46 protein-coding genes, 2 tRNA genes, 1 other RNA gene and 1 other annotated feature are annotated in these 57,671 nt (G+C 32.2%); of the genes, 28 read left to right on the top strand and 21 right to left on the bottom strand.

Features of this window, described 5'->3' with window-relative positions:
* Positions 1–431: 431 nt before the first annotated feature.
* The 4 genes from J3U56_RS06240 (at position 432) to J3U56_RS06225 (ending at position 7,324) form a co-directional block, all read left to right on the top strand.
* Positions 432–1,505: an HlyD family secretion protein gene (locus J3U56_RS06240; protein ID WP_267344098.1), complete on the top strand. Its 1,074-nt coding sequence runs from the start codon at positions 432–434 to the stop codon at positions 1,503–1,505.
* A gap of 13 nt (positions 1,506–1,518) precedes the next feature.
* A complete protein-coding gene (gene rbbA / locus J3U56_RS06235; RefSeq protein WP_267367082.1) occupies positions 1,519–4,317 on the top strand; it encodes a ribosome-associated ATPase/putative transporter RbbA in 2,799 nt (932 codons plus the stop codon).
* 5 nt (positions 4,318–4,322) lie between these two features.
* Positions 4,323–5,453: an ABC transporter permease gene (locus J3U56_RS06230; RefSeq protein ID WP_267367080.1), complete on the top strand. Its 1,131-nt coding sequence runs from the start codon at positions 4,323–4,325 to the stop codon at positions 5,451–5,453.
* 281 nt (positions 5,454–5,734) lie between these two features.
* Positions 5,735–7,324 carry a hypothetical protein gene (locus tag J3U56_RS06225; RefSeq protein ID WP_267367079.1) on the top strand — a complete coding sequence of 530 codons (1,590 nt, stop codon included), beginning with the start codon at positions 5,735–5,737 and terminating at the stop codon, positions 7,322–7,324.
* 548 nt (positions 7,325–7,872) lie between these two features.
* Here J3U56_RS06225 and J3U56_RS06220 read toward each other — a convergent pair.
* On the bottom strand, positions 7,873–9,138 hold the full coding sequence (locus J3U56_RS06220; protein ID WP_267367078.1) for a Y-family DNA polymerase: 1,266 nt from the start codon (positions 9,136–9,138) through the stop codon (positions 7,873–7,875).
* Positions 9,135–9,584 carry a LexA family protein gene (locus tag J3U56_RS06215; RefSeq protein WP_267344102.1) on the bottom strand — a complete coding sequence of 150 codons (450 nt, stop codon included), beginning with the start codon at positions 9,582–9,584 and terminating at the stop codon, positions 9,135–9,137. The genes J3U56_RS06220 and J3U56_RS06215 overlap by 4 nt, the downstream gene beginning before the upstream one ends.
* Before the next feature lie 899 nt (positions 9,585–10,483).
* Between J3U56_RS06215 and J3U56_RS06210 the strand changes: the two genes are divergently transcribed.
* Complete coding sequence (locus tag J3U56_RS06210; RefSeq protein ID WP_267332859.1) at positions 10,484–11,467, top strand: AEC family transporter; 984 nt, start codon at positions 10,484–10,486, stop codon at positions 11,465–11,467.
* Positions 11,468–11,841: 374 nt separating this feature from the next.
* Here J3U56_RS06210 and J3U56_RS06205 read toward each other — a convergent pair whose 3' ends face one another.
* Complete coding sequence (locus J3U56_RS06205) at positions 11,842–12,117, bottom strand: MFS transporter (protein ID WP_267332858.1); 276 nt, start codon at positions 12,115–12,117, stop codon at positions 11,842–11,844.
* A gap of 141 nt (positions 12,118–12,258) precedes the next feature.
* Here J3U56_RS06205 and J3U56_RS06200 point away from each other — a divergent pair, with 141 nt between their 5' ends.
* The 3 genes from J3U56_RS06200 to J3U56_RS06190 all read left to right on the top strand — a co-directional run bounded on the left by J3U56_RS06200 (position 12,259) and on the right by J3U56_RS06190 (position 16,007).
* A complete protein-coding gene (locus J3U56_RS06200; protein WP_267332857.1) occupies positions 12,259–13,191 on the top strand; it encodes a DMT family transporter in 933 nt (310 codons plus the stop codon).
* Positions 13,192–13,688: 497 nt separating this feature from the next.
* Positions 13,689–14,612 (top strand): LysR family transcriptional regulator, encoded by a 924-nt coding sequence (locus J3U56_RS06195; protein ID WP_267367076.1) that lies wholly within the window; start codon positions 13,689–13,691, stop codon positions 14,610–14,612.
* Positions 14,613–15,152: 540 nt separating this feature from the next.
* Entirely contained in the window at positions 15,153–16,007 is an 855-nt protein-coding gene (locus J3U56_RS06190; RefSeq protein ID WP_267344105.1) for an aldo/keto reductase, read from the top strand.
* 17 nt (positions 16,008–16,024) lie between these two features.
* Here J3U56_RS06190 and J3U56_RS06185 read toward each other — a convergent pair whose 3' ends face one another.
* Positions 16,025–16,984, bottom strand: coding sequence for a helix-turn-helix transcriptional regulator (locus tag J3U56_RS06185; RefSeq protein ID WP_267367075.1), 960 nt, complete (start codon positions 16,982–16,984; stop codon positions 16,025–16,027).
* A 126-nt stretch (positions 16,985–17,110) separates the two neighbouring features.
* Here J3U56_RS06185 and J3U56_RS06180 point away from each other — a divergent pair, with 126 nt between their 5' ends.
* Entirely contained in the window at positions 17,111–17,491 is a 381-nt protein-coding gene (locus J3U56_RS06180) for a VOC family protein (protein ID WP_267332852.1), read from the top strand.
* 291 nt (positions 17,492–17,782) lie between these two features.
* On the opposite strand, the gene J3U56_RS06175 is transcribed toward J3U56_RS06180, so the two are convergent.
* From J3U56_RS06175 to J3U56_RS06105, 15 genes are all read right to left on the bottom strand, one after another.
* Positions 17,783–17,858: transfer RNA gene (locus tag J3U56_RS06175), tRNA-Gly, on the bottom strand.
* Positions 17,859–17,875: 17 nt separating this feature from the next.
* Positions 17,876–17,963: transfer RNA gene (locus J3U56_RS06170), tRNA-Leu, on the bottom strand.
* 224 nt (positions 17,964–18,187) lie between these two features.
* On the bottom strand, positions 18,188–18,742 hold the full coding sequence (gene pgsA, locus J3U56_RS06165; protein ID WP_267332851.1) for a CDP-diacylglycerol--glycerol-3-phosphate 3-phosphatidyltransferase: 555 nt from the start codon (positions 18,740–18,742) through the stop codon (positions 18,188–18,190).
* Positions 18,743–18,850: 108 nt separating this feature from the next.
* Positions 18,851–20,686: an excinuclease ABC subunit UvrC gene (gene uvrC / locus J3U56_RS06160; protein ID WP_267347712.1), complete on the bottom strand. Its 1,836-nt coding sequence runs from the start codon at positions 20,684–20,686 to the stop codon at positions 18,851–18,853.
* Between the two features lie 5 nt (positions 20,687–20,691).
* Positions 20,692–21,369 carry an arginine ABC transporter permease ArtM gene (artM, locus tag J3U56_RS06155; RefSeq protein ID WP_267332849.1) on the bottom strand — a complete coding sequence of 226 codons (678 nt, stop codon included), beginning with the start codon at positions 21,367–21,369 and terminating at the stop codon, positions 20,692–20,694.
* A 9-nt stretch (positions 21,370–21,378) separates the two neighbouring features.
* The gene (gene artQ, locus J3U56_RS06150; RefSeq protein WP_267344109.1) at positions 21,379–22,155 is read right to left on the bottom strand and encodes an arginine ABC transporter permease ArtQ; all 777 of its coding nucleotides are present in this window, start codon (positions 22,153–22,155) and stop codon (positions 21,379–21,381) included.
* Positions 22,156–22,241: 86 nt separating this feature from the next.
* Entirely contained in the window at positions 22,242–22,976 is a 735-nt protein-coding gene (locus J3U56_RS06145; RefSeq protein WP_267332847.1) for a transporter substrate-binding domain-containing protein, read from the bottom strand.
* A gap of 23 nt (positions 22,977–22,999) precedes the next feature.
* Complete coding sequence (gene artP / locus J3U56_RS06140) at positions 23,000–23,728, bottom strand: arginine ABC transporter ATP-binding protein ArtP (protein WP_065633617.1); 729 nt, start codon at positions 23,726–23,728, stop codon at positions 23,000–23,002.
* A gap of 136 nt (positions 23,729–23,864) precedes the next feature.
* A complete protein-coding gene (locus tag J3U56_RS06135) occupies positions 23,865–24,512 on the bottom strand; it encodes an ElyC/SanA/YdcF family protein (protein ID WP_267344110.1) in 648 nt (215 codons plus the stop codon).
* 1 nt (position 24,513) lies between these two features.
* Positions 24,514–25,203, bottom strand: a complete 690-nt coding sequence (locus J3U56_RS06130) for a CidB/LrgB family autolysis modulator (RefSeq protein WP_267332845.1) — start codon at positions 25,201–25,203, stop codon at positions 24,514–24,516.
* On the bottom strand, positions 25,200–25,661 hold the full coding sequence (locus J3U56_RS06125; protein WP_267332844.1) for a CidA/LrgA family protein: 462 nt from the start codon (positions 25,659–25,661) through the stop codon (positions 25,200–25,202). Before J3U56_RS06125 ends, J3U56_RS06130 begins: the two co-directional genes overlap by 4 nt.
* Before the next feature lie 99 nt (positions 25,662–25,760).
* On the bottom strand, positions 25,761–27,194 hold the full coding sequence (sbcB, locus tag J3U56_RS06120; RefSeq protein WP_267367073.1) for an exodeoxyribonuclease I: 1,434 nt from the start codon (positions 27,192–27,194) through the stop codon (positions 25,761–25,763).
* Between the two features lie 283 nt (positions 27,195–27,477).
* Positions 27,478–28,536, bottom strand: a complete 1,059-nt coding sequence (locus J3U56_RS06115) for an alpha/beta fold hydrolase (RefSeq protein ID WP_267332842.1) — start codon at positions 28,534–28,536, stop codon at positions 27,478–27,480.
* A 355-nt stretch (positions 28,537–28,891) separates the two neighbouring features.
* Positions 28,892–29,395: a ubiquinone anaerobic biosynthesis accessory factor UbiT gene (ubiT, locus tag J3U56_RS06110; protein WP_267332841.1), complete on the bottom strand. Its 504-nt coding sequence runs from the start codon at positions 29,393–29,395 to the stop codon at positions 28,892–28,894.
* On the bottom strand, positions 29,396–31,024 hold the full coding sequence (locus J3U56_RS06105; protein ID WP_267332840.1) for a Na+/H+ antiporter: 1,629 nt from the start codon (positions 31,022–31,024) through the stop codon (positions 29,396–29,398).
* Positions 31,025–31,182: 158 nt separating this feature from the next.
* Between J3U56_RS06105 and recO the strand changes: the two genes are divergently transcribed.
* Positions 31,183–31,875, top strand: coding sequence for a DNA repair protein RecO (gene recO / locus J3U56_RS06100; protein ID WP_267332839.1), 693 nt, complete (start codon positions 31,183–31,185; stop codon positions 31,873–31,875).
* Between the two features lie 68 nt (positions 31,876–31,943).
* Here the strand turns inward: recO and J3U56_RS06095 are convergent, their stop codons facing one another.
* The gene (locus J3U56_RS06095) at positions 31,944–32,393 is read right to left on the bottom strand and encodes a YaiI/YqxD family protein (RefSeq protein ID WP_267367072.1); all 450 of its coding nucleotides are present in this window, start codon (positions 32,391–32,393) and stop codon (positions 31,944–31,946) included.
* Between the two features lie 263 nt (positions 32,394–32,656).
* Between J3U56_RS06095 and thrS the strand changes: the two genes are divergently transcribed.
* The 16 genes from thrS (at position 32,657) to J3U56_RS06015 (ending at position 52,820) form a co-directional block, all read left to right on the top strand.
* Positions 32,657–34,582 (top strand): threonine--tRNA ligase, encoded by a 1,926-nt coding sequence (gene thrS, locus J3U56_RS06090; RefSeq protein WP_267332837.1) that lies wholly within the window; start codon positions 32,657–32,659, stop codon positions 34,580–34,582.
* A gap of 27 nt (positions 34,583–34,609) precedes the next feature.
* Positions 34,610–35,149 (top strand): translation initiation factor IF-3, encoded by a 540-nt coding sequence (infC, locus tag J3U56_RS06085; RefSeq protein WP_065633609.1) that lies wholly within the window; start codon positions 34,610–34,612, stop codon positions 35,147–35,149.
* An 84-nt stretch (positions 35,150–35,233) separates the two neighbouring features.
* Complete coding sequence (gene rpmI / locus J3U56_RS06080; RefSeq protein ID WP_065557738.1) at positions 35,234–35,431, top strand: 50S ribosomal protein L35; 198 nt, start codon at positions 35,234–35,236, stop codon at positions 35,429–35,431.
* Positions 35,432–35,461: 30 nt separating this feature from the next.
* Entirely contained in the window at positions 35,462–35,815 is a 354-nt protein-coding gene (gene rplT / locus J3U56_RS06075) for a 50S ribosomal protein L20 (protein ID WP_024496189.1), read from the top strand.
* Positions 35,816–35,889: 74 nt separating this feature from the next.
* Positions 35,890–36,003 (top strand) — a sequence feature (Phe leader region).
* A gap of 27 nt (positions 36,004–36,030) precedes the next feature.
* Entirely contained in the window at positions 36,031–37,014 is a 984-nt protein-coding gene (pheS, locus tag J3U56_RS06070) for a phenylalanine--tRNA ligase subunit alpha (protein WP_065633608.1), read from the top strand.
* A 16-nt stretch (positions 37,015–37,030) separates the two neighbouring features.
* On the top strand, positions 37,031–39,418 hold the full coding sequence (gene pheT, locus J3U56_RS06065) for a phenylalanine--tRNA ligase subunit beta (protein WP_267367070.1): 2,388 nt from the start codon (positions 37,031–37,033) through the stop codon (positions 39,416–39,418).
* Between the two features lie 5 nt (positions 39,419–39,423).
* Complete coding sequence (locus J3U56_RS06060; RefSeq protein WP_267332835.1) at positions 39,424–39,723, top strand: integration host factor subunit alpha; 300 nt, start codon at positions 39,424–39,426, stop codon at positions 39,721–39,723.
* A 132-nt stretch (positions 39,724–39,855) separates the two neighbouring features.
* Positions 39,856–39,951, top strand: an RNA gene (gene ffs, locus J3U56_RS06055) — signal recognition particle sRNA small type.
* 105 nt (positions 39,952–40,056) lie between these two features.
* Entirely contained in the window at positions 40,057–41,193 is a 1,137-nt protein-coding gene (locus J3U56_RS06050; RefSeq protein WP_267367068.1) for a polysaccharide biosynthesis/export family protein, read from the top strand.
* Between the two features lie 26 nt (positions 41,194–41,219).
* A complete protein-coding gene (locus J3U56_RS06045; RefSeq protein WP_267344115.1) occupies positions 41,220–42,122 on the top strand; it encodes a hypothetical protein in 903 nt (300 codons plus the stop codon).
* Positions 42,123–42,124: 2 nt separating this feature from the next.
* Entirely contained in the window at positions 42,125–42,928 is an 804-nt protein-coding gene (locus J3U56_RS06040; RefSeq protein WP_416380303.1) for an ABC transporter permease, read from the top strand.
* Positions 42,925–43,584 carry an ABC transporter ATP-binding protein gene (locus tag J3U56_RS06035; RefSeq protein WP_267367066.1) on the top strand — a complete coding sequence of 220 codons (660 nt, stop codon included), beginning with the start codon at positions 42,925–42,927 and terminating at the stop codon, positions 43,582–43,584. Before J3U56_RS06040 ends, J3U56_RS06035 begins: the two co-directional genes overlap by 4 nt.
* A gap of 19 nt (positions 43,585–43,603) precedes the next feature.
* On the top strand, positions 43,604–45,685 hold the full coding sequence (locus J3U56_RS06030) for a capsular polysaccharide biosynthesis protein (RefSeq protein WP_267367065.1): 2,082 nt from the start codon (positions 43,604–43,606) through the stop codon (positions 45,683–45,685).
* Positions 45,686–46,270: 585 nt separating this feature from the next.
* Positions 46,271–47,452: a capsule biosynthesis protein gene (locus J3U56_RS06025; RefSeq protein WP_218056884.1), complete on the top strand. Its 1,182-nt coding sequence runs from the start codon at positions 46,271–46,273 to the stop codon at positions 47,450–47,452.
* 107 nt (positions 47,453–47,559) lie between these two features.
* Entirely contained in the window at positions 47,560–48,639 is a 1,080-nt protein-coding gene (locus tag J3U56_RS06020; protein WP_267367064.1) for a stealth family protein, read from the top strand.
* A 50-nt stretch (positions 48,640–48,689) separates the two neighbouring features.
* A complete protein-coding gene (locus J3U56_RS06015; protein ID WP_267367062.1) occupies positions 48,690–52,820 on the top strand; it encodes a CDP-glycerol glycerophosphotransferase family protein in 4,131 nt (1,376 codons plus the stop codon).
* Between the two features lie 70 nt (positions 52,821–52,890).
* On the opposite strand, the gene J3U56_RS06010 is transcribed toward J3U56_RS06015, so the two are convergent.
* Positions 52,891–53,877, bottom strand: coding sequence for a glycosyltransferase (locus J3U56_RS06010; protein ID WP_267367060.1), 987 nt, complete (start codon positions 53,875–53,877; stop codon positions 52,891–52,893).
* A gap of 769 nt (positions 53,878–54,646) precedes the next feature.
* Here J3U56_RS06010 and J3U56_RS06005 point away from each other — a divergent pair.
* The gene (locus J3U56_RS06005) at positions 54,647–55,120 is read left to right on the top strand and encodes a M48 family metalloprotease (RefSeq protein ID WP_267367058.1); all 474 of its coding nucleotides are present in this window, start codon (positions 54,647–54,649) and stop codon (positions 55,118–55,120) included.
* Between the two features lie 107 nt (positions 55,121–55,227).
* The gene (locus tag J3U56_RS06000) at positions 55,228–57,171 is read left to right on the top strand and encodes a peptidase U32 family protein (protein ID WP_267367056.1); all 1,944 of its coding nucleotides are present in this window, start codon (positions 55,228–55,230) and stop codon (positions 57,169–57,171) included.
* The last annotated feature ends 500 nt before the right edge of the window (positions 57,172–57,671 follow it).

The raw sequence follows: 57,671 nt of genomic DNA, 5'->3' as shown, positions 1-57,671 counted from the left end.
TATAAGATGAATTTCAATTTTATAAAGTTTTAGTCAGATAATATTAAACGTTATAGTCGATAACGTGCTTTGATACAAAAATAGTTAATTTGTAGATAGCGGATTAATACATTATTTGAAATAAATTAGATAAATCCATGGTGTAGATAATAAATACGTATTTATCAAAGAGGGTTAATTTACCAATAATTGATTAATAAGCTTTCTGAATTGAAGTACACTTTTCTTTATGATTACTCATGTTTTTTAAACATCTTTGATGTTTTAAATTAAATTTTTTAGCTTTTACTGCCTTTGTTTTTATAGTTGATTTTATTTATAAAAAACATCTGATATTATTTAACTCATGTCGATGCATTATGCATATAAAACACACATTAACGTTATGAAATTTATAATATAAATAATCAGTTTAAAATGGGATGTAGGTCATGAAACAAATAAGTAAGAAATGGGGTCTTATTGTTGTTGTCGTTGTTATTGGTGGTGGTATCTTGTGGCAACAATTAAAAACTGATGGATTTGGCCCAGATTTTGTAAGTGGCAATGGTCGTATAGAGGCGACAGAAATTAATATTTCAACAAAGCTTGCTGGCAGAATCGAGAAAATTAGTGTTAATGAAGGTGATTTTGTTAAAGCAGGCCAACCATTAGTTATTATGCAAACCAATACCTTGCAAGCTCAATTGAACGAAGCACAAGCTCAATATCGACAGGCCATAAGTAATGAAGCAAGTTCCAAAGCCCAAGTCTCACTAAAAATGAGTGATAAAGTCGCTGCTCAAGCTGATGTGAATCAACGGGAAAGTGATCTCGATATTGCTCAAAAGCATTTACAACGAACAACAACTCTTTACCAAAAAGGGGCATTATCTATCCAACAATTTGATGACGATACCGCAAAAGTGAATAGTGCAAAAGCGGCGTTAGATTCTGCAAAATCCCAAGTGACAGCCGCTGATGCTGCTATTGAGGTTGCTCAAGCAGGTGTGGATAGTTCTCATTCAGCGATTAATGTTGCTAGTGCTAATATTACAAAAATTCAAGCAGATATAGATGATAGTACATTAACCGCCCCTGTTGATGGGAGAATTCAATATCGTATAGCACAAGTTAGTGAAGTATTGCCTGCTGGTGGAAAGGTTTTGAATCTGGTTAATTTATCCGATGTTTACTTAACTTTCTTTTTACCCGAAACCATAGCTGGAAAAGTAGCGATTGGTGATGAAGTTAGATTAGTCTTAGATGCGCTTCCAGATGTTGCGATTTCGGCTAAAGTTTCATTTGTCTCTAGTGTGGCACAATTTACCCCTAAAACTGTTGAAACCAAAGATGAGCGTCAAAAATTAATGTTCAGGGTTAAAGCTCAACTAAGCCCAGAATTATTACAATGTTATCTTACTCAAGTTAAAACTGGTGTGCCTGGCGTTGCTTGGGTACGGATCGATCCTAAAACTCCGTGGCCAGCTAAGTTATCTGATGTTGCTAAATGTCCAACTAAATAATTGGAGATAGCTTATGTCAGAATCAGACAATAAAGATTTATCTATCGCTCATAATGTTAAATCGATAGATGACGCAGTGGTAACCGTTTCAAATGTGACGTTGCATTATAAAAAAACCTGTGCGTTGAATAATGTGAGTTTACAAATTCCACCAAAGTGCATGGTAGGATTGATTGGACCTGATGGGGTAGGTAAATCAAGTTTATTGTCACTCATTGCTGGTGCACATGTTATTCAAGAAGGGTTGGTGTATGTTTTAGATGGTGATATGCACGATAAATCACATCGCAATAAAGTTTGTACCCGTATTGCTTACATGCCTCAAGGCTTAGGTAAAAATTTATATCCAACATTATCCGTTGAAGAAAATTTACAATTTTTTGCTCGGCTTTTTGGTAATGATGCGGCCGAACGGCGACGTCGCATTGATGAATTAACGCATAGCACAGGACTTTATCCATTTTTATCCAGACCTGCCGGTCGTTTATCTGGTGGGATGAAACAAAAAGTTAGTTTATGTTCTGCTTTAATTCATGATCCTGATTTATTAATTCTTGATGAGCCTACAACAGGGGTCGATCCGCTTTCACGTGCTCAATTTTGGCAACTGATTAACAAAATTCGTTCGCAAAGGCCACAAATGAGCGTGATTGTAGCTACTGCTTACATGGATGAAGCGCAAAATTTTGATTGGTTAGTTGCTATGTATGGCGGAAAAATCCTTGAAACTGGAACGCCTCAATCGCTATTAAACCAAACTGGAAAAGATAATTTAGATGATGCTTTCATCCAATTAATGCCAGAAGATGCAAAACAAGGTTATCAACCCGTCGAAATTCCACCCTTAGATCTTTCAAAAGATTTACAAGTAGCCATCGAAGCAAAAGATTTAACTAAACAATTCGGTGATTTTATCGCTGTTGATCATGTTAATTTTTCAATTAAACAAGGGGAAATTTTTGGCTTTTTAGGATCTAATGGTTGTGGCAAATCAACAACCATGAAAATGCTTACTGGTTTATTACCGATTTCGTCAGGGCAAGCATGGTTATTTGGTAAGCCAGTTGATGCCAGTGATATTAATGTCAGGCGACACTTAGGTTATATGTCACAAGCTTTTTCATTGTATAGTGAATTGACGGTTGAACAGAATCTTGTGTTGCACGCTCGCCTATTTGGTATCACAGAAAGCAAAATACCAGAACGCGTTGAACAATTAGTTAAACGTTTTGGACTCGAACAACATAGGCAAAGTTTACCTGATAGTTTACCTTTGGGCGTTAAACAGCGGTTATCACTCTCTGTTGCTGTTGTGCATAATCCTGAAATTCTTATTCTCGATGAACCCACTTCAGGTGTCGATCCTATAGCCCGTGATGACTTTTGGCGTTTAATTATTGAATTATCAAGACAAGATAAAGTTACTGTCTTTATTACTACCCATTTTATGAACGAAGCAGCAAGGTGCGATAGAATATCGTTAATGCATGCTGGTAAAGTATTAGCAAGTGATACCCCAGATAATATTATTGCGTCAAAAAAAGCTAAAACACTAGAAGAAGCTTTTATTGATTATTTAGTTGAAGCAGGTGCGGATGATAGTCATGCCGATGAAAATTCAGCAACGAATGCTAAAACGGTTACTAATGATCAAGATCATACTCAAGAGCAGCATCACCTTCGAGGCTTCAGCTTTACTCGCATGATTGGTTGCTTATGGCGTGAAACTTTAGAATTATCACGTGATCCACTTCGCGCATTATTAGCCTTGTTAGGATCAGCGATCTTAATGCTCGTGATGGGATATGGAATAACGATGGATGTTGAGGATTTACGCTTTGCAGTATTAGATCGTGATCAGAGTGAGCTTAGTCAAAATTACACGCTTAATTTGTCAGGATCTAAACGCTATTTTATAGAACAGCCTCCTTTAACTGACTATAATGATATGGATGCAAGATTACGCAGCAATGAGATAGCGCTAGCTATTGAAATTCCACCAAATTTTGGTCGAGATGTGCAACGTGGTGATCCGGTTGATATTGCTATATGGATTGATGGTGCTATGCCAATGCGAGCTGATACCATTAAAGGCTATGTTCAAGGTATGCACCTTGCTTGGTTAAGTGAAAAAAACAAAGAAAGCTCCAGTTCACAATCATCCAGCTTAGCTAATATTGAAACTCGATATCGCTATAATCCCGATATTAAAAGCTTACCATCGATGGTACCAGCCGTTATTCCAATTTTATTGCTAATGATTCCTTCTATGTTGGCGGCATTATCTGTCGTTCGTGAAAAAGAGATGGGCTCAATCATTAATTTATATGTCACGCCGGTAACACGGGCTGAGTTCTTATTAGGTAAACAAGTTCCTTATATTATTATTTCTATGTTTAGCTTTCTATTGCTATTGATTATGGCAATTACAATATTTGGGGTGCCAATTAAAGGTAGTTTGTTTACTCTATGTTTAGCTGCTTTTGCTTATTGTATTATTTCTACAGGATTTGGATTGTTAGCATCAACCATAACACGCAGTCAAATTGCCGTTATCTTCTTGACTTGTGTTGGAACCATGCTACCTGCTATACAGTTTTCTGGATTGTTAAATCCCGTCGCCTCGTTAGAAGGGAGTGGTCTATATATTGGTGAAGTTTACCCTACAACCCATATGCTAATTATTGCGCGTGGGATATTCAATAAAGCATTAAATTTTGTTGATTTGCATAACTCTATTTTGGCTTTATTAATTACCATACCAATAGTGCTTGGTGCTAGTATTTTTCTGCTTAAAAAGCAGGAGGGGTAGATCTTATGCAAACGTTAATCAACATTTATCGTCTAGGTATAAAAGAGCTATGGGGATTATTACGCGATCCTATTATGCTCTTATTAATAGCCTACTGTTTTACCTTTGATATTTATATTGCTGCAACTGCGACTTCAGATTCCTTACATCATGCGTCAATTGCGATTGTTGACGAAGATGACTCGCCCTTGTCCAGGCAAATTACTGCGGCGTTTTATCCACCTATGTTTAATAATCCTGTTAAATTATATTCAATGAAGGATGTGGATCGGGGTATGGATACGGATAATTATACCTTTGCATTAAATATTCCGCCTAATTTTCAACGAGATGTACTTAATAACCAAAATCCAGAAATACAACTTAATATTGATTCAACGCGAATGGGACAAGCTTTTGTTGGTAATGGTTATATAACACAAATTATTACAGGTGAAATTACTGAATATGTGAATCGTTATAGCAAAGCGACAAATCTACCCGTTAACATTCAAGTGCATACCGCTTTTAACCCAAACTTAACCCGATCATGGTTTGGTTCTGTTATGGAAATCATTAATATAGTCACTACGTTATCGATTATTTTAACGGGGGCAGCTTTAATGCGAGAAAGGGAACATGGCACCATTGATCATCTTCTTTCTATGCCTGTCACACCATTTGAAATTATGCTTTCTAAAATTTGGTCAATGGGATTAGTTGTGCTGGTTTCAACTTGGGTCGCTTTATTATTGGTTGTACATAGTTGGTTAAGTGTACCTATAGCAGGTTCAATCAGCTTGTTTCTTATTGGTGCTGCTTTACATTTATTTGTGACAACGTCACTTGGTATCTTCATGGCAACAGTAGCAAAATCAACAGCTCAATTTGCGATGTTGCTTATCTTAATTTTGTTACCATTACAAATGTTATCAGGCGGAAGCACTCCTCGAGAAAGCATGCCAGAGATTGTTCAAAATATTATGATGATTGCGCCAACTACTCATTTTGTTGAGTTAGGACAAGCTATATTATATCGTGGGGCTGGTCTAAGTGTGGTGTGGACTTCTTTCGCGTGGTTATTAGCTATTGGTAGTGTGTTTTTTATCATCTCCCTCAAGCGTTTTCGAAAATCAATTGTCAATATGGGATCGTAATTACATATTTTATACCCCAGTTTCTGGGGTTAATAACATAAACCCATTGATTACCTTAACATTTCACATTGTGATTATTCAAAAAATTACTATTATTGAAATATATAAATGCAATTAAACTTTCTTTACCAAATTGTGTTTCATCTTTTTATTACTGTTATGCTATTTTAAAAAAATAGCTAGTCCAGCTCGTATTTATTAATACATTAATTTCTTCAAATAAATTAATGTATTATCTATGGATTTAACTTGTGTAAGGGTGTTTTTTATGGTATTATATAGTGGTAAAGCAGGCAGCAGGCATACATTTGTTGTATAACAAACAGTCTGTAATTGAAAAAGGCTATTGTTGTAAATTATTTTATTCTTTTCTTAAAAATCTTGATCAAAAATTAATACGCTTACTTTATCGTCTTATTGTCCATCTCTTTTGTCACAAAATTAAATTTTGTTTTAAGGTATTTTTACTGTTAGTCATGACATTAATGTTTAGTCAGTTAAGTTATGCGCTAACTTCAAAAACGGTACAAATAATTCAAGGTAATAAACCCTATCTAGATTTAGATGATTTGTTTAGTTTCAAAGCACCGATAACTAAACAAGGCGTTATTAATATCACGCCTTCAAAATCAAACGAAATACTTTGGGTATCGGCCAATACTAAATTTAATCAGGTCGAAACGAAAGTCATTGCTGACGGGGTGGCAAAAAATATTTCTACCATAGAAGGATTACATTATGGTGATATCGATGGTGATGAATTTACATCAATAAAAGATGTTAATGAAAAACCACCCGTCTTGGGAAAGCTGACAGCTATTTGGAGTTATAAAGATTATGATGGTACGACTAAAACAGTGACCGCAGATCAATTAAATAGCATTATGGATTCATGTCTAAGCCCTTATACTTTAACCATTAGTTCTAATAATATTAGCGTTCAAACAAAATATGGCATTCCCTATATTAATGACTATGGCAGTTTCAGCAAAATCTATACAATAAAAGTTGATGAACAACAAATCTGCCATATTAAACCAGGTAGTTTGAGATTTTTTGACTCTTCACGACGAGATCAATATAACACATGTAATTCAACCAATTGTAAATTTGCCAATGGTTATAATCCAGCGGTTTTTCAACCTTATCGCGGTTACTCTCCTACAGCATCAAAAAAATTTCCAACAACAGGATTCAACTACGCAAATTTCACACTCAAAATGAGTAATGCACAGACTGATTATAGTTTTTCTTCAAGTAATCCATCTTTAGCGCCAATTACGAGTGAGGGGGTTGTTACACTTAGATCTGACAATCGTCCTACTATTCCATTTACCATAACATTAACCGCTAGAACAAAAGTTGGTGCACCGCTCGAACAAAGAACATTTAGCTATACGTTTACAGTGAATAAATGGGCTCGCCCACTTCCGAGTACACAGTATAAAATGTCAGATACCATGAGCTCGGGCGATAATATATTTCCTGCTGCCAATGCTTGTTCAGGAAAACCAAATGGATTAGGTGTTATTAGTGCCTCTGTTGCAGCGAGTTATTTCTATCCAGTTACAGATTTAACCAATGTACCTAGTGCTAAATACGCTGTCACAGGACATGGAACAGGTTCCTTACCTGCATGGATTAAAAATAACGAAGAACGTTTATCAAGAGATATTGATGGTACGTTTGCTGGAGAGTGGGGCGAGTTATATAAAGCTTATCCTAATAGTAACTTTGATACCTCAACAGGTTGTACTTGGACTAATCAAGTATACATGGACAAAATGATGTTTAGTACTGATATTGAAACAGGAGCCATAGGTTATAACTTATTACAGTTAGCACAGGGATGTACACCGATTTGTCGATAAAAATATTGTGAAACTATATACTTAGTTCCTATTTTATAGGAGCTAAGTTGTAATGGTTAGTTAGGTGTATTTTTAGATGCCTCATTAGTTGCAAGTTAGCTACTATATAGGTTTAAAGCAAGAGACTTACACCTATATAGTCTCTTTATTGGAACGACTATTTTGTGTACAAACTTAAACATCGCTACATAGCTGTATGAATTAGTAATATTAGATGCGATTTTAATTAGATCTGAAATATTGACTTTCAAAACATGAATAACACAATTGAATGATTGTTCTATTAACACCATCTGCATCTTAATATTTACAATCAAATAAATTTACTATTAAATCATGGTGATAGTTTGCAATGATTTGATTCTTCGACACTAAAGCTTTTAAAAAGGTCGATTCTGACTGATTAAGCAATTCACTATCTAGTCTGTGTTTTATATCTATTAGCAACAAAATTTAAGCAAACGTAAACCGTTTATTTATTATTTTATTTAGGATATTAAGTTGATATTAATCAATATCATAAATTGATTATGATGTAAACTTTATGTTTATTTAACTAGCGGTAATTCATCCCAGCGCGTAGTGTAACGTTTACTGAGCAGTTCTCTTTTAATTTGCCAAGGTGCCGTTTTTCTATTACCCCCTAATTGAATGGTATTTTTGCCCATTTTTTGATTAATGTTATCGATTGTTTTCATTAATTGATCACTTTTTTGTTGCGAGTTAGGCGCAAGCTCAGAACTAAATAAGTCAGTTTGACAGAAGTTATCTTTTACCTTTAAATCAAGTAACATTACACCAGCTTTCATAAACAAAAAACCTTTTCTATAAATAGCCTGTAACCCTTTTTGTGCAGCGTGAATAATGAGTCTTGTATCATCAGTTGGTGTTAATAAAGGGACTACAATTGAAGGATTATATTGCATTAAATCTTGACGAAAGCGGTTGGTTTTCAAAAAGACTAGCACCGCATTAGCAATAGCGTTTTGCTGTCTTAGTTTTTCAGCTCCCCGACTGGCATGAATGCGAATGGCTTCCTGTATATCAAATAGTTCCCCAGTTAGTTGTCCAAAACTTCGCGATGTCATGATGTTTTGTTTAGGTGTGTTGAGATCATCTAATTCAATGCAGTTAACACCTTGTAGCTCGAGTACTGTACGTTCAAGCACGACTGAAAATTGTTGCCTAATCTGTTTTAAATTTGCTTGACGTAGATCCCATGCGCTATGAATATTTAACGTTTGTAATTTTTGGGCAATACGTCTACCCACACCCCAAATCTCTTCTACTGGAAATGTTTTTAAAATTTTATCCAATAAAACAGGCTTGTTAGGAAGGTGGTAGACCCCTTGATATTTAGCTTGTTTTTTCGCTATATGATTTGCTAATTTTGCTAAAGTGTGGGTTGTTGCAATACCAATGCTGACAGGAATACCTGTATCTCGTTTTACAATTGTTCTTAAATTTTGGCAATGTGCTATCACATCGTTAAACCCATTTAATTGAATAAAAGCTTCATCAATGGAGTAGGGTTGAATATCGGTAGTATAATGACCGACTGTATTAAAAACCCGTTGGCTCATGTCGCCATAAAGTTCATAGTTAGAGCTTAATAAGGTAATGTGTTTACGGATTTTGGGTTCAATTCGATATGCGGGCATACCCATTGGTACTAATGGCTTAAGTTCATTTGAGCGAGCAATAACACAACCATCATTATTGGACAAAATACCAATTGGTCTTTTTTCTAGTTTTGGGTTAAAAACGCGCTCACACGAAGCATAAAAGTTATTACAATCAATCAAACCAATCATGTGTTGCCACGCTTTCGTAAGGAGTGAATCGTATGTATTACTACGCCCCAAATATGTACCTCTTTACCCGCTAGCGAAATAGGCGGATAAAATTCATTGCCCGATAATAAATGGTGTTGCCCATTAATAATCCCTAAACATTTACAGGTTAATTCACCATCAACTGCGGCGACCACAATATCTTCTATCTGCGGCATTAAAGAGCGATCTACAACTAGCAGATCACCACTATAAATGCCGTAATTAATCATTGAATCGCCTTGTGCTTTGATATAATAGGTTGCGCTTGGATGTTTAACTAAGTGATCGGTAAGATCAAGCTTAGTTTCCAAATAGTCATCCGCTGGAGAAGGAAAACCCGCTCTGACGGGCGTATCAACCAAAGGTAAATGTTTTTTTACTGAACCATCTACCATGCCAAGCACAATAATAGAAACTTTACGCAAGCATACTCTCCTAACATAATTTATCGATACTAACAGAATTACATCTATTTAATTCGTGATAAAAAACGAATAATACTGTATAAATATACAGTTTATTTTTGAGGATTCAATAAAAACTAGTGTAAATAGATCGAAATGGACTAAATAATAGCCAAAAATTAATATGTTTACTGCTAGGTTAGCCGATATAGTAAATGAAAAAATGATGGCTAAATGATCTTAATTTAAATTGAGTTAAACAACGAATAATCGATAATTTGCCTATAAAATTTATGCCTTATCTTTGCGTACCAATAAATAATTTACATTATATTGATTAATCGTTAATTAATTTTAAAGATAATTGTCATAAATACTGTTACCTTTTGATGATTATTTTGCGGTTTTTTTGTAAAATAACAAACCAGCTTAATGATAAATAAATAGATATAAGTCAATTAAATAAATTGATTTATTATCGACTGAACATTTACACCAATAATCTATACTTAGGCTATACTTTAAGGCCTTTTTGTATAGATTTTATTTTTACTATAATTTAACACTCATCTTTTTGATTTTAATAACATTATATTTTATATTGATTTAAAAAAATTCCTTTGACATAAATCGGACTAAGTTTTAATGGTTTTTTCTTTTTTTAAGAATCTTACTAGGGCTTGCTTAACACAAGGTAGATCGGAATAAGCTATAATAGCGCCCAAGTTATAGTGTGACCAATAAAGATGCTGTGGATTTTAATGTTAACCATGTCTTAAATATACCAAGCTTACATCAGGTATGTTCAGCTTTATTGTCTAATTAATTTAATTTGGTTTATAAAAATAAGCGTTCATCCAAAAATCCAACCAAATACCGAATATGTATTTTAAGTAATATTATTTTAGGAGTTTTAAAAAATGAATTTGATTTGGTCTGCCGTTTGGCAAGTTGTAAGTTCTTGTCTTCCCGTTTTTTTATTGATCTTTCTGGGGTGGTTTTGCGTTCAACAAAAAATCTTCACAAAAGATTCAAAAAAACTATTATCTGGCTTGGTATCAAACTTTGTCTTCCCAGCATTACTTTTTGTCCACACTGCCCATGCAAAGCCATCAGAGATATTTAACGGCATTTGGATGATTGCTTTTTTCTGCACAATGTCATTTTTGTGGATAATCTGTTTTTTAACTAATAAATACTTATTGGGTAAAGATTTAAAATCAACCACCATGAATTCAATGTTATGCTGTTTCCCTAATATGGGCGGGATGGGCGTACCATTTTTGACATTAATGTTAGGTGCATCGTCAACCATTTCTGTCGCCATTGCGAATTTTGTTGTGGCTTTATCATTAATTCCAATGACAATTTTCTTATTAGAATTATGTCATACTAAAGTATCTGGCGGTAAAGTAACAGGCAATATGATTTTTAGCGCAGTGAAAAACTCGCTTATGAAACCAATGTTTTTGGCTGTTATTTTAGGGTTAATTGTTAGTGTCACTAATGGTTTAACTTGGATGCCGCATTTTGTGTTTAATACTTTTGATATTATGTCCAATGCATGTAACTTTATTTCACTTATTGCTGTTGGCGTAGGGATATATGGTGTTCAATTAAATTTATCTAAACTATTAGTGGTTAATGTGCTTTTAAAGAGTTTTGTAACTCCCGTTGTTGCATTAATTGCTGTGCATCTTTTTGGACTTAAAGGTATCGAAGCCGAAGAGTTAGTCTTTTTATTAGCGATGCCAACTGCATCAACCGCAGTTATTTTGGCTTACGATTGGGAAGTCGAACAAGAGCACGCATCGAGTATTTTCTTTGCTTCAACAATCTTATCTATCTTTATTTTACCAACGTTATTACTTATTATGGAATTCACTATTCCTGGCGTTCATTAATCATTTAAATAATCTCATCCTCATTTAGCCAAGTGCTAGATGAGGATAGTTTGATTTTTTAACAAAAAAATTCAGATAATTAAAGTTATGCAATACTTTGCTAACAATAAAATTATCAATAATAACAACTGACATCATCGATACTCTTCCTGGCAACAATATGATTGTGAACTAAGGTAATAGGGTATAACAAGTTATAATTCCCGCCAATTATTTGTAATCTATAAGCATCCTCCCAAGTTGAATGCTTTTTACTTGTGAACAGAGTTTATCTTATGCTCGTAGCTTCAAACGGATTAAAATTATTAATGAACCTAATAAATTAAAGTGGCACTTATAGCTATTGGCGTACCAACTTGGTTTAGTTATTTAGCTTAGTTTTGATTTTTTTCAATTTGTTTATATGAAAGTATTGAAGGAAATATAGCGAATAAACTACATATAAATGCAAATATAAACGTTGCATTATAACCAAAACTCGACACAATAATTCCGCCTGTAAAGCCAGATAAAAGAATTCCAATATCAAAACACGATTCATAGGTACTTAGAGCAAGACCAATATCTTTATGTGACATACTTTTTATTGCAGGTAAGGCAAGAAGTGGATAAACCATTGATAAGCCAAATCCAGTAAGAAACAAACTCATCAAATCATGTTTACTCAAGAATGCAATATCAGATATTACAAAATGTAAAAAAAGATATTACCTCGACGATAATGATCTTTTCATAAAAAAATATTATAAAAGTCAATAAAATAAATAATACGAAAAGTAGGTTATTTTTTTATGAAGGATATTCGAATAGAACATTATAAATACACATTATATTTATTGGTGACTGTCTTTGGCTGGGGGATTATGTATCCCGCTTCAAAACATGCGGTATCATCGGGTATAGATGGTTATTATCTTACTGTTATTCGCTACGTTCTTGGTGCTTTTCTTGTAAGCATTGTTCTGCTTGTTATCGAAGGTAAAAAAAGTTATCAAACGGAAGGAAAAGCTTTTCAATTGTGGCTTTTTGGCACAATCGGTTTTGCTGGATTAAACTTCCTAACGTTTATCGGCATTGGTTTTTCATCTGCTGAGCATGCAACAATTATATTAGCGTTAATGCCGATGCTCTCAATGATTTTATCATCTATCCTCAATCACAATATACCTAACATTAAAACAAGTTTATGCACGCTATTAGCTTTTGTAGGAATAGTTTTGGTTATAACGAATGGAGATTTTAATCATCTGATAGCTTCATCAAGCTTTTTAGGTGATGTACTATTGTTGGCCGCTACAATTTGTTGGGTTATTTATACCTATTTTGCAAATATGGTGATGACAAAAGACAAATGGAGCGCGTTAAGAGTTACAGCGTTAAGTTCTTCTCTTAGCGTAATAAGTATTATCACGATTACTTTAATTGCATCTTTTTTAGGCTTAGCAAAACTTCCTAGTCTGAGTGTATTTATCACAAGTGGATTTGATATTTTTATACTTGTCATAACCACATTAGTGATCATTACTTGGAATGCAGGTATCAATGGTCTTGGTGCGATTAATGGTATTCTTTTTGTTAATTTAGTCCCTGTCATTGCTTTTATTATTGGTATCTATCAAGGTCATTCTATTTCATATATCGAAATTATAGGTGCGATAATCACTATAATTGCACTGATTCTTAATAATATTTTTATGAGAAAAAATGACAGTAAACAAAAATAAATAAATTCATAATATTAAAAATAAGAAAAACTGCGATGAGAAACAGATTATTTGTTATTATTTTTATTCATCATATTGCTAAACTCGGTTATAAAACTGGTTTTGTGATGATAAGTTCTCATTCTTTTTTAAAACGGTTGTAGATAATGGTTGGAATATAAATATTGGATCAATAAAAAGGGAGTGGATTCTAAAAAAAATAGAACGTCGCTTGCTAAATGTATTCGCACAAAAGTGTAAGCAGGTTTTTTAAGTGATTATTTCTATTTTAATAAATTGAAAAATAGTATTGCCATTGAAGATATTCCTAATAAGAATTAGGAGACGATACTTATCCATAATGGGCATGAAAAACAGATGTAATTTGTGGCAAAATTGATGTATTAATATTTCTTGTAATTCATTACATTGCTTATAAATAAGTTTTTTTGTCAGCAATTAGGCCAAAATATAAAATATTTTGATAGCAGTTAGTATTCATAAATAAAGACAATCCGATGAAAAAACAGTTTAAAACTATGCATATCGCTAGCCTTGAGTTATTTTTAGTGGCAGCAGAAAATGAGAATTTTTCAGTTACTGCTCAATACTTAAATATTACTCCTGCTGCTGTTAGTCGTTCTATTAAAAGACTTGAAGAAAGAATCGGATTTGACTTGTTTTCACGTAGTACACGCCAAGTCAAACTGACTCAGGAAGGGCGTATCTATTATAAGAAATGTTCTGAAATATTCGATATGCTAATTAATGCTGGCCATTCTATTAAAAATGAAAAAAATTCAATTGGTGGTAGATTAAAAATAAGCGTACCAGAGACCTTTTTTAATTATAAAATATCACCTTATCTAGCCGATTTTACCGAAGCGTTTCCTAATTTGAAGCTCGATTTTCATGTTACTAATAGAAATATTGATTTTATAGCAGAAGAGTATGATCTATCAGTTAGACTGGTACAAGAAAACACCAAACTAGAGGCTTTTCTTATCAAAAAAAGATTGTTTATTGCTACTACTGGATTATATGCTAGTCCCAATTATCTTGCCAAAAATGGCACGATTGTTTGTCCTGATGAGCTAATTAATCATAAATGTATCAATTTTAGCTCAAGTCAGAATTATAAACGATTTCAATGGGCATCTTTAAATAAAAATATAGATAAAGACAATATTGAAAATAGCCAAATACAAATCTTTGATAGTATTCAAGCGACTAAATTTTTAGCCTTAAATGATGGCGGTATAGTTCAACTTTTTAGTTTCTCTGTACAAGATGAGTTAGAAAGAAAAGAATTAGTTGAAATTTTGTCTGAGTATAATAAAGAACATACTTGGGAATTTTGCTTTCTTTATCCTTCTACATATAAAAATTCAACTAAACTTAAGGTTTTCATCGAGTATTTTACTGATAAAATTAGTAGATAATACTGGTTTTCTATAGCCGCATTTATTCTTTTATTAGTGGAAAAAGGTGAATTAAACTATTAACGTTTTTATTATCTATTATGCTTATTACATTTGTATGCATGGTTTACTGGAATTTTTTATAAAAACTTTAGCGTTTTAATAAACGATGATGCCCTACAGTTATTAATAAAAAGTTTATTTAGACATGAGGTTAAAAATAGATGCACAACTATAAAGTTTGATGTTACAAAATGAATAATCACTTCCAACTTACTTATTGATATTGGTCTTTCAATTAATTCTGCTAATTTTGTGTCAGTAAATACCTCAATGGATCTCAATTTTAATGATTTTTTTAAAATTAATCTAACAATTAATGATATAACCTTTTGGTTATATTGAGTTTTTACGTTAAAAAAATTCCATCAATAGCAATCATTGACATATTAAAAAGTAGGATAAATGAAAAATTTTCATTAGTGCATGTTGTATTACCTACTTTATCATTGTAGTAAGCTGTTTAATAATAAGCTAACTATAATAACTGAGGTATGAGCTATGAAAAGAACAATAACATTAAATAATGGTATCGAGATGCCTATCTTAGGGTTTGGTGTTTTTCAAATGACCGATAAGAAAGAGTGTGAAACAGCCGTACATGATGCGATTGATTCTGGCTATCGGTTGATTGATACAGCTGCAAGTTACCAAAATGAAACTGAAGTTGGTAATGCCATTCGTGCACATGGGATTGATCGAGCAGAATTATTTATTACGACTAAATTATGGTTGCAAGATGCCAATTACAATGGTGCTAAGGCTCAATTTGAACGTTCATTAAATCGTTTGCAATTAGACTATGTTGACTTATATTTAATTCATCAACCTTATGGTGATGTTCATGGTGCCTGGCAAGCAATGCAAGAGCTTTATTCAGCAGGTAAAGCTCGTGCTATTGGCGTCAGTAATTTTCAACCTGATAGATTAGCTGATTTAACTGCATTTCATTCTATTATTCCTGCCGTAAATCAGATTGAAGTTAACCCATTCCAACAACAGCTTGAAGCCGTGCCTTATATGCAAAAAGAGAGCATAACGCCTCAAGCCTGGGCGCCTTTTGCTGAAGGGAAAAATGGTTTATTTTCGCATCCTGTGTTAGGTCAAATTGCCGTTAAATATGGTAAGACAATAGGGCAAGTGGTATTACGTTGGTTAGCACAACGAGGCATTGCAAGCTTGGCTAAATCTGTGCGTAAAGAGCGTATAGTTGAAAATCAAGATATCTGGGATTTTGAGCTTTCAGATAAAGATATGCAACAAATAGCAGCGCTTGATACAAATACAAGTCAATTTTTTGATCATCGAGATCCGGAAAAAGTAAAATGGTTAACCAGCCGGAGATTAGATGTTTAAATTTTTAGTTATCGAGGCTAATTTGACTTAAATGGATTGACAGTTTCTTTGTAAGATTTAACTAATTTTTTCGCTCGTTCAACAAGTTTTTGACGTATATGCTTAGGCTCTAAACAAATACATTGATGGCCTAAGCTTAGTAAAATGCCATAACTGTAGTCATCATCAATAAAGTTAAAATCTACAAGATACTGTTGTCCATTTAATTTCTTAATATCTTTTTCGTCACAAAAATCTAAAATACGTTCCAAAAGCGATTCATCTATTAGTAATTTTATTTTAAAACTCTTTTTTTTCATATCCGTTTGGAACAAAGAGAAGACTTCAGGCGTTGTCTGCTTAATAAATTTAGTGTTTGTTTTTCTAATGTTTGACATTTTTGACAATTTAAATACACGAAAGTCATTTTTAGTTAGACAAAAAGCTTGTAAATACCACTCTTTTTCCTTAAAAATAAGTTTATATGGCTCAATTAAACGTGAGGCTTGTTTATTCCTAACACCCAAATAATCAAACGATAAAAGCATTTGCTCTTTCAGTGCCAGTCTTATAATAGATAGTTTGTTATCAATATTTTGTTTGGAAAACCAGGGAGATAAATCAACAATAAGTTGATTTAAGTTATTTGTCACTTCATCAAGTTCTTGTTCTGATAAAAAACTCTTTATTTTCTCGAGTGTTCTTAAATTTTCACTTTCTTTTAAAACCGGTGAGGATAATAAGTTGAGTCCCTTTAATAAAACAATGACATCTTCTTTAGTGAATAGACCTTTACTAATTTTATAATTTTTTAAAATACTTATTCCACCGGCACTTCCTTGATAGGTAATAATGGGTATACCCGCTCCCTCGATAACTTGTATATCTCGGTAAATAGTACGCAATGATACATTTAATTTTTCTGCTAATTCTTTACCAGTTATTTTTTCTCTTTGTAGCAATACCATGATGGTAGTAATTATACGATTAATTTTCATGCTTTATGTTTGCAAAATAATTTAGATTGAATTTTAAATATGACATACAGTTGTCAGCAATGCTACATCAAAATAGAGACAACTAAAATTAATTGAACTAATTTTTATCACTAAAAGGAAAGAAAAATGTTTAAACCTAATAGCGTTATTGTTTATGTCAAAGATGTCGATGTTAGTACAGCGTTTTACACAAAAATACTAGGGCGCCCACCAGTTAAAACTTATCCTGGTTTTGCTGTATTTTTATTGAATGATAATTTTATTTTGGGCCTTCAAGAGGCTGATAAAATAACCCCAAAGGCACCCAATCATTATGGCGGTTTTGAGCTGTCGTTTAGTGATGTAACAAAAAATGAAGTAGATGAGATTTATGCGACCTGGAAAGAACTAAACGTCAAAATTGAACTTAAACCGCAAATGCTCGATTTCGGGTACACATTTGTAGGAAATGATCCCGATGGTCATCGACTCCGTGTTTGTGCTACCGATACTTCAAAGTTTGAGTGAAATAATATCTTTAGAAATTAAAACCATGGGGACTTCATTTTGTAGCCATAGTTTATGAGGATTTCATTTCATAAAAAAATAGGGTTGAGCACGGGAGCATCTCGTGAATTGGATTTTGCTTAGGAAAAATATGTTTGGGCTTGAGGTGATAATTTGAATTGCAAGATACATTAATAATATCGATGTATTTAAATAAGCTATCGCTTAAACTTCATTTCAGTTCAGAATCAGTAGGCATCAATCAATATCTGAACTTTGCGGACTTTAATAGATTATACAGGATTGTGATATTGGAGCGGGAAACGAGGTTCGAACTCGCGACCTCAACCTTGGCAAGGTTGCGCTCTACCAACTGAGCTATTCCCGCATGAGACATGTTTTAAATGGTGCCCGGGGCGAGACTTGAACTCGCACGGCCAAAAAGGCCGAGGGATTTTAAATCCCTTGTGTCTACCGATTTCACCACCCGGGCTCAAAACTGCTTACTAAAATGTAATTCGTTTTGAATGCTGTGCATTTTACCTATCTTATGATTTCAGTCAACAGATATTTTTGATTAATTGTTTAATTGTTCAATGTTTAACTTATTGTTGTTTTAATATTGTGTTTTTTGGGGAAAAGGGCGTGTAATTTTGTGAATATAATGGACGATCACAAAATTACACTAAAGCTGGTTTTTAGTGATTTTTAGATAAATTACTCTTCATCCAACAGATCGCTATGTGCTATCCATAAATATTGTAACATGGATAGTAAAGTTAAAATTGTTGCTAGAAAAAGAGCTGCAAGACCTGCATAAATAACAATATCACAAGGCCGCCAGAGTAACCAAGTCAAGGCTGTCATTTGTGCGATAGTTTTTATTTTGCCGATTGAAGATACCGCAACATTACCGCGTTTGCCTATTTCAGCCATCCATTCACGTAATGCTGATATGATGATTTCCCTTGAAACAATAATGATTGCAGGAATAGAGATCCACCACGATTGGTAGTATTGAGTAATCAAAACTAAAGCAATAGTGACCATAATTTTATCGGCGACAGGATCTAAAAAAGCACCAAATTTTGTTGTTTGACCTAAACGACGCGCAAGGTAACCATCTAACACATCAGTGACTGCTGCGATTAAAAAAATTAAGGCAGAAAAAAAACCTGACCACTCATGCGGAAATAGATAAAAAGCCATCACAAAAAAAGGAATTAATATAACTCGGAATAAGGTTAAAACTGTAGGGAAATTAATTTTCATGTGACATAAGCTCTTTTTTGTTTGATTAATCAAATAATTAGTAACAATTAAAAAAACAGTGTTTTTATTATGATTATGTTGCCTGAAAAATTTTAATTTTTCAATGTGTTATTGTTGCAAATTGAGATAAATTTTTTCAGCTAAAGATTTAGATATCCCTTGCACTTGTGCAATTTCATCTATACTGGCGTTTTTTAATTCTCGTAAACCACCAAAATGTTTAAGTAATGCTTGTCGGCGCTTTCCGCCCACGCCCTCAATATGCTCTAAAGCACTGTCAGTGAGCTGTTTTACCCCTTTTTTGCGTTGACCAACAATGGCATGATCATGTGATGCATTACGTATTTGTTGAATTAATAATAGTGCAGGGGAATGGTCATCTAAATAGTGTCCTATTCCATGCGCTTCAAAAAAGAGTGTTTCTAATCCTTCTTTACGTTCAGCCCCTTTGGCTACACCAATCAAAATAGGGTGATGTTTATCCCAATTTACATCGAGTTGTTCAAAAACTTGTAGAGCTTGGTTAAGTTGACCTTTACCACCATCGATAAAAATAATATCGGGTATCTTTTCTTCAGGTAGATCTTTTTTGCTGTAACGACGTGTTAACACTTGTTGCATTGCTGCATAATCATCGCCCGGTGTGATGCCGGTGATATTATAACGGCGAAATTCTGATTTAACTGGACCTTTGTCATCAAAAACTACACAAGATGCAATAGTGTTTTTTCCCATAAAGTGACTGATATCAAAACATTCCATGCGATTAATTTTTTTAATTCCCAAAAACGTTTGTAAGGCATCATAACGTTGTTTAATTGTGGAATTTTCTAGCAGTTTATTTTTAACTTCTGTTTGTGCATTAATCGTTGCAATATTCAAAAGCTTTAAATTGTCTCCTTTGGGCTCATCGATCAGTTTAACTTGATGTTCAGCAATAAGTGACAGCGTCTCTTCCATTGGCTGTTTATCGGATAATGAAAAATTGAGTAAAATCTTTTTAGGTATATTACGATTTTGGTTTCCTTGTAAATAAAATTGACCTAAAAATGTTTCAATAACTTCTTCTAATTCGGTATTTGATGGAACTTTAGGGAAGTAGGAGCGATGTCCAAAGGTTTGTCCATTACGAATAAATAATACATAGATACATGCTAAACCGAGTTCATAATGGAATCCAATTACATCAAGATTATCATTATTATTGTAAATGGCCTGTTTTTCATTAATGTGTTTGATAGCTTGTAACTGGTCACGTAATACCGCTGCTTTTTCAAAATTTAATTCGCGGCTTGCTGTTTGCATATCTTCAGTTATTTTTTGTAAAATTTGTTCAGATTGTCCCGATAAAAATAATCTTACATAATTAACCTGTTCGTTATAATCTTCATCACTGACTAACCCTGGTACACAAGGCCCTAAGCATCTTTTTATTTGGTACTGTAAGCAAGGGCGAGTACGGTTACGATAAGTCGAGTTTAAACATTGTCTTATCGGAAACGTTTTTTGCAATAGTGCAAGAATTTGTTTAACTGCATAGCCACTTGGGTAAGGACCAAAAAATTCATCTTTTTTGCGATTAACTGTCCCTCGATAAAGTGATAATTGGGGATGACGTTCTTTACTTAATTTGATGAAGGGATAACTTTTATCATCTTTTAATAGTACATTATAACGAGGTTGATGCTTTTTAATATAAGTCTGTTCGAGTAATAAAGCTTCTGTTTCGGTATTAGTAATAGTAAATTCAACTCGATGAATGTGACTTACCAGTCTATCGGTCTTTAACGTTTTTTTACTATTATTAAAATAGCTTTTTAATCGATTATTGAGATCTTTGGCCTTTCCCACATAAATAATCGTGTCTTTATCATTGAACATCTGATAAATACCCGGTTTATGGGGAACAGTTTTTAAAAAAGATGTCGAATCAAATTGGCTCATATTTATTAGTTTTCGAATGTGAGGGCTTTTTTCTCTATAACTCTCATAATGGTGCTTAATAAACCATTTATCAAGAGATAAATTAAGCCTGCAACAATAAAAATTGAAAAGTCGTAGTAATCACCATTTAATTCATTACTGTATCCCATAATGTCCATTACCGGTATCATAGACGCTAGAGCAGTGCCTTTAACTACAAAAACCACTTCGTTGGAATAGGTTGATAATGATCGTTTTAATGCATAAGGCATAACAACTTTCAACGTCTGCCATTTGTTCATACCTAAAGCTTTACAAGCCTGCCACTGCCCTTGTGGCACTGCTTTTAGAGCCCCATAAAAAATCTGAGTAGTATAAGCTGCACTATTAAGTGTCAGAGCTAAGTAAGCACAAAACCAAGGCGAGGAGATAAGATCATAAAATGCTGGTACATGACTTAACGTTTGACCAAATTGTGATGGTCCATAATAAATTAAAAATAATTGGACTAGCAGTGGTGAACCCGTAAATATAATAATATAGGTTCGAATTGCCTTAGTTAATACTTTCGAATTCAATGATAATAAGCAAGAAAAGATTATTGCTAATAAACCAGCAGATAAGATCCCTAAAATACCCAAACTTAGTGTATTAGGTAACCCCTGTAAAATGATTTTAAGATAGTAAATAAAATTATCAAACATAAATTGACCTTACTGGTTATTAGCAGAATTAGATTGTTCAAAATAGGTTGAGCGTTTTTCGATTCGCCCGATAACTTTTTGGCTTAAAATCGAAATAACCAAGTAAATAATCATAGCAATAAAATACCAGAGAAAGGGTTGATTTGTTCGAGCTATAATTGTTTTCGTTTGCATCATTAAATCATCAATAGCAATGGCTGACACTAGTGCTGTATCTTTTAGTAAAATTAACCATTGATTACTTAATCCAGGTAGAGCATGGCGCCACATTTGAGGCAAAATAATACGGAAAAAAGTACGTGATTTACTTAATCCCAGCACCTGTGCTGCCTGTTTTTGTCCACTTGAAATCGCTTTGAATGCCCCTCGTAATGTTTGTGATGCATAAACAGCATAAAGTAATGATAAGGCGATCACACCACATAAAAAAGGATCGGGTTTTGTATTTTCGATATTCATTTGTAGTGTGAATGATGTAAAACCTAATGATATAGAAAAACCATCATCTAATGCCATTAATAGCAAAGGTAATCCTGTATAAATTGCTACCACTATCAAAAGTTCTGGTAGGGCACGTATGGTTAAGTTAAACAGTGACATTAACCATGCAACGGGTTTAAAAGGAACGGATTCTAAAATTGTAAAAATAAACGCAAAAAACATGCCTACAATTAGCGATATAAACGCTAATGACAAGGTAATAGATGTCGCTTTAGTAAGCGGCAAAATATAACCATCCATTGATGATAAGATCCAGTTCATCCCGTTTGCAAGAAAGTCTGACATAAAAAAACCGTTGTTAAATTAAAAAAATAAACTCGCCGCAAAATATGCGGCGAGGTCATCATAAAGTCTAAATTAAAGTTTAATGATTATTTATTAAACCATTTTTTGTAAATTTCGTCTAATTGACCATTTGCTTTCAGTTTATCAATAGCTTGGTTAAATTGATCACGTAATTTATCGTTACCTTTACGTAACGCTATACCTAAACCTTCACCAAAAAATTCATGATCAGTAATTTTATCACCTAATGCGACAATTTCACTATCTTTACCTAGCCAGTCACCAGCAACAAATGAACTTGCAACAATAGCATCAATGCGTTTGGCTTTTAAATCTAAAAAAGCAAATTGATAACTGTCATAACTTACGGCTTTAACATCAGGATATTTTTCATTCAAATATTTTGAATAAGTTGTCCCTTTTTGTATACCAATTCGTTTGCCTTTTAGTTGATCTAAACTGGTTAATGAATCTTTTAGTGTAATAAATTGAATAGAACTATCATCATAATATATTTTAGTAAAATCCACTTGTTTTTGGCGTTCTGGTGTCACATCAATACCTGCAATTGCAGCATCAATACGGCGAGTTTTTAAACTAGGAATTAATCCATCGAATGATTGATTAACAATATTACATGATGCTTTAATTTCATCACAAATTTTATTAATCACATCAATATCAAATCCAACAATTTCATTTTTTTCGTTGGTAAACTCAAAAGGCGCATAAGTCGCTTCTGTACCAATGGTTAAGGTTTCTGCAGCTTGAGCAGCAAAAGCTGATCCTGCAAGCAAAATGGCTAGTAACGTTTTTTTCATATATCCACCCAATTTTATATTAATTAATGTGATAAATAAGATTTAAATTCTTCGGTTTTTGGATGAGCAAAACATTCTAGTTGTCCTTGCTCAATAATTTTACCGTGTTCCATATAAATCACTTGTGAAGCCACTTTTCGAGCAAAATCAACTTCATGCGTGACAATAATTTGTGTGATCCCTGTTTGAGATAATTCATTAATAATCTCGGCTATTTGCGATGTAATTGCCGGATCTAAAGCCGCAGTTGGTTCATCAAATAATAAAATTTGTGGTTCCATCATCAATGCTCTAGCGATAGCAACACGTTGTTGTTGACCGCCAGATAGATGAAGTGGGTAGCGATGTGCCATTTCATCGATTTGTAACCGAGCTAAAATCGACATAGCTTTGTCACTGGCTTCTTGTTTAGAAAGCTTTAAAACTTGACAAGGCGCCTCAATTAAATTTTCTAGTACTGTTAAATGTGGCCACAAATTGTAGTTTTGAAAAACCATACCAACATTTTTACGTAATTGTCGTATTGTTGATTCACTAATTTTAGTTGAGAAATCAAAATGAGAATCAGCAATTGTCATTTTACCTGATGTTGGAATTTCAAGTAAATTAAATACTTTTAATAAAGAGCTTTTTCCTGCACCACTTTGTCCTAACAAAACAATGGTTTCGCCAAGGGGATAACATAAAGAAACATCATTTAAAGCTTGGTGGGTACCATAAAAACAGTTTATATGGTCTAATTCAATATTCATTATTCGTTTTCTTAAATTCAAATTGACTAAATATTACTTTTTTTTGCATAAAAATGCAATCACAAAAATGAGACAAAAAATTGATTATTGGTTTTGTTCGACATTTTTCATTTTTTTAAGATGCTGATCATCAGAGTTAACGATCAGGGGCAATAATAGGAATGACTGGTCCTAAATATTTTGGTTTTTGATTAAGAATATAAAGATCGACAAAAGCACTGACACGAGCAAACATTTCACGAATTCTTACTAATTTCATATTGTCAGGAGAGGGGACCGCAAAACATTGTGCTTGAATGCCTTGTGCTAATGCAATAAAGATTGCTCGCTCACAATGAAACTCTTGAGTAATAATCGTAAAATCATTGGCATCAAAAACTTTATTTGCTCGAACAACCGAATCAAATGTCCTAAAGCCTGCATAATCAAGTACAATAGATTCTTTTGGAATACCAGCTTTAATCAGATCTTTTTGCATTGTAATTGGTTCATTATAACTGAGTAATGCATTGTCACCACTTAGCAGAAGATAATCCACTTTACCTTGCCAATAAAGGTTTATGGCACCATCTATGCGATTTCGATAAAATCCATTTATGCCGCCGCCTCGTACATATTTAGATGTACCTAGAACGACACCAATAGCTCGATGCGGTAGTTGATTTTCGTCTTGATAAATATAAGGCGCAGTTTTATAACTGATCCAGTAATCAAGACCAAGAATCAACGTTATTATAATAAAGCAAAATCCGATAAAATAAGCCAATAGCTTTTTTAAGTTCATGCTATAACCAATCAAAAATAAAAACCATTATTGGGAATAAAAAAGGTGCTGTCAATGATGTCATAATACCACATAGTACCAAAGATAAAGAACTGTATGCACCTTCGTTATAATCAACTTCGATACAACGAGCAGTACCAACAGCATGTGAAACCGCACCAATTGCAAGACCTCTTGCTGAAGCAGATTTAATTTTTACCATATTTAATAATTGATGACCAAAGATTCCGCCTAAGGTGCCAACTAAAATAACACAAAGTGCAGCAATTGAAGGGACACCTCCTTGATTGGATGCGATAGTTACAGCAATAGCTGTCGTTACTGATTTCGGTAAAACTGATGCCGCAATTTCATGACTTCCCCCCAACCAAAATACGATGCATACGCCCGTTATCATTGAGGCGATTGATGCAGTGAAGGTGATTAGCATTATTGATTTCCAGCGTGCTTTGATTTGTGGTATCAATTCGTATAAAGGATAAGCCAATGCGACCACTGAATAAGGTAGTAAGTCATTAATTATTTGTACGTTATTTACATATTGAATATAGCTAGTTTTTGTAATGAGTAAAATAGGAATTAAAACAATGACAGAAACCACCAATGGATTAAATAATGGCGATTTAATTTTTATTGAAATTCTGCGAATAATAAGAAATACACAAAGCGTTAAAGGTAACATCCATATCATGATTGCTTATCCCCATTATTTTCTGATACTGTTTTGGCGGCTTTTATTGTTGATTTATTATGTAAATGTTCTGTCAAAAAGGCCGTTAATAATAAGACAATAATTGAGCCACCCACACTACCAAAAATGATTGGGAGCCAGTTGTCTAATAATAACGAGTAATTATCCATAATCCCCATTGCAGCAGGGATGAATAGCAGAGTCATGTAACGCATGAATAAATTACAACTGTTTTTAATCCAACAAGTTGGAATTAATTGAAAAGCTAATAAGAAAAACAGAATTAGTAGTCCAATAATACTGCCTGGAATCATAATTGGTAATATCAGTGAGATGATATTACCTACCCATAAACAAGCGGTTAATACGAGTAATCCTCGACCATAACTAAATAACGTGTAGTATAAAGAGTATATACGGTGTTTGATTGTGGCATGCTTTGCTAAAAAATGTTTCATAACGTTAATACTAATTAATTTTTCTTTGATAATGATGATCACTTCAAAGTTTAGAAATGATATGAATATTTCTTTATATGATACGCCGCTCAAATTTAATTATCCAACTAAATAATGGCAATAATGATAAAGTTGTTTAATTAAATTCAGTTTTTCAGGTTGTTGTATATAGGTTTGAGCAAGTTGTTCTAATGTTAACAGATAATCTTGGACTTTGGTTATATTCAGTTTCTGTTGACAATAATCCTGCCAGATTATACGCTCTCGTTCGGTTAGTATTTGAGGGTAATTTCTTGCTTTGTAACGAAAGAATAATGTCTTTAATCGTTCATCATCAAAATTCATTGATAAATTTTCAAGTGATTGAATTGGTGTCGTACGAATAGTTTCACACCGTAATTTATCTTGGTTGTTTAAAAATCCTGCATAAATTTGAGCATCAACATCGCTATTAGCGGAGTAATCATCAGTTGAGTTAAATAGCTCTCTCATCTTGTTTTGTAAAGCGTGTTGATGTTTAAATAACTGTTGCTGTTTGATTAAACATTGCGCTACATTAATATTTAACCTTTGTGCATTTTCAGGTAATAAGGTTTTTAATGGTGCAACGATAGGGCATTTGTTTATATGAATCAGTTTTAATGGGATCCGCGATTCATTTAATGCTAAATCTTCGTTTTTGGTGTACAGTTTTTGCCGTATTTGTTCAATTGGTAAATTAATGATTGAATCGATATCACCAGTAAGATCACAGACAATAACCGCATTATTTTGCGTTGGATGCCAAGCTATTGGACTCACGATGGTTATATTGCCTCGATAACTACCTAACATGCCCGATACATGTATTATTGGTGTCATGTTAATGATGTCTATAAGTTGCGCAACGTTATTTTTATGGCGAAGTTTAAAAAAATAATCAAATAATTTAGGCTGCTTTTGTTTAATTAATTTACCGATAGCGATAGTCGCATAAACATCTGACATCGCATCATGCGCGTGTTCATGTTCAATATTGTTGGCTTTTGTTAAGTGCTCTAAACGAAAACTTGGGAAACCCGCATCATTAATAGGCCAATTGATACCATCAGGTCTTAAGGCGTAACAAGCACGCACAACATCAAGAAGATCCCACCTAGAATTGCCATTTTGCCAACTATAGGCATAAGGGTCATAAAAATTTCGATATAAAATATTGCGAGTCACTTCATCATCAAAACGAAGATTGTTATAACCTAAGATGCAGGTATTGGCTTGGCTGAATGCTTGATGAATTAATTTGGTAAACTCTGCTTCACACAGACCTTTCGAATTTGCTTTTTGTGGTGTAATTCCTGTGATTAATACTGCTTCTGGATTTGGTAAATAGTCTTGAGCAATTTGACAATAGATGGCTAAAGGTTCCTCAATGATATTAAAATCATTATCTGTTCTAATTCCAGCAAATTGCGCTGGCCTATCCAAAGCAGGATTGATACCAAAAGTTTCATAATCATGAAAGTAAAAAGTAGGAAGTTCGGTGTTGTTTTTCATTTTTATCGTTTTTGCTGCCTTATAGCCGTCAACCAAGTTGCATGATTTTATAATTGATTATTGATATTCAAAATGACAGCTTAATGGCTAAAAAGTAATGTTACTAGTTAATTAGCTGATTATAACAGAATCTAAGTATTTTCTTGGGGATTATTTCATTGAGAATTATATTTTTTGTGACATTGTAACAAATGGTAAGTGTTTCGGGCTTAAATAAACCAATTATGACATAGCGGAAAAAGTAGGTAAAAATGCATTACCCACTTTTATTAAACTACGATTATTAATTGATTTTGTTTTCTTCAAGAAATGTGGATAATTGGTCTTTCCATAAATCCGCTTTCATGGTTGTACTATGTCCACTAGTTTTATCACTGGCAGGGATTAAAAAATATTTAACATTAGGAATTTTTTTTAATGCGTTTTCCATCACGCCAGTTTTTGCAGGGTTTCTTTCATCATCAGCTGAATTGATCACTAATAAATGGGCTTTAATTTTTGTTAAATCGTTCGATGGATCGAAATTTCTTGCTGCATCCCATTGGTATAGAAAATCATTAGTATCCATTGTCACATGTTCATTAAGTTTTTTTGTCAAAATCTGTTCAGTTATTTCGGTATTATATGCTTGGTTTTGCCAGGCGATATCCCCCCCATCGGTTGCAATATTGTAGTAATTATAAACAGTTTGGAACTTTGTCGGCTGTTTATCATAAAAGCCATTATGCCAATCAGGATCGTTTTTAATTGCATTAATGACCATTTTTCGCATTATCCAATTTCGACTAGACATTGCTGCTGGTGTGGATGCTAATGGTACTGCTGCAGTCATAAAATCAGGGTACAGGGTAACCCATTTCCAAGTTTCCATGCCACCCATTGAATTACCAATTATTAGTGTAAGATGTTTTATTCCTAATCCGTTTTTTACAAGTTGATACTGCGCATTTACCATATCGGTATAATCATAATGTGGAAAATCACTTTTTAGACCATCTGAAGGTTTCGATGATTTACCCGTACCAATAGCATCAGGAAGAATAATATAATATTTTTCAGCATCTAAGGGCATACCTTTGTCAAAAAGGGCATGACCAAAACTTTTATTTAACATTGCATTTCCACTTCCCGTTGTACCATGTAAGACTAGCACTGGTTTTCCATTTGGGTTACCAAGAGTTGTATAATGTATTCGTAAATTTTCGACCGTGTTTCCATCATTAAATTTGAAATTAGGTATGTTGTAGTCAGCCTCAAGCTGATTATTAAATTCGAGACAAAAGCTAGAAAATGACGTTGTAACAATCGCAATACTTATCATCAATTTTTTCATCAAAGACATAAAGGTTCCTCCTGTAATATTTTTCCGTTTTGCTGATAAATTGTTTAACAAAGATTAAGGTTCATGGGGAGTGAACACTCGTTATATCTTTGATAATTATTTCATCACCCTTAAATATAACGCTATACAGGAGATAATGCTATGTCTAATTTGAGCTTCTAACAGTCTAATAAATAGAGGAAAAATAAACAGAACCCCATTTTTAAGAAATTTATTATGGCTCAAAACATATAATTAGTTGTTTATTTAATGATAGCTAAATAACAGTAAATAATTTATTGTTAGTTTTTGAAAATAGAATGTCGTATTTGAAACGTTTATTTGCTCAATTTTGTTTAAAATTGAGCAAATTGACTTAATTCTGAGGTGCGGTTTGGATAATATCTGCAAGTTTTTCGAGTGTTATCCTTAAAAATTTAGGCATGGCTTCTATTTCAATCGAGTCCATAAGATTTTTGACATATAAACCTAGTTCAGTATCGCCTTCAACAATTAATCGACGTTGAAAGAATAATGTATCGGGATCTTGTCGTCGAGTTGCTATCATAATTAGATCGTTTGCATTACCTATAAAACTAACATCAGCAATCTCTTCACGACTAACAACTAATTTATTCTCAATCAGACTTACAAACCAGACTAGTTGTAAATCGGTCACTTCGATTTTGAGCCAACGATTTTCTAAAAAATCAAGATCTCCATCCTCAAGTGAATGCTTAAATTGTAATTGTAACAATTGTTCGATAACTTGTTTTTTTAAATTAAAAGGAATACAACGCAACGTTACCCCCAACATTTGAGGCGCTTTGTCGACAAATGTTGAGTGTATTTTTCCTAATAAGTGATGATTGCTAATCATTTATACATCCCCAGAAATCATTTTTTCATAAATATCTAAATCTGTATTTAAATGCTCGAAAACTTCTTCACTCACTTCATTACGAATTTTCATTTGTAATAACGACGTACGCTCTGCACCAATAGCAACTAAACGCATGCGCCTTTCAAGATTTTCGGCTTCAAGTGCTTTTTGTTCTAAGTCCTTCAGCCCCGTTCTACGTCTTAACGAACCGATAACACGAGAACCGACTTCATTAACAATTTCTTGATCCATGCTGTTTTCGGTTGTTTCTTGTAATAAGTTATTTTGCATTTTTTCTAAACTGACAATGGCTTCTTCGGCCATATGACCTTTTACAGTAAGAATTTCATTATCTTGTTCGGAATTATCTAAAATGACGCTACCTCTTAATAATATCGGTAATATAATCACAGCGGCAATTAATGAAATAAGGATAATGCCTGTTGCTATAAAGACAAGTTGATATCGGCCGCCGATTGTCATTGGAATAGAGAGAACACCGGCAAGGGTTATTGCGCCGCGTACACCTGCAAAAGTTGAAATTAACAAATCTCGGGTTGAATAAGATCGAAATGCAAGAGGGCGTTTGGTACCAAATGGCATTGTTGGCATATGTTTCATTGCCCAAAGCCAAGCGAATCTTGTTCCCATTAAAGCAATGAAGACAAACAGCACAATTAAACATAATTGCCAGACTTCAATGGATGCATCGGTTTGATTCTCAGCAAAAGTATTCGTTAAAATACTTGGTAATTGAATTCCTAATAAAATAAATACAAAACCATTGAACACAAAAGTTAACATTGACCAAGTACTATCTGATTGTAAACGCGCTGTTAAAGGTGCATTTCTCATCATGCCAGATTGATTAACTGTCATGCCGGCGCTAACTGCAGCTAAAATACCTGAACAATGGCATTCTTCGGCAATAATATAAGCAGCAAAAGGAAGTAAGAATAACAGCACAATTTGGATTGCCGGATCATTATGGGTAAGTTTATTTATTTTTCTTAAAATGCGTGCATATAACCAGGTAAATAAAACACCAATAGCTAATCCACCAATGGCAACAACAAAGAATGTCACGCTAATTTGTAATAAATCGAACTGTATCGCGCCTGCGGCGATGGCTATTGCAAAGTTTAATGATACTAAGCCAGATGCATCGTTCATTAAAGCTTCACCTTCAATTATTTCCATTTTTTCTTTTTCGATTCGACCCTTACCGACAATGCCACTTAACGCAACCGCATCGGTTGGTGATAATACGGCAGCCAAAGCCAAACCTGCGGCTAATTGCACATTTGGTAAAATCCAATGTAACAAATAACCCAATGCAATGATGGATATCACCACTAATACTAAGGCCAATCCAACAATTTCTCTGAAATTATAGACGAAATCTTTAACTGATGTTTTTCGACCATCAGCAAAAAGTAAAGGAGGTATAAATAAAACAAGAAATAGTTCTGGATCGAACTTCACATAAACACCAAACGCTGCCAATATACATCCCAACAATATTTGCATAAGTGGTAGTGGAATTTGTATTGGTAACATTTTAACAACGACACCAGAAAGTGATACAATTAATACTATAAGTAAAATTATTGAAAAAAGTTCCATAGCTTGTCTTTTATTTATCCTATAATCCTGTAGTTTTTAGCAATTGATTATATCGGATTTTCAGCTAGATTTCAGGTGAAAATTTCATAAAATTACTTAAATTTTGGTCAGATACCCTTGTGGATAAAAAATTGCGACGCAATTAAAAGGCTTTTTTAATGGAAAATTGGCAAAGAGCATTTATACTTCATACCAGAACTTACAGTGAAAGTAGTCTATTAGCTGATTTATTTGTTGAAAATAAAGGTAAAATAACTATTTTAGCTAAAGGTGCCAGACGTAAAAAATCCGCGTTAAAGGGCATTTTACAACCCTTTACTCCATTAATTGTTCAATATTCTGGTCAAGGTGAAATAAAAACATTACGCCAGGTTGAAGCGGTATCTTTGACACTACCTTTGGTTTCAATTCATTTATATAGCGCTTTTTATTTAAACGAGTTACTCCATCGAGTGCTGGTTGCCGAAACAGAAATGCCTACACTTTTTGATGACTATTTACAAAGCTTACAGCAACTCGCACAGCAAGTTTCTGCTGAAAATGTGTTACGTAGTTTTGAGCTATCTTTATTAGAAAACTTAGGTTATCACGTTGATTTTTTTCATTGCAGTGCAACCGGTGATGATATTGTTGAAACAATGCATTATCAATATCAATCAGAAAAAGGGTTTATTAGTAGTTTACTGCAAAATAGTACTAGTTTTAGTGGTGAACACGTTTTAGCTTTTGGCAAACGTCAGTTTAATAATGAAGATACACTTAAAGCGGCCAAACGTTTTACCAGAATTGCATTGAAACCTTATATAGGTGCAAAACCATTTAAAAGTAGAGAATTATTTTTAAAAATATAACGTCGTAACGTTATTAAAGATAAATATTTTAAATTATAGGTATAATTTTCTTATCAAAATGATTAACTTTATTTAGTTAGCCTTTTAACTAAAATATCAAGTTGATTGGCGAATTTTTCGCGGTCCTTACTTGAAAAGGGAGCGGATCCTTTAGTTTGTATTCCACTTGCTCGCATTGTTTCCATAAAATCTCTCATCACTAGCCGCTCTTTAATTGTTTCTAACGTATAAACTTCACCTCTAGGTGTAAGAACAAAAGCGCCTTTATTTAATACATCTGATGCTAAAGGTATATCAGATGTAATGACCAAATCATTTAATTCAACAAGTTCGACAATTTTGTTATCTGCTTTATCAAAACCATGTTCAACAAGTAATCGAGAAATAAAAGGTGAAGGCGGAATATTTAACCATTGATTAGCAACTAAATTAATTTTGATTGATTTACGAATAGCGATTCGATATAAAATTTCTTTAATTGGGTTAGGGCAAGCATCAGCATCAATCCAAATGTTCATAATAGCATTAACAAACCATTCAACTTAAACAACTATCAATCATAAATCGTTTAACCGTTTTAAGATGCAAATTTCGTTAAAAATTTCATGTTAATTATACGATTCAGTATAGTAAAAAATATTCATTATTAATATTCATAAGACCACTATTTCTATTTGAAATCCTTATGATAAGTGGTAGTATACGCGATCTATTATTTTAGATGCAATATTTACACACATGTGCGCTTTCGTGTGGCGCACCACTGTTATAAGGATTTATTATGCCAATTATTACTCTTCCTGACGGAAGTCAACGTCAGTTTGATAAACCGGTTACTGTTTTAGAAGTCGCTCAAAGTATTGGTGCAGGTCTTGCCAAAGCATGTATTGCAGGGCGTGTTAATGGACAGCGTAAAGATGCTTGTGACCTCATTGATCAAGATGCAACATTAGCAATCATTACCGCTAAAGATGAAGATGGACTTGAAATTATTCGCCATTCTTGTGCACATTTATTGGGTCACGCCATTAAACAATTATGGCCGGATACGAAAATGGCTATTGGGCCGACAATTGACAATGGTTTTTATTATGATGTTGATTTAGAACACTCTTTAACACAAGAGGATCTTGATGCGCTTGAAAAACGTATGCATGAATTGGCTAAAAAAGATTATGAAGTTATAAAGGAAGTCGTTAGTTGGGAAAGAGCTAGAGAAGTCTTTTGGGAACGTCATGAACCTTATAAAATCGCTATTTTAGATGAAAACATACCGAAAGATTCAACGCCAGCACTTTATCATCATGAAGAGTATATCGACATGTGTCGTGGTCCGCATGTACCAAATATGCGTTTTTGTCATCATTTTAAATTACAAAAAGTTGCGGGTGCTTATTGGCGCGGCAATAGTGATAATAAAATGTTACAACGTATTTATGGGACAGCTTGGGCTGACAAAAAGCAATTAGATAGTTATCTACAATTTTTAGAAGAAGCGGCCAAACGTGATCATCGTAAAATTGGTAAACAACTTGACCTTTATCATATGCAAGAAGAAGCCCCTGGCATGGTGTTTTGGCATAATGATGGCTGGATTATTTTCCGTGAGCTTGAAGTGTTTGTTCGTACCAAACTTAAAGAATATGACTACCAAGAAGTAAAAGGTCCATTTATGATGGATCGAGTGTTATGGGAAAAAACTGGTCACTGGGGTAACTATAAAGAGTTAATGTTTGTGACTTCATCTGAAAATCGTGAATATTGTATTAAACCAATGAACTGTCCTGGGCATGTGCAAATTTTTAACCAAGGTTTGAAATCTTATCGTGATTTACCTTTGCGCATGGCAGAGTTTGGTAGTTGTCATCGTAATGAACCTTCTGGTTCTTTGCATGGGTTGATGCGTGTACGTGGTTTTACTCAAGATGATGCGCATATTTTCTGTACTGAAAACCAAATTCGAGGTGAAGTAAACAGCTGTATTAAAATGGTTTATGACACTTACAGCACTTTTGGCTTTACTGATATTACGGTCAAATTATCAACACGTCCTGAAAAACGTATTGGTAAAGATGAAACTTGGGATTTAGCTGAAAAAGATTTAGCTGACTGCTTAACCGAAAATGGTATTGAATTTGAATATTTACCAGGTGAAGGGGCATTTTATGGTCCTAAAATCGAATTTACGTTACATGACTGTTTAGGTCGAGCATGGCAGTGTGGTACAGTTCAACTTGACTTTATGTTACCTGAACGTTTAGATGCAACTTATGTTGGCGAAGATAATGAACGCCACACACCGGTTATGATTCATAGGGCTATTTTAGGTTCTATGGAGCGTTTTATGGGTATCTTGACCGAAAACTGTGCAGGATTTTTCCCAACATGGCTTGCACCACTACAAGTTGCTGTCATCAATATTACCGATAATCAAGCTGAATATGCAAAACAATTAACCGAGCAACTACAAAAAGTTGGCATTAGAGCAAAAGCAGACTTGAGAAATGAGAAAATAGGGTTTAAAATCCGCGAGCATACTCTAAAACGTGTTCCTTATATGTTTGTCTGTGGAGACAAAGAAATGGAATCAGGAACAATTTCAGTTCGAACTCGTCAAGGTAAAGATCTTGGTAGCTTTGAAGTGAAACATGTTATAGAATTGTTGCTTAACGAAATTCATAGTCGTTCATTAGAACAGATGAATTAATGATAAATTAATTTGGAGGAATGAGATATTAAAGTCAGTAAACGAATTCAGTCAACACGCGCGCATAAAATCAATGATGAAATTACTGCTCGCGAGGTGAGGTTAACCGGCGTCGATGGTGAACAGCTCGGTATAGTTAGCTTAGATGAAGCTTTAAAGCAAGCCGAAGAAGCAACTCTAGATTTAGTTGAAATAAGCCCTAATGCAGAGCCACCTGTTTGTCGAATTATGGATTATGGCAAGTTCCTCTATGAAAAGAGTAAAGCAACAAAAGAACAGAAGAAGAAGCAAAAGGTTGTTCAGGTTAAGGAAATTAAATTCCGACCTGGTACAGACGAAGGCGACTATCAGGTAAAACTCCGCAGCCTGATGCGCTTTCTAGAAGATGGCGATAAAGCTAAAGTAACGCTACGTTTTCGTGGTCGAGAAATGGCTCACCAACAGTTAGGCACTGAAATGCTTGATCGCATTAAAGAAGACTTAGCTGATTTGGCAATCATCGAATCTTATCCAACTAAGATCGAAGGTCGTCAAATGATTATGGTGCTTGCGCCGAAGAAGAAATAATGGTTCATCAAGTTAATTTTTAATTTTGTTAAACGTTACACCATTATTTTGTGTTATTAACAATGCGAAGTAGGAATTAATAAAATGCCTAAAATTAAAACTGTAAAAGGCGCAGCAAAGCGCTTTAAAAAAACAGCTTCTGGTGGCTTTAAGCATAAGCAAGCTAACAAAAGTCATATCTTAACTAAAAAATCAACTAAACGTAAACGTCATTTACGTGGTTTGACAACAGTGTCAAAAGGTGATTTAGGTTTAGTTGTAGCGTGTGTTCCATACGCTTAATTTAGGTTAACTATTTAGAGGATATGATTTATGGCTCGTGTTAAACGTGGTGTTATTGCTCGTGCACGTCACAAGAAAATTTTAAAACAAGCAAAAGGTTATTATGGAGCTCGTTCACGTGTTTATCGTGTTGCTTTCCAAGCAGTAATCAAAGCTGGACAATATGCTTATCGTGACCGTCGTCAACGTAAACGTCAATTCCGTCAATTATGGATTGTGCGTATCAATGCGGCAGCTCGTCAATGTGGTCTTTCTTATAGCCGTTTCATTAATGGTTTAAAGAAAGCATCAATTGAAATCGATCGTAAGATCCTTGCAGATATTGCTGTATTTGATAAAAATGCATTCGCTGCATTAGTTGAAAAAGCAAAAGCTGCATTATAATAACTTTATAAGAGCCGAGTTATCTCGGCTTTTATTATTTTAAATATAAATGATTTATTTTAAAAAAGTGGATTAATGATGAATTTAGTTATTTTTCGTTTGTTTTTTAGCTTCAATAGCAATATTGGTTCGTGAGGCAAGGAAAAAACGAAAAATAATTATAAAGCCTCAAAAGAGGCTTTTTTTATATAATGAACAATAAGCAGGAGAACTGTATGTCTCAATTAGTTGAACTGGTGAATAATGCCAAATCCGCTATTGAAGGTGCTAATGACATTAATGCGATCGAACAGATACGTGTAGAATATTTTGGTAAAAAAGGTTACTTTACCATGCAAATGGCTTCTTTACGTGATGTTCCTGCCGATGAACGCCCCGCGGTCGGTCAAAAAATCAATGATGCTAAGCAAATAGTCGTTGAATTATTAAATCAAAAACGTCAACTTTTAGAGCGCCAGGCTCTTGATGCAAAATTAGCCAACGAAACCATCGATATCTCATTACCGGGTAAAACGCTTGAATTAGGGGGATTACATCCCGTCACCAAAACAATAAATCGTTTAGTTGAATTTTTTGGTGAACTGGGCTTTGTTGTTGAAACAGGCCCCGAAATTGAAGATGATTATCATAACTTTGATGCACTTAATATCCCTTCTCATCATCCTGCTCGAGCAGATCATGATACCTTTTGGTTTGATGCAAATCGTTTATTAAGAACACAAACATCCACTGTTCAAATTAGAACAATGGAAACACAAAAACCACCTATTCGAATCATTGCTCCAGGTCGAACTTATCGCAATGACTATGATCAAACTCACACGCCAATGTTCCATCAAATGGAAGGTTTATTGATTGATAAAGATATTAGCTTTACTCATTTGAAAGGGTTATTGCATGATTTTCTTCACTGCTTTTTTGAAGATGATATGGAAATTCGTTTTCGACCTGGCTACTTTCCATTTACTGAACCTTCAGCCGAAGTTGATATCAAAGCGAAAAACGGTAAATGGCTTGAAGTTCTAGGTTGTGGTATGGTCCACCCAAATGTGTTGCGTAATGTCGGTATCGATCCTGATGTCTATAATGGGTTTGCTTTTGGTATGGGAATCGAAAGATTAACCATGTTACGTTACGGTGTCACCGATTTACGCTCATTTTTTGAAAATGATTTACGTTTCTTAAAGCAATTTAATTAATTCTGGAGATCAAAACATGAAATTTAGTGAAAGTTGGCTACGTGAATGGATCAATCCAGAAATAAGTAGCGATACACTAGCCGATCAATTAACTATGGCTGGATTAGAAGTTGATGATATCGAAAAAGTTGCTGGTGATTTTACAGGTGTCGTTGTTGGAAAAGTAGTAGAATGCAAACAGCATCCTAATGCCGATAAACTACGCGTGACAAAAGTCGATATTGGTAAATCTGAATTATTAGACATTGTCTGCGGCGCACCTAATTGCCGTCAAGGTTTAATGGTTGCTTGTGCAACTGTTGGGGCTGTTTTACCAGGAGATTTCAAAATCAAATCAGCAAAACTCCGAGGTGAACCTTCAGAAGGAATGCTGTGCTCTTATTCTGAATTAGGTATTGCTGATGATCATAATGGTATTATTGAGTTACCTGAAGATGCTCCTTTAGGACAAGATATTCGAGAATATTTAAATCTTAACGATGTTATGATTGATATTAGTGTTACACCTAATCGAGCTGATTGTTTTGGTATTGTTGGTGTTGCTCGTGATATTTCAGCGGTTAACAATATACCAATGAAGGAGCTTAAAGTAGCAAACGTACCAGCATCAATTTCCGATACCGTCTCAATTCAAATAGATGTTCCAAAGGCAGCCCCTCGTTACCTAGGAAGAGTAATCAAAAACATCAATATCGAAGCAGCTACGCCATTATGGATGAAAGAAAAGTTGCGTCGTGGTGGAATTCGTTCAGTTGATGCCATTGTAGATATTACTAATTATGTATTACTCGAACTTGGTCATCCAATGCATGCGTTTGATTTAGCTCAAATCGAAAAAGGGATTGTTGTTCGTTATGCACATCAAGATGAAAAACTCACATTATTAAATGGTAATGAAGTCAAATTAAATGATAATACGCTTGTCATTGCTGATCAGCAAAAAGTACTCGCGATGGCCGGTATTATGGGCGGTGAAAAATCAAGTGTTACAACGTCAACCAAAGATATTTTTCTAGAATCAGCATTCTTTGCTCCATTAGCTATTACCGGTAAAGCACGTGAATATGGTTTGCATACTGAGGCTTCTCATCGTTATGAACGCGGAGTCGATCCTGCTTTACAAAATGTTGCAATCGAAAGAGCAACTCAATTAATTATTGAAATTTGTGGTGGTGAGGTAGGTCCGGTTGTTAATATTACCAACGAAGAACACTTGCCAAAACAAGCGACCATTCAATTACATCGTTCAAAAATAGATCGCATTATCGGTTATAAAATTGAAACGCAAAAAATAATTGATATTCTTGAAAGATTAGGATGTAACGTCTCATTCAAAAATGAGATTTGGACCGTTGAAGCACCGAGTTGGCGATTTGACTTACAAATAGAAGAAGATTTAGTTGAAGAAGTAGCCCGTATTTATGGCTATAACAATATTCCTAATGCGAATATGAAAATTGAATTAGTTATGAAGCCGAAGCCAGAAAGCCACATAGCGTTAAAACGAATTAAAGATTTATTGGTTGATCGTGGTTATCAAGAAGCCGTTACATATAGCTTTGTTGATCCAAAAATTCAAAGTCTTCTTCATTCTGAGCAAACTGCAATAACGCTGCCAAACCCAATTTCAAGTGAAATGTCTGTAATGCGCTTATCGCTTTGGTCTGGATTATTAGATGCAGTGTTGTACAATCAAAACCGTCAACAATCACGTATTCGTCTTTTTGAAACTGGTTTACGTTTTGTTCCAGATCAAAGTTGTGAATTTGGCGTTCGTCAAGAACTCATGTTATCAGGCGTTGTCACCGGTAACTTATATGAAGAACATTGGGCATTGCCTAAACGAAATATCGATTTTTATGACTTAAAAGGGGATATAGAATCTATTTTGGCACTATTAGGCTGTAGCGAAACTGTTGAATTTAAAAAAGCAGACATCAATGCATTACACCCAGGGCAAAGTGCGGCCATATATTTGAACAATGAAATTATTGGCTATTTTGGCGTATTGCATCCAGAAATCGAAAAAAAATTATCTTTAAATAGTAAATCGCTTGTTTTTGAAATAAATTTAGCTAAAATTAGCGATAAGAAGGTACCTGTTGCTCAAGACCTATCGAAGTATCCGTCAAATAAACGAGATATAGCTATTGTCGTCTCAAATACAATTCCAGCAGCAGATATTATAGCTGAGTGTAAACGTGCTGGCGGAGAGCAACTTATTAAAGTCAATTTGTTTGATGTTTATCAAGGTGATAACATTAAACAAGATCAAAAAAGCCTTGCTATCAGTTTGATTTTACAAGACAAATCACGTACACTTGAAGAAGAAGATATAACAAACATTGTAAGCAAATGTATTACAGCCTTACAAATTCGTTTTAAAGCCCTATTAAGAGAATAATAACTATGACATTAACTAAAGCTGATATTGCAGATCGTCTTGCCGAAAAATTTAATATAGATCGCCAAGAAGCTAAAGTCCTTGTTGAACTTTTTTTTGAAGAGATTCGAGTGGCTTTAGAAAAAGGGGAACCAGTTAAATTATCCGGTTTTGGTAATTTTGCTATACGAGATAAAAATTCACGCCCAGGTCGTAATCCAAAAACAGGGGAAAGTGTAGACATTTCAGCTCGTCGAGTTGTCACATTTAGACCAGGGATAAAATTTAGAGAACGAATTGAAAAAAATTTAGTTATCAATCGCTAAATTAATTTCTTATATCCATTAATCACATAGCCTTTCTTCAGTTGAAAAGCGGAAAGGCTATTTTCTTTTTTAATAAAGTAGTTGTTTTATTTTTCCAAATAAAGCATAATAACGCCTCTTCTATGGAGGCTCTATGGGTCCTCTTGCAACGTTTTTTTGCTCATCAGGTCAGGTCCGGAAGGAAGCAGCCAAAGTAAAAAGTATGTGTGTGGGATGCGGCTGATAGGGTCTCCTCCAAACTAGTTCATAATAAAATATAATAGTAAATAGGTCTTGAATCTTAATAAAATAAGAGCCTAGAATAGATAATATCGATGAATAAGGAAGTTTACTTTGAAAGCACCATATCTTCTTCCATTAACTATAGCAATGATTTTAAATGGTTGTTCTGTTTTACCTCATTCAGGACCTAGTTTTTCTGCAATTAAGAATATTGATAAGCAGAATGGAAATTTAGATAAGATTTATAGTCAAGTTAAAATTGTTAATCTAAATAATTTATCTCAAAATCCTAAAACAAATTTTCCAATTAATAATCCAAAATTCATCAACGAACCAAATGATAAATCAAGAAAAATTGATAATATTGGAAAAGGGGATGCCTTAAAAATTTCAGTTATTGAGACACCGCCTGCAATTTTATTTACAGGAACCGGTGATACAAGTGCTCCAAAAACTGGACTGACCGAATTGCCTGTTGTTATTGTTGACTCTCAAGGCTATATTTCCTTGCCGTTTGTAGGTGATATAAAAGCAATTAATCGAAATCCTTCACAAGTACAAAAAGAAATAGTTGAAAAATTATCTGGTATTGCTAATAGACCACAGGTGATTGTAACAGTTTTAGAAAAAAGATCATCAAGTGTTACAGTGATTGGCGATCAATTTAGTGGGAAAATGCCCATCACAGCTAAGGGAGAGCGATTACTAGATGCTGTTACTATGCTAGGTAACAATATGTACGATATTCGAGATACTTTAATACAAATAACTAGAAACAATAAAATCGATCAAATACCGTTAAGTCTAGTCTTATCTAATCCTAAATTTAATATTCATCTTCAGCGAGATGATGTGATTACTCTAATTAATAAACCTAGTTCATTTATTTCAATGGGGGCAACTGGGGCAACTAAAGAGGTACGCTTTGAAGCTATTGGTATTAATTTGTCTCAAGCTTTAGCTCGTATCGGTGGTTTACGTGATTCGCAAGCAAATGCCAAAGGAGTATTTGTTTTTAGGTATCAAGATACAATCAATACTAGTAAGAATCAAGAACGGGTCCCGACAGTTTACCAAATTGATTTAAGTGATCCTAATTCATTATTTATTATGAATAATTTTCAAATTCAGAATAATGATATTGTTTATGTTGCATCCGCTCCAATAATCGAACTACAAAAATTCTTATATGCGATTTTTTCACCAGGGGTAGGGGTAGTTAATCAGATCAATCAAATTAGCGATTAGTATTTTTAATCTACCTGCGAAAACATATGAGTTCTACTATTGTTAAAGCTAAAAAGTATTGGTTAAAACATTTAATTGTTACATTGCCGACTTTATTATCAATTATTTATTTTGGTTTAATAGCCGAGAGTATTTATACATCGGAAGCTACGTATATCATACGCTCTTCAGATACTCAATCTTCATTAGGTGGTTTAGGTAGTTTTTTTTCAAAAGTTGGAATTTCACGTTCTAATGATGATTCTTATGTAGTAATCTCATACATCAAATCCAGAGATGCATTATCTTCAATTGAAAAAGTTTTGCCTGTGCAAGATTGGTATACAAAAAAAGGGGATGTAATATCTCGTTTTAATGGATTTGATTTCGCATTCTATAATAAAAAAGAGTACTTTTATCAATATATGAGTAATATGATTAATGTTAATTTTGATACTTCTACAGGTATTGCTACAATTAGTGTTAATGCTTTTGATGCTAAAGATGCTTCTGAGATTAATGAACAATTGTTGAGAAAAGCTGAAGGTTTTGTAAACCAAATAAATTTACGAGCAAAACAAGATCTTATCACTGCATCTTTGGCTGAATTGAAAAATGCTGAATTATTGATGAAAAAAGAGGCTCAAGCATTATCTGAATTTCAGAAAAACAAAAATAAGGATGCTAATTTAGCAGAATATCAACAAATTCTAATCAATAATACTGTAGCCAAACAACAATTCGAAGCTGCAACATTGTCATTACGAAATGCGCAAGTTGAAATAACAAAAAAACAACTTTATCTTGAACGAATCGAGCAACCGAGTCTTTCTGATGTTTCCTTTAAACCTGCCCGTATCTATAATATTTTATCAACATTTATTATTAGTTTAATGATTTATGGTATTGTTAACTTATTTGTAGCGGCTATAAAAGAGCATAAAGATTAATGATTGATTCTATATCTAAAACTTCTTTTTTACGTTCCCTTAAAATACAAATTAATATTTTGAGTGCTTTAGTTTTAAGGGAGATTATCACTCGCTATGGGCGCAATAATATTGGTTTTCTTTGGTTATTTGTTGAACCAATGTCATTTACTTTACTGATAAGTTTGATGTGGTTTTTTTTTAAAATAAATTCAGTTTCTAATCTCAATATAATTGCTTTTGTTATAACTGGTTATCCAATGGTAATGATGTGGCGTAATGCATCTTCTCGAGCAAAAAACTCAGTTAGCGCAAACCAAGCTCTATTATATCATCGAAATATAAGAATTTTAGATCTAGTTTATGCACGTGTTGCTCTTGAAATCATTGGTGCAAGCGCCGCGCAGGTATTTATTGTGATTATATTTATTTTTCTCGGATTGATAGTTATACCTTATGATCCATTTTATATGATATGTGCTTGGGGTTTGATGTGTTGGTTTTCTTTAGGATTGGGGCTTATTATTTTTGTTTTATCGTCTAAATATGAAGTTTTTGATAAGATGTGGGGAACATTAAGTTTTTTGCTTGTTCCTCTTTCTGGAGCTTTTTTTTGGGTTGATACTTTCTCTCCCGAAGTCCAAAAAGTTTTGCTTCTAATTCCTCCAATTAATGGTACAGAGATGTTTCGTGCGGGCTATTTTGGACCTTCAGTAAACACACATCAAAATGTTAATTATCTAATCTTATGTGATATTGCTTTGCTATTTTTAGGCTTAGCAATGGTGAAAACTAATGAAGCTTATATTCTTGAGAATAACCAATGATAATCATCAAAGATGTTTGTAAAAAATATTCAACTAGAAAAGGCTATAAAACAGTACTGAATAATATTAATTTTTCCTTAAATAAAGGAGAGAAAATAGGCATTCTAGGTCGTAATGGAGCAGGTAAATCTACACTGATTAGGCTTATCAGTGAAATTGAGAAACCAACTTCTGGAACAATAACTAGGAATATGAGTATTTCTTGGCCCCTTGCATTTTCAGGTGCATTCCAAGGTAGTTTGACAGGCATGGATAATTTAAAATTTATTTGCCGCATTTATGAATGTAATATCGAAAAAACAAAAAAATATGTTGAAGATTTTGCTGAATTAGGTGATTACTTGTTTGAACCTGTAAAAAAATACTCTTCAGGAATGAAAGCACGCCTAGCTTTTGCTTTGTCATTAGCAATTGAGTTTGACTGTTACCTAATCGATGAAGTGATTGCTGTGGGTGATTCTAGATTCACAGAAAAGTGTAAAAAAGAATTATTTGAAAATAAAAAAGATCGTGCACTTATTTTAGTTTCACATAATATGAATGCTATAAAAAACTATTGTGATAGAGCAATGGTATTAGATTCAGGTAATCTATATCAGTTTGAAACAATAGAAAAAGCATATAAATACCATAATAATCAACAGAAAATTTCTTGATAACTAAATAGAGCTTTGAATGAAAAAAGTTGTTATTTTCTCAAAAAAAATTTTATCTATAAAAAATATAAATCATTTTTTTTTCGATTTATCATTTAGTTATAAAAATAAAAAAAATGATGCTGATTTTGTTGCTGGTTGGGGGTATCGCCCAACTACTATTAAAGCTAGAGCATATGCGAAAAAAAATTCATTACCATTTATAGCTTTAGAAGATGGATTTTTACGCTCTATTGGTTTAGGACTTGAAGGATATCCTCCTTTATCTCTTATTGCTGATAATATGGGAATTTATTATGATTCAAGGACACCATCAGAATTAGAAGGATTAATTAAAAATAAAGCACTCATCAATCAATATGTAGCACAAGCAACTCATGCCATAAAATTAATTATTGATAATGAGTTATCAAAATATAACCATGCTAAAACTTTTTCTGGTTTTAAAGATAATACTGAAAATGAAAAAATATTAGTTATTGATCAAACTTACGGAGATATGGCTGTTGAATTAGGTGGTGCTAATCAAGAAACTTTTTTATTGATGTTGGAAACAGCGAAGAAAGAAAATCCAAATGCAACTATTTATATAAAAACTCATACAGATGTAATTAATAAATACAAAAAAGGGTATTTAACTCAAGTTGCTAATCAAAAATCAATTATTTTAATTAGTGATGATGTTAATCCAATTTCACTATTAAAAAATATTGATAAAGTTTATGTTGTAACATCTCATATGGGATTTGAGGCTTTATTGTTAGGAAAAAAAGTTATTACCTTTGGTTTACCTTGGTATGCCGGATGGGGGATAACAGATGATAGACATAAAAGTATAAATCAAATAAAGAATAATAATAGAAGAACTGATGCTAGCATACTTGATTTATTTATCGCCAGTTATATTTTATATTGTAAATATATTAATCCGTATACTGGCCAAACAGGAACAATATTTGATGTTATTGACTATTTAATTAAAATTAAAAAATTGAATAATAAACTTAGGGGTAGTGTTAATTTAGTCGGATTTTCATTTTGGAAAAAGCAAGTTTTATTACCTTATTTAAATTTACCTTCAATAAAATGTAATGCTTATTCTATAAAAAAATTTAAAAATATAGCGAATAATCAAAATAATTACAGCCAGCTGATAACACAAAAAATTTTAATTTGGGGACAAGGTAAAAATTCTTTATATCCCTTCATTGATAATTTACATCCCATTCGTGTTGAGGATGGTTTTATCAGATCAATTGGATTGGGCTCCAATTTAGTAATGCCATATTCATTAGTTTTTGATGAATTAGGTATTTATTTTAATTCGCAAAATAAAAGTGAATTAGAATTATTACTTGAAAATAAAAAAGTCGATCAGTACCAAATAGAAAAAGCCATTTCATTACAAAAATTACTAATAAAAACAAAATTAGGTAAGTATAATGTTGGCGAAAAGGTTAGCATCAAGTCAATTAATCAGAAACTGAAAATTATATTGATACCAGGTCAGGTTGAAGATGATGCATCTATTATTTATGGCTCTCCTAAGGTCACTACAAATCTAGATTTAATAAAATTTGTGAGAAAAAATAATCCTGATGATTACATCATCTATAAGCCTCATCCAGATGTTTTGAGTGGAAATCGTATAGGTAAAATAGATACATTAGAAGCACTAAAATATGTAAATGAAGTTATTGATTTCGTTGATATTATTGATTGTATTGAGCAAGTAGATGAAGTCCATACCATGACTTCATTAGCTGGTTTTGAAGCATTAATTCGCAATAAACTAGTTGTATGTTATGGACAACCTTTTTATTCAGGATGGGGATTAACAGTTGATAAATATCCTAATATTAGAAGAACTCGGTTATTAACATTGCATGAATTAATTTATATTGTAATGTATGAATATGCTATTTATATACATCCTGATTCATTAAATTTTACTGATCCCGAAACATTAATTCATTATCTAAATAATAAGAAATTAAGTAATAAATCATCAATCAAGCAAAATTGGATTAAGAAGCAATTTAACAAATTAAAACAAATTATATTTCTTATTCATAAGCTAAAATCATCAAAAATTAGATAATTATCAAAGCAATAATGTTATCATTTATAATGCTTTAACTATTATTTATCTAATCCCTATTGCTGCTTATTTGAAGATCTTTTGATCACCCAAATTCTAATTCCTCATTAAATCTATGTAATACCATTATTCAATAATAATTAATTGGTTTAATTTTTTAATCTTAATATTATTAAATAATTATCATTTTATAAACTAAATTGTAAAAATTGTATTTATTAATACTTATTAATTCATTTATTATTAATAAGTTAATATAAAAAATGTCATATATATATTAATAAAATTTACAAAATTTTTATATTGTTTTATCATAATGGAATCATTAAACATAAATATTTTGCATTTGAACACGTATTTCGTTAATTACTTTTAAAACATATTCTTATTGTGCTTTTATTCATTTAGATAAGTGGCTGGAAAGTAGTTGAATGGAAGATTTGTATTGCATAAAACGGATATTTGAGGAATAACATTAATAAATTATAAGAGTAAATTTCGTTCTTAATGGGAACTTAATCATCTAATTTTGAACAGTAATTTCCTTATATATAATATGTTATAAAGATTGTAATGAGTCATTATTTGTATGAATTAGCCGCAACTCAAAGAAATATATTATTGCTGCAGGGCCCCGTTGGTCCTTTTTTTAAAAAGGTATCATTATGGTTACAAAAATCTGGATGTAATGTTTATAAAATTAATTTCAATGGAGGAGATGAACATTTCTATCCAATTAATAGTACTCCATTTTATGAATCAATTGAGAAATTTCCTCATTTTTTAGATAATTATATAAAACAGCATCAAATTAATGCCATTATCGTTTTTGGTGATTGCCGCGCTTATCATAAAATTGCTAAGTCAATAGTTGACTCTAATCCAAATTTATCTTTTTGGGCTTTTGAAGAGGGATATCTCAGACCTCATTATATAACGTTTGAAAAAAATGGAGTAAATGGCTTTTCTCTTATTCCTAAAAACCAAGATTTTTATAAGAACATCAATGTTACAACGATTGATGAAAATAAAAGTAAATCTCATTTTTACTCTATGGTCTATTATAGCTCTATTTATTATATTTTTATGTTGTTGAAGAAACATAATTATCCAAATTACATACATCATAGAAAAACATCATTATCTTTTTATGCATCTCGTTGGGGATTAGCACTTTTACGAAAATTTAAGGCAAAACTAATACAACCTAAATTAATAAAAAATGTAATAAATAATGAATATAAACCTTTTTTTGTTTTTCCTCTGCAATGCAATCAAGATTTTCAAATACAAGTTCATAGCCACTATCATTCGATGAAGTCATATATTTTTAGAGTTATTCGATCTTTTTCTATGTATGCAGATGATAAAAGCTATCTATTAATCAAACATCACCCTATGGATGAAGGCTTTAATAATTATAATCGTTTAATAAAAAAATTAGCTAGCCGTTATGGTGTAGATAAAAGAGTTATATATGTTCATGGTGTTCCTATGCCAATTTTACTTAGAAAAACGATTGGATTAGTTACTGTTAATAGTACATGTGGACTTTCAGCGCTTATTCATGGACTACCTGTAATAACTTTAGGTAATGCTCATTATGATATAAATGGATTAACTTTTCAGGACGGACTTGATCGTTTCTGGAAAGAAGGGCAAAAACCTGATCCTGAACTGTTTGAACGATATCGAAGCTATTTATATAACAAATCTCAGATTAAAGGTTCCATTTATTACTCTGACTTTAAGTTAAATGCTAAATAATTTTAATTAAAAGAGAATATTCAAATGAGATATACAGTAACAAATATCAATGTAGATGGTAATTATTCAGACACTTTCTTAAAATCATATAGAGCTCAATTGATAATATGAGCAAATTCAATAAATTTTTAAAAAATCCAGGTATATTTTTTAGAGATTACTTCATAAAAAAGTATCCCTTATCCTTAGACGAACAATGTCATAATTTTTTAAATGAAAAAATTTTAATTGAAAATGATTTAAGATTATATGACATTGTAGTAAATCAAAGTAACGAACCTGTTGATGTGGTTATTACATGGGTAAATAATCAAGATCCCGATTGGATAACAAAGTTTGAATATTATAGAAATAAAAAAATTAATATCGACCTTATTTCGATAGATAATGCAAGATTTGAAGACCATGGAGAGTTATTTTATGTAATTAAAAGTATTGAACTTCACATGAAATGGGTTAGAAATATCTTTTTAATTACAGATGATCAAATTCCTACATTTCGACTTTCTGAAAAAGTTAAGATTATTAGTCATAGTCAGATTATAGATAAAAAATATCTTCCAACTTTTAATTCACATGTTATTGAAGCTCATTTACATAATATTTCTGAACTATCTGAAAACTTTATTTATTTTAATGATGATGTTTTTGTTGCAAGAAATCTTCCTAAAACGCATTTTTTAAGTGGCAATAATTTATCATCTTTATTTGTAACTGAAAAAGATTTGAATATTCTGTTAAAAAAAGGTTTTAAAACGCCGACTTTATCCGCTAGTCTAAATTGTAGAGAACTACTATTAAAAAAATATAATAAAAAAGTAAACAATCCGTTAGTTCACACTTATGTATCATTAAAAAAATCTTATTTTAAATTAGCATGGTCTTATTTTAATCAAGAAATTAGTAATTTTATAGAAAATAAATTTCGAGATAATAATGATCTAAATTTAGCTACTTTCTTGGTTCCCTGGATGATGTATATAGAAGGAAAATCTAAATTATCTCGTGATATATGTTATTACTTTAATATTCGATCTGCTAATGCAAAAACTAATTATGCTTTTCTTCATAAGAAATTAAATCCAATGCCTCATTCTTTTTGTGCAAATGATTTTTTTATAAATAAAAATAATGATCCAAATTATAAATCAAATTTGATGGAGTTTCTTAAAAAATTCTATAGTTAGTTGATTATCTTATTGATTAATACTTTATTCTTTACAAGGTTTAAAATTTTATGTCTGTATTAAAAAAATTAAAAAAATTAAAAAGAGAACCGAAACGTTTCTTTTCGGATATGTATGAAAAAAGAAGCAAATATTTTTTAAAATATTTGCCACATCAAAAATATAAAACTACTCAAAAATTTACAATTGTATCAGCAGTCTATGGTGTAGAAAAATATCTAAAAGATTATTTTGAAAGCTTAGTGAATCAAACAATTGGATTTAAAACACATATTCACTTAATTTTAGTCGATGATGACTCGCCAGATCAATCTGCAGAAATCATTCAAAAATGGATGAAAAAATATCCTAAAAATATTACTTACATTCACAAAGAAAATGGTGGGCAAGCTTCAGCTAGGAATTTAGGGATAGAGTTAGTTAAAACAAAATGGGTAAGTTTTATTGATCCTGATGATTTTGTTAGTTTGAATTACTTTGAGGAAATAGCGAAAATTATTGATAAAAACCCTAAAGACATAGGATTAGTCAATTGTAATTTTATTTTTTATCATGAAAGTAATAATCAATATAGCGACTCTCATCCATTGAAATATCGTTTTACTAATGGTGTTACATATAATTCAAATTTTAATTTTGGCAAAAATATAGTAATGTCAGTCAATTCAGGAGTTTTTTCTACAAAAGTCATTCTTGAAAATGATTTATTTTTCGAACCTAGACTGCGACCTTCATTTGAAGATGCGCGTTTTGCTTCAGAATATATATACTGTATCAAATCATCTAAAGTAGTTTTTTTGCCATCAGCTAAATATTATTATAGAAAAAGAGAAGATAATACTTCAACTTTAGATACATCTTGGAATGATAAACGTAAGTTTTTAGACGCTTTAGAATTTGGTCCAATTTTTGTCTTGGAATTCTACCATAAAAAGTTCAAACAAATACCAGAATTTATTCAAAGACAAGCTTTATATGATTTTTCGTGGATTTGTAAACGTTTGCTAAATAATTCTAATCCTTTAAATATTCTTAGCGCAGATGAAAAAATAAAATTTTATAAAAATTCTGAAAAAGTTTTATCTTATATTGATTACAAAACAATTTTAAGTTTTGATTTAGCTGGAATTTGGTTTTTTTTCAAAGTAGGTTTACTAGGTTCATTTAAAGGTATAACAGATATAACTCAAATAGCATATATTGAAAGATATGATGAGGCTAAAAAAGAGATACTAATCTCATATCATAGTTACAAAGATGCTGATATTTCAATATTATTTGATAACAAAGATACGATACCTAAGTATTTCAAAAAGAAAATTCACACTTTTGGCGATAGATATTTTGTCACAACCTATAAATTGTGGGTTCGTTTACCAGATAACTTTAATAAATTTGAAATCAAATTTAATGGTATTCATTCAAAAATTAATATCAAAGGAACATTTTTTTATACTGGAATTTCTAATCAGAAAATGATGGAACATTTAGCTAATTTTGTGCAAAAAAATAAAAGAGAACATTGGATTCTTATGGATCGAGATACTAGAGCTGATGATAATGCAGAACATTTGTATAGGTATATTAGATCTGAGCATCCTGAGCAGGAAATTTATTATGTATTATCGAATAAATCACATGATTGGAAACGTTTGAAAAAAGATAATTTTAATTTGTTAAATTTTGGTTCATTTGAACATAAGAAATTATTGAAAACAGCATCAAAAGTAATCAGTAGCCATATTGATAAATATGTTAATGACTATTTCCCCGATGGTTCAATGTTAAATCAACAATTTATATTTTTACAGCACGGTGTTATTAAAGACGATTTATCAAATTGGATCAATACCAAAAAAAATATCAGTTTAATGATTACTAGTACTGAAGCGGAATTTAAATCTATCGCATTCGATAATAGATATTATTTAACAAATAAAGAAGTGATATTAACCGGTTTAGCTAGACATGATGCATTATTTTTGAAAAAAAATAAATTTGAATCAAATAATAAAACTATTCTAATAATGCCAACATGGCGTGATTCAATTTTGCCAAAAGCAAAAGCGAATTGTTCTGAACGCGATAAGAACCCTGATTTCATGTCAACAGATTATGCTATACATTGGAAAAGTTTTTTACATAGCGAAGAATTAAAAAAAATAACATGTGATGGAATAAAAGTTATTTTCGCTCTTCATAAAAACATCGAACCATATTTAGATGATTTTAATATTCCACCTTACATTGAACAATGGAGTTCTGATAATTGTAGTATTCAAGAGTTATTTTTAAGGTCAACACTTCTTATAACAGACTATTCATCAGTAGCATTTGATATGGCATATTTAGGAAAACAAATCATATATTATCAATTTGATGAAAATGAATTTTTTTCAGGCAAACATACATTTTCAAAAGGTTATTTTGATTATAGGCAACACGGTTTTGGACCTGTGGTTATGACTAAAGATGATTTAAATAATGCATTGAAAACTATTGTTAATAATAATTTTTCTATCGAAGAGCCATATTTATCAAGAATTAAAGATGTTTACCCCTTCAGAGATGGACGATGTTGTGAAAGAATTTTTGATGCAATAAAAGCATTAGATAAACCACCTGAAAATCCAGAGACAGTTGATTTTGACATTGTAAATGAATTTATGACAGAAACATATTCTGTGCAAAACTGGCGGATAGCAATAGAACGAGCAAAAATATTATTATTATCCAATGATGAAGAACAAGTAAAATATGGTCAACTTATATTATCTGAGGCCAGTTATTATCTGAGAAAACCGTGTATACTTCTTGATAATATTGACATTATTAATATCAGAGATGAAAAAGTTAAAGCATTTCTTTTTATGGCAAAAGAACAATGGGATGATTCTTATAATTCTTGGTGTAAAGTAAATAATAAGTCATCCGCTGACCTATTTTATCAATTAATATGTTGCCTGTATTTGTCTAATCATGATTATGCTGTTGAAGTACAAAATGAGTACTTGCAAAATGGTTGTTATGATCATGAAATGTCTTGTTTAATTAATGCGTTAGTATTTATGTCTAATAAAAATTTGAGTGAAGCTATTGAGCAATTAAATATTTTATTTAAAAGTAACCTAGATAAATACTTTTTAAAAAGATATTTTCCAGAGTTAATTCTGGCTGATTTGTATAGAAAAATTAATAAACTAGATAAATGTCAGACACTATTAGTAAATTTTGAAAAACACACAACTAATAATTTTGAATGTGAATTACAAAAAATTAAGTTAGCTTTGATTAAAAAAGATTACTTCAATGTACTCTCTCATTTAAAGAAAACATTTAATAATAATTTTATGTCAATTCCAGCCTCAGCTTTAAATGTTTATATTGAATCTTTAAAGATGTCAGCAAATTGGGAAGATATTATAGCTTACTCTAAAATACTATTAAAGAAAGATGGACACTGGAATACTATAGCACAACAGATGTTAGCGGAAGCAAGTTATCGTAAATATCAAATATCATTATTTTTCAATAATGTAAATATAAAAATCGATGATATCAATGATGATAAAACCAAAGCATTCCTTTTTATGGCACAAGAAAAATGGCTCAAAGCTTATAAATGTTGGGAAAGAATAACAAATAAAAAAGCAATTGATCTCTTTTATCAGTTGATTTGTTGTTATAATCTTCAGAACCCATCTTATGCATTAAATATAAGTTCAAATCATTTACAAGAAGGTTTATTTGAACAGAATGAATTAGATATATTAAATGCGCTTGTTTATGTAACTCAACAAAAATGGGAGGAATCAATCCACCTGCTTAATCATTTAATAACTTCTAATACATGTAAATATTTTTTAAGAAAATATTTACCACAATTAATTTTAGCTAATATTTTTCGTAATATAGGGCAATTTGAAAAAACTAATAAGTTATTAGTTGATTTTGAGCAACATACACCTAATGATATGGAGTGTCATATACAAATGGTTAAATTAGCTCTTTCACAAGGAAATTACCAAAAAGTGATTAATTCATTAAATAAGTTATTTAATAATAATTATCAGTTGATGCCACCAACAGTTTTAGCTGATTATATTAAGGGATTAACAAAGTTTGTGAATAATGAAATAACAAATTTAGACAAAATTATTAAATTTGCAGATAAAAAATAAGTTATTTTACAAAAAGACAACCTCTTTATTAATAGATAGGTTGTCTTACAAATAAAAAAATAACTATCAATTAGTTAACGTTTTTTAACAACTTGATTTTTTCATTAAAACATCTAACTATATGCATTTCCATACCAACTAACTGCTTGGTAGTTAAGGGAGTTTCCATACAAAAAAATTCAAAGCCATCTATTTTGGATGCAAATTCAAGCCATAAATTTCTATATAGATACATATGACTACCGTGATTGAAAATAAACCATTTAATTTTATCTTTCTCTAGTTTTTTCCAAGGTTTGAATTTTGTAATAAAATGTATATTTTTGGTGTCAAACTCAAAATTATCATCACTTCCTCTTGTAGATAGGACTCGATGATTATAAGCTTCAGAAAATTTTTTAAATTTACCTTTTGTACTTTCAATTACTAGCGCGAAAGCAATTTGCTCTAATAATTTGGCATTAGGGCACTCAGTTTTTAGGAATGAATAGGCTTCAGTAAATTTATCAAAAACTTTTTGTTCAGAATAAAGTTTATTATTAAAACCAACAAATCCTACATTCATGTAATCTATATGTTGTCCTGAAATCATATTTTCATTTATAAGCTTTTTAATTGTTTCTTTTTCTACGCGTTCTTTTTCTAAATTTATTTTATTTGCCCATCCTGAAAAAAACACATCGGAGGGTTCAATTTCACTAATTATGTATTTACCAATGCAAAGAATATCGTAATCCACTTTATAGGAATACTCATAACCTAATTCATTAAGATAAACAGGTAATACATAATTATAAAAAATATCGATAGGCCAGTGATTTTCAGCCATTACAGAGAACTTTTCTTCAACACCAAATTTTTTAAGTTCTCTAGAATCGATAAATTTTATTGAATGTTTATTTAAAATTTTTTGCATATATGGCGTTAATTTACTTCCATCAAAGCACATAAACATATCAAAAATATTATTGTTATATTCTTTAATACTTTCCAGAGTGACAAGTGCAGGGAAGTAAATATTTTCATCTCCTGCAATAAATATTGCTTGCTTTTTCATTTTATCCAATAATTGTTAAGAGTCCCTTTTTACAGGGAAAATGCTTAAATAGCTGTATATTCTATAATATAAATCTATATTATATAAATTTTTTTTCATTAAAAAAAACAGCACTATTTATATCATTTTATATAAAATTTATAACTTAATAGATTTACTTGAATTCAATAACTAAGTGCGAATATTAACATAGCATGAAGGTGACAATAAAAAAGGTAATTTGTTTATAATGACGTATCTGTCATCGACCAAAGTTGATGATAACGTCATGAAATATAAACAACTTACCCATCAAGAAAGATACCAGATTTCTTACCTAAGCAGTATGGGCTTAAGAGAAAAATCATTGCCCAAATATTAGGAAGGCATGTATCAACAATTTATCTAGAACAAAAACGTAACAAAGAACATCATAGTTATTACTATGCACCTAAGACTCAAGGATTTACGGTAGATAGACGAAAAGAGAATGGTAAACGAGCAATCCGCATAAGTGAAACGGTTTGGGACTATATTGAACATAAGCTTGAAGAATAATGGAGTCCAGAACAAATAAGCCATTTTAGAGGTAGAGTCATGAGCATATTTACCGGTATGTTTACAAAGACAAACAGCAAGGAGGAGATTTGTATCTGAATCTCCGTCAAAAGCAAAGTCACAGAAGGAATAAACGCTTAAGTCATTATCAAAATCAATGTCGTATTGCGGAGCATAAAAAATAGTTCACTAATTGCGGTTAGTTCAGATTTATTGAATAATATGACTCAAAATGAAGCTGATATTGGGGCATGAAATGAGTCATATAGCTAATGGTGATATGGTTACCATGACTCTACTTCAAGGCGTACTAAATACCTTTGTTATTTTTATTGCTAGAATCTTAGCATCTGTTGCATCTCAAGCCATGTCCGATAGAGAAAGAGATAGTTCACCACTTGTCTATTATATTGTTGTTATAATTTTTGAAACAATTTTTGGTATTCTTGCTAGTTTAATTGCTATGTGGTTTTCTCGCTATCGGGAATTTCATGCTGATGCAGGCTCAGCCAAATTGGTCGGAGCTACAAAAATGATTGCGGCATTAGAAAAATTAAAAATAAGCTATGAAACTCAAGAAGAAGCTTTCATTATGGCTTTTTGTATAAATGGTGAAAAAAAGGTGAAATTTTCAGAATTATTTATGTCGCATCCACCATTAGAAAAACGGATCGATGCCTTACGAAATGGTTCATATAACTATTAATTTTAAATCCATTATTTAATCTTATATTGTCTTGACAAGTGTTATGATAATTACTATAACACTTGTCCATTCCATACCTGCTAAACCTGAGTTTGTGAGATAGTTAAATGTTGCATCAAAAAGCGACCTACAATAAATTAGAATTACTTAGCCCAGCTAAAAATATTGAAATTGCCAAACAAGCTATAATGCATGGTGCTGATGCAGTATATATAGGTGGACCGAGTTTTGGTGCTAGACATAATGCGGGTAATTCTGTTAGTGATATTGCTCAATTAGTTGAATTTGCTCATCACTATTATGCAAAAGTTTTTGTGACTCTCAATACCATATTACATGATAATGAACTTGAAGCTGCAAGACAGCTTATTTGGCAATTTTATGATGCAGGTGTCGATGCATTGATTGTACAAGATATGGGCATATTAAATATGGATATCCCACCGATTGATTTACATGCCAGCACTCAAATGGATATAAGAACACCTGAAAAAGCTAAATTTTTGTCTGAAGTTGGTTTTTCGCAAATTGTGCTTGCTCGAGAGCTTAATTTAATTGAAATTGCTAAAATTCATGAACAAATAGATGCAAAAATAGAATTTTTTATCCATGGTGCACTTTGTGTTGCATTTTCCGGTCAGTGTTATATTTCTCATGCTCAAACAGGGCGTAGTGCCAATCGTGGTGATTGTTCTCAAGCATGCCGATTACCTTTCACCTTAAAAGATGATAAAGGTCGAATTGTTGCTTACGAAAAACATCTTTTATCTATGAAAGATAATAATCAATCAAATAATTTGCGGGAATTAATCAGCGCAGGCGTGCGATCATTCAAAATAGAAGGGCGTTATAAAGATCTAAGTTATGTAAAAAATATTACTGCATTTTATCGCCAAAAATTAGATCAAATCTTATGTGAGTATCCTGATTTATCTCCAGAATCAAGCGGTAAAACGGAGTTCTTTTTTACGCCCGATCCGAATCGAACTTTCCATCGAGGTAGTACCGATTATTTTGTTCATGGCCGAAAACCGGATATAGGGGCTTTTGACTCACCAAAATTTATTGGCTTATCCATAGGTGAAATTACAAAAGTTACATCCAAAACGATAGAGGTTAAAACAGATAAATTGTTAACTAACGGTGATGGTTTAAATGTTTTAGTTAAACGTGAAATTTATGGTTTTAGAGCCGATAAAGTAGAAAAAATTGCAGTTGGTCATTATCGAATTTTCCCGAATGAAATTCCTAAAGCGCTGTTTTCGGTGAAATTACCTTATTTAGTTAATCGAAACTTAGACCATATTTGGCAGCAAAATTTACTTAAAAACTCAAGTGATCGACGAATTGGTGTTATATTTGAATTAAGTAATCAAGATGATGGAATTATTCTTTCAGCTAAAAGCGAAGAGGGCATTTGCGTTACATTAGAGCTAAATAGCGTATTTGCTATTGCAGATCAACCTGATAAAGCAATTAACAATATTCGTGATAATCTTTCAAAACTTGGTCAAACTATATATTATCTAATTGATTTTAAAATTAATTTATCAAAAGTCTATTTTATTCCCAGCAGTCAACTTAACCAATTTAGACGAGATATTATCGCAAAATTAACCACAGAACGACTAAAAAGTTACTGTCGACAAAAGCGCAAACCTGAATTAATACCAAAGCCAATATATCCTGAAAATCAGTTATCGTTTTTGGCCAATGTTTATAATCATAAAGCTAGAGAATTTTACACTCAGCATGGGGTTGAATTAATTGAAAGTGCTTATGAAGCTCACCAAGTTAAAGATGATGCACCATTAATGATAACTAAACATTGTTTACGTTTTGCATTTAATTTATGTCCTAAACAAGCTAAAGGTATACAAGGTGTTAAAACTAAAGTTACACCAATGAAGCTTATTCAAAACAATGAAGAGCTACTGCTAAAATTTAATTGTAAAGCGTGTGAAATGCAAGTTTGGGGGAAAATAAAAAATCATATTCTAAAAATGCCATTACCCGGTAGTGAGATCATTTTACTGACTAAAAATAGTTAAATTGTAAATTGGTTAATAATTTTTGACGTTTTTAGTTTAGTATTTAATTATGAAAAATTTTTTAGTTATGTTTAATAAGGTAACAACAAAACAGAAGTTCGCAATAATTATGTTAATTTAACATAATATACATTATGCTCACTTTATGTTATTGATTATTAATGATATTATTATTTTGCTTGGTATTTTGACTAAAAAATAATTAGTGATAATTCAATAGGATTACATTATTACCATCCTTAAAATCAAAGGGAAGTGACGACAATAAGACTAATATTGTTGTTATTTTATATGTTGAGAAGATATAGAAAGATTAGTAGCTCTTATACTGTTTATTTTTTATGCATCTAATTAACGTATTGATTTAGATCATGAATTCAATTTTATATACAGTGTTGTCTACATTTTATGTTAATAATTGCATAGTCTTGATATTGTCAATAGCAAAGCGCAAGACGCAGCTCACGTAGTGAGAACGTGTGAGCATTTGGCGAAGCTAA

Origin of the sequence: Gilliamella sp. B2824 (assembly GCF_026536245.1) — a bacterium.
In the GTDB taxonomy this organism is placed as follows: domain Bacteria; phylum Pseudomonadota; class Gammaproteobacteria; order Enterobacterales; family Orbaceae; genus Gilliamella.
Note: the sequence above shows the minus strand (reverse complement) of the source record. Positions and strands in the feature narration are given on the sequence as shown.

Coding starts and splice junctions, on each gene's coding strand:
- J3U56_RS06010 (WP_267367060.1), bottom strand. CDS start 53,877: ATGAAAAAGCAAGCAATATTTATTGCAGGAGATGAAAATATTTACTTC.
- J3U56_RS06115 (WP_267332842.1), bottom strand. CDS start 28,536: ATGTCTTTGATGAAAAAATTGATGATAAGTATTGCGATTGTTACAACG.
- J3U56_RS06230 (WP_267367080.1), top strand. CDS start 4,323: ATGCAAACGTTAATCAACATTTATCGTCTAGGTATAAAAGAGCTATGG.
- pheT (WP_267367070.1), top strand. CDS start 37,031: ATGAAATTTAGTGAAAGTTGGCTACGTGAATGGATCAATCCAGAAATA.
- J3U56_RS06130 (WP_267332845.1), bottom strand. CDS start 25,203: ATGATATGGATGTTACCTTTAACGCTTTGTGTATTTCTTATTATTCGC.
- J3U56_RS06035 (WP_267367066.1), top strand. CDS start 42,925: ATGATAATCATCAAAGATGTTTGTAAAAAATATTCAACTAGAAAAGGC.
- artP (WP_065633617.1), bottom strand. CDS start 23,728: ATGAATATTGAATTAGACCATATAAACTGTTTTTATGGTACCCACCAA.
- J3U56_RS06210 (WP_267332859.1), top strand. CDS start 10,484: ATGAATTTGATTTGGTCTGCCGTTTGGCAAGTTGTAAGTTCTTGTCTT.
- J3U56_RS06190 (WP_267344105.1), top strand. CDS start 15,153: ATGAAAAGAACAATAACATTAAATAATGGTATCGAGATGCCTATCTTA.
- J3U56_RS06240 (WP_267344098.1), top strand. CDS start 432: ATGAAACAAATAAGTAAGAAATGGGGTCTTATTGTTGTTGTCGTTGTT.
- J3U56_RS06145 (WP_267332847.1), bottom strand. CDS start 22,976: ATGAAAAAAACGTTACTAGCCATTTTGCTTGCAGGATCAGCTTTTGCT.
- uvrC (WP_267347712.1), bottom strand. CDS start 20,686: ATGAGCCAATTTGATTCGACATCTTTTTTAAAAACTGTTCCCCATAAA.
- J3U56_RS06135 (WP_267344110.1), bottom strand. CDS start 24,512: ATGAACTTAAAAAAGCTATTGGCTTATTTTATCGGATTTTGCTTTATT.
- J3U56_RS06105 (WP_267332840.1), bottom strand. CDS start 31,024: ATGGAACTTTTTTCAATAATTTTACTTATAGTATTAATTGTATCACTT.
- thrS (WP_267332837.1), top strand. CDS start 32,657: ATGCCAATTATTACTCTTCCTGACGGAAGTCAACGTCAGTTTGATAAA.
- J3U56_RS06060 (WP_267332835.1), top strand. CDS start 39,424: ATGACATTAACTAAAGCTGATATTGCAGATCGTCTTGCCGAAAAATTT.
- rplT (WP_024496189.1), top strand. CDS start 35,462: ATGGCTCGTGTTAAACGTGGTGTTATTGCTCGTGCACGTCACAAGAAA.
- J3U56_RS06015 (WP_267367062.1), top strand. CDS start 48,690: ATGTCTGTATTAAAAAAATTAAAAAAATTAAAAAGAGAACCGAAACGT.
- artQ (WP_267344109.1), bottom strand. CDS start 22,155: ATGTCAGACTTTCTTGCAAACGGGATGAACTGGATCTTATCATCAATG.
- J3U56_RS06095 (WP_267367072.1), bottom strand. CDS start 32,393: ATGAACATTTGGATTGATGCTGATGCTTGCCCTAACCCAATTAAAGAA.
- J3U56_RS06005 (WP_267367058.1), top strand. CDS start 54,647: ATGAAGCTGATATTGGGGCATGAAATGAGTCATATAGCTAATGGTGAT.
- rbbA (WP_267367082.1), top strand. CDS start 1,519: ATGTCAGAATCAGACAATAAAGATTTATCTATCGCTCATAATGTTAAA.
- pgsA (WP_267332851.1), bottom strand. CDS start 18,742: ATGAAAATTAATTTCCCTACAGTTTTAACCTTATTCCGAGTTATATTA.
- artM (WP_267332849.1), bottom strand. CDS start 21,369: ATGTTTGATAATTTTATTTACTATCTTAAAATCATTTTACAGGGGTTA.
- J3U56_RS06180 (WP_267332852.1), top strand. CDS start 17,111: ATGTTTAAACCTAATAGCGTTATTGTTTATGTCAAAGATGTCGATGTT.
- J3U56_RS06030 (WP_267367065.1), top strand. CDS start 43,604: ATGAAAAAAGTTGTTATTTTCTCAAAAAAAATTTTATCTATAAAAAAT.
- pheS (WP_065633608.1), top strand. CDS start 36,031: ATGTCTCAATTAGTTGAACTGGTGAATAATGCCAAATCCGCTATTGAA.
- J3U56_RS06125 (WP_267332844.1), bottom strand. CDS start 25,661: ATGAAACATTTTTTAGCAAAGCATGCCACAATCAAACACCGTATATAC.
- recO (WP_267332839.1), top strand. CDS start 31,183: ATGGAAAATTGGCAAAGAGCATTTATACTTCATACCAGAACTTACAGT.
- rpmI (WP_065557738.1), top strand. CDS start 35,234: ATGCCTAAAATTAAAACTGTAAAAGGCGCAGCAAAGCGCTTTAAAAAA.
- J3U56_RS06045 (WP_267344115.1), top strand. CDS start 41,220: ATGAGTTCTACTATTGTTAAAGCTAAAAAGTATTGGTTAAAACATTTA.
- J3U56_RS06020 (WP_267367064.1), top strand. CDS start 47,560: ATGAGCAAATTCAATAAATTTTTAAAAAATCCAGGTATATTTTTTAGA.
- J3U56_RS06195 (WP_267367076.1), top strand. CDS start 13,689: ATGAAAAAACAGTTTAAAACTATGCATATCGCTAGCCTTGAGTTATTT.
- J3U56_RS06000 (WP_267367056.1), top strand. CDS start 55,228: ATGTTGCATCAAAAAGCGACCTACAATAAATTAGAATTACTTAGCCCA.
- ubiT (WP_267332841.1), bottom strand. CDS start 29,395: ATGATTAGCAATCATCACTTATTAGGAAAAATACACTCAACATTTGTC.
- J3U56_RS06205 (WP_267332858.1), bottom strand. CDS start 12,117: ATGAGTTTGTTTCTTACTGGATTTGGCTTATCAATGGTTTATCCACTT.
- J3U56_RS06185 (WP_267367075.1), bottom strand. CDS start 16,984: ATGAAAATTAATCGTATAATTACTACCATCATGGTATTGCTACAAAGA.
- sbcB (WP_267367073.1), bottom strand. CDS start 27,194: ATGAAAAACAACACCGAACTTCCTACTTTTTACTTTCATGATTATGAA.
- J3U56_RS06220 (WP_267367078.1), bottom strand. CDS start 9,138: ATGATTGGTTTGATTGATTGTAATAACTTTTATGCTTCGTGTGAGCGC.
- J3U56_RS06200 (WP_267332857.1), top strand. CDS start 12,259: ATGAAGGATATTCGAATAGAACATTATAAATACACATTATATTTATTG.